The 57,006-nt window shown below is 71.4% G+C and carries 49 protein-coding genes (2 of these 49 cut by a window edge); 19 read left to right on the plus strand and 30 right to left on the minus strand.

The features are described from left to right. On the minus strand, window positions 1-65 hold the beginning of the coding sequence (gene zapE, locus M1D56_RS09340) for a cell division protein ZapE (protein ID WP_456283356.1). It extends 958 nt beyond the left edge of the window; the window shows 65 of its 1,023 coding nt (coding positions 1-65); the start codon lies at window positions 63-65; its stop codon lies off the left edge, out of view. A gap of 111 nt (window positions 66-176) precedes the next feature. On the opposite strand from zapE, the gene M1D56_RS09345 reads away from it, so the two are divergent. Together M1D56_RS09345 and M1D56_RS09350 are read left to right on the plus strand one after the other, a co-directional pair. Next, window positions 177-1,082 carry a sulfurtransferase gene (locus tag M1D56_RS09345; protein WP_456283358.1) on the plus strand — a complete coding sequence of 302 codons (906 nt, stop codon included), beginning with the start codon at window positions 177-179 and terminating at the stop codon, window positions 1,080-1,082. A gap of 10 nt (window positions 1,083-1,092) precedes the next feature. Beyond that, complete coding sequence (locus tag M1D56_RS09350) at window positions 1,093-1,530, plus strand: SufE family protein (protein WP_271172069.1); 438 nt, start codon at window positions 1,093-1,095, stop codon at window positions 1,528-1,530. A 6-nt stretch (window positions 1,531-1,536) separates the two neighbouring features. Here M1D56_RS09350 and M1D56_RS09355 read toward each other — a convergent pair whose 3' ends face one another. Beyond that, window positions 1,537-2,742: an alpha/beta hydrolase family protein gene (locus tag M1D56_RS09355; RefSeq protein WP_456283359.1), complete on the minus strand. Its 1,206-nt coding sequence runs from the start codon at window positions 2,740-2,742 to the stop codon at window positions 1,537-1,539. Window positions 2,743-2,767: 25 nt separating this feature from the next. Between M1D56_RS09355 and M1D56_RS09360 the strand changes: the two genes are divergently transcribed. From M1D56_RS09360 to M1D56_RS09375, 4 genes are all read left to right on the plus strand, one after another. After that, the gene (locus M1D56_RS09360) at window positions 2,768-3,343 is read left to right on the plus strand and encodes a DUF3000 domain-containing protein (RefSeq protein WP_271172071.1); all 576 of its coding nucleotides are present in this window, start codon (window positions 2,768-2,770) and stop codon (window positions 3,341-3,343) included. Continuing rightward, a complete protein-coding gene (locus M1D56_RS09365; protein ID WP_456283361.1) occupies window positions 3,340-4,554 on the plus strand; it encodes a ribonuclease D in 1,215 nt (404 codons plus the stop codon). Before M1D56_RS09360 ends, M1D56_RS09365 begins: the two co-directional genes overlap by 4 nt. Window positions 4,555-4,627: 73 nt before the next feature. Further along, a complete protein-coding gene (locus tag M1D56_RS09370; RefSeq protein ID WP_271172073.1) occupies window positions 4,628-5,836 on the plus strand; it encodes a thiolase family protein in 1,209 nt (402 codons plus the stop codon). A gap of 5 nt (window positions 5,837-5,841) precedes the next feature. Then, the gene (locus M1D56_RS09375; protein ID WP_456285227.1) at window positions 5,842-7,980 is read left to right on the plus strand and encodes a 3-hydroxyacyl-CoA dehydrogenase NAD-binding domain-containing protein; all 2,139 of its coding nucleotides are present in this window, start codon (window positions 5,842-5,844) and stop codon (window positions 7,978-7,980) included. 60 nt (window positions 7,981-8,040) lie between these two features. On the opposite strand, the gene dxs is transcribed toward M1D56_RS09375, so the two are convergent. From dxs to dut, 5 genes are all read right to left on the minus strand, one after another. After that, the gene (gene dxs / locus M1D56_RS09380) at window positions 8,041-10,002 is read right to left on the minus strand and encodes a 1-deoxy-D-xylulose-5-phosphate synthase (RefSeq protein WP_456283362.1); all 1,962 of its coding nucleotides are present in this window, start codon (window positions 10,000-10,002) and stop codon (window positions 8,041-8,043) included. A 106-nt stretch (window positions 10,003-10,108) separates the two neighbouring features. After that, the gene (locus M1D56_RS09385; RefSeq protein ID WP_456283363.1) at window positions 10,109-12,991 is read right to left on the minus strand and encodes an aconitate hydratase; all 2,883 of its coding nucleotides are present in this window, start codon (window positions 12,989-12,991) and stop codon (window positions 10,109-10,111) included. A 183-nt stretch (window positions 12,992-13,174) separates the two neighbouring features. After that, a complete protein-coding gene (locus tag M1D56_RS09390; RefSeq protein ID WP_456283364.1) occupies window positions 13,175-13,900 on the minus strand; it encodes a DUF3159 domain-containing protein in 726 nt (241 codons plus the stop codon). Continuing rightward, on the minus strand, window positions 13,897-14,520 hold the full coding sequence (locus M1D56_RS09395) for a DUF3710 domain-containing protein (protein WP_271172077.1): 624 nt from the start codon (window positions 14,518-14,520) through the stop codon (window positions 13,897-13,899). The genes M1D56_RS09390 and M1D56_RS09395 overlap by 4 nt, the downstream gene beginning before the upstream one ends. Beyond that, window positions 14,517-14,966 (minus strand): dUTP diphosphatase, encoded by a 450-nt coding sequence (gene dut, locus M1D56_RS09400; protein ID WP_282977938.1) that lies wholly within the window; start codon window positions 14,964-14,966, stop codon window positions 14,517-14,519. The genes M1D56_RS09395 and dut overlap by 4 nt, the downstream gene beginning before the upstream one ends. Before the next feature lie 12 nt (window positions 14,967-14,978). On the opposite strand from dut, the gene M1D56_RS09405 reads away from it, so the two are divergent. After that, window positions 14,979-15,488: a DUF3093 domain-containing protein gene (locus tag M1D56_RS09405; protein WP_456283366.1), complete on the plus strand. Its 510-nt coding sequence runs from the start codon at window positions 14,979-14,981 to the stop codon at window positions 15,486-15,488. On the opposite strand, the gene M1D56_RS09410 is transcribed toward M1D56_RS09405, so the two are convergent. Then, entirely contained in the window at window positions 15,463-15,756 is a 294-nt protein-coding gene (locus tag M1D56_RS09410; RefSeq protein ID WP_271172080.1) for a DUF4193 domain-containing protein, read from the minus strand. The genes M1D56_RS09405 and M1D56_RS09410 overlap by 26 nt on opposite strands. Before the next feature lie 231 nt (window positions 15,757-15,987). Between M1D56_RS09410 and sepH the strand changes: the two genes are divergently transcribed. Next, window positions 15,988-17,025: a septation protein SepH gene (sepH, locus tag M1D56_RS09415; protein ID WP_456283368.1), complete on the plus strand. Its 1,038-nt coding sequence runs from the start codon at window positions 15,988-15,990 to the stop codon at window positions 17,023-17,025. A gap of 3 nt (window positions 17,026-17,028) precedes the next feature. On the opposite strand, the gene M1D56_RS09420 is transcribed toward sepH, so the two are convergent. Beyond that, window positions 17,029-18,153 (minus strand): alkaline phosphatase family protein, encoded by a 1,125-nt coding sequence (locus M1D56_RS09420; RefSeq protein WP_456283370.1) that lies wholly within the window; start codon window positions 18,151-18,153, stop codon window positions 17,029-17,031. A 99-nt stretch (window positions 18,154-18,252) separates the two neighbouring features. Between M1D56_RS09420 and M1D56_RS09425 the strand changes: the two genes are divergently transcribed. Beyond that, window positions 18,253-20,700 (plus strand): DNA gyrase/topoisomerase IV subunit A, encoded by a 2,448-nt coding sequence (locus M1D56_RS09425; protein WP_456283371.1) that lies wholly within the window; start codon window positions 18,253-18,255, stop codon window positions 20,698-20,700. A gap of 26 nt (window positions 20,701-20,726) precedes the next feature. On the opposite strand, the gene M1D56_RS09430 is transcribed toward M1D56_RS09425, so the two are convergent. Next, a complete protein-coding gene (locus M1D56_RS09430; RefSeq protein WP_282977945.1) occupies window positions 20,727-22,808 on the minus strand; it encodes a DNA gyrase/topoisomerase IV subunit B in 2,082 nt (693 codons plus the stop codon). 214 nt (window positions 22,809-23,022) lie between these two features. On the opposite strand from M1D56_RS09430, the gene M1D56_RS09435 reads away from it, so the two are divergent. After that, window positions 23,023-23,238 (plus strand): DUF7455 domain-containing protein, encoded by a 216-nt coding sequence (locus M1D56_RS09435; protein WP_271172085.1) that lies wholly within the window; start codon window positions 23,023-23,025, stop codon window positions 23,236-23,238. A gap of 60 nt (window positions 23,239-23,298) precedes the next feature. Here M1D56_RS09435 and M1D56_RS09440 read toward each other — a convergent pair whose 3' ends face one another. Beyond that, window positions 23,299-24,333: an alanine racemase gene (locus M1D56_RS09440; protein WP_456283372.1), complete on the minus strand. Its 1,035-nt coding sequence runs from the start codon at window positions 24,331-24,333 to the stop codon at window positions 23,299-23,301. Then, window positions 24,330-25,013 (minus strand): alanine racemase, encoded by a 684-nt coding sequence (locus M1D56_RS09445; RefSeq protein WP_456283373.1) that lies wholly within the window; start codon window positions 25,011-25,013, stop codon window positions 24,330-24,332. The genes M1D56_RS09440 and M1D56_RS09445 overlap by 4 nt, the downstream gene beginning before the upstream one ends. 49 nt (window positions 25,014-25,062) lie before the next feature. Here M1D56_RS09445 and M1D56_RS09450 point away from each other — a divergent pair, with 49 nt between their 5' ends. Then, window positions 25,063-26,085, plus strand: coding sequence for a sugar-transfer associated ATP-grasp domain-containing protein (locus tag M1D56_RS09450; RefSeq protein ID WP_324014577.1), 1,023 nt, complete (start codon window positions 25,063-25,065; stop codon window positions 26,083-26,085). Window positions 26,086-26,140: 55 nt separating this feature from the next. On the opposite strand, the gene M1D56_RS09455 is transcribed toward M1D56_RS09450, so the two are convergent. The 3 genes from M1D56_RS09455 to M1D56_RS09465 form a co-directional block, all read right to left on the minus strand. Further along, on the minus strand, window positions 26,141-26,854 hold the full coding sequence (locus M1D56_RS09455; RefSeq protein WP_271172089.1) for a coenzyme F420-0:L-glutamate ligase: 714 nt from the start codon (window positions 26,852-26,854) through the stop codon (window positions 26,141-26,143). Further along, window positions 26,854-28,161 (minus strand): RNA polymerase sigma factor, encoded by a 1,308-nt coding sequence (locus tag M1D56_RS09460; protein WP_456283375.1) that lies wholly within the window; start codon window positions 28,159-28,161, stop codon window positions 26,854-26,856. The genes M1D56_RS09455 and M1D56_RS09460 overlap by 1 nt, the downstream gene beginning before the upstream one ends. Before the next feature lie 210 nt (window positions 28,162-28,371). Beyond that, on the minus strand, window positions 28,372-29,307 hold the full coding sequence (locus M1D56_RS09465; protein ID WP_324014576.1) for a proteasome assembly chaperone family protein: 936 nt from the start codon (window positions 29,305-29,307) through the stop codon (window positions 28,372-28,374). A 74-nt stretch (window positions 29,308-29,381) separates the two neighbouring features. On the opposite strand from M1D56_RS09465, the gene M1D56_RS09470 reads away from it, so the two are divergent. The 3 genes from M1D56_RS09470 to sucB all read left to right on the plus strand — a co-directional run bounded on the left by M1D56_RS09470 (window position 29,382) and on the right by sucB (window position 34,061). After that, a complete protein-coding gene (locus M1D56_RS09470; protein WP_271172092.1) occupies window positions 29,382-30,875 on the plus strand; it encodes a leucyl aminopeptidase in 1,494 nt (497 codons plus the stop codon). Continuing rightward, window positions 30,872-32,245, plus strand: a complete 1,374-nt coding sequence (gene lpdA, locus M1D56_RS09475; RefSeq protein WP_456283377.1) for a dihydrolipoyl dehydrogenase — start codon at window positions 30,872-30,874, stop codon at window positions 32,243-32,245. Before M1D56_RS09470 ends, lpdA begins: the two co-directional genes overlap by 4 nt. Before the next feature lie 67 nt (window positions 32,246-32,312). Continuing rightward, complete coding sequence (sucB, locus tag M1D56_RS09480; protein ID WP_456283379.1) at window positions 32,313-34,061, plus strand: 2-oxoglutarate dehydrogenase, E2 component, dihydrolipoamide succinyltransferase; 1,749 nt, start codon at window positions 32,313-32,315, stop codon at window positions 34,059-34,061. Window positions 34,062-34,106: 45 nt separating this feature from the next. Here sucB and M1D56_RS09485 read toward each other — a convergent pair whose 3' ends face one another. Beyond that, window positions 34,107-35,357: a hypothetical protein gene (locus M1D56_RS09485; RefSeq protein ID WP_456283381.1), complete on the minus strand. Its 1,251-nt coding sequence runs from the start codon at window positions 35,355-35,357 to the stop codon at window positions 34,107-34,109. Between the two features lie 143 nt (window positions 35,358-35,500). On the opposite strand from M1D56_RS09485, the gene M1D56_RS09490 reads away from it, so the two are divergent. Then, the gene (locus tag M1D56_RS09490; protein ID WP_271172096.1) at window positions 35,501-36,205 is read left to right on the plus strand and encodes a DUF4191 family protein; all 705 of its coding nucleotides are present in this window, start codon (window positions 35,501-35,503) and stop codon (window positions 36,203-36,205) included. Between the two features lie 57 nt (window positions 36,206-36,262). On the opposite strand, the gene M1D56_RS09495 is transcribed toward M1D56_RS09490, so the two are convergent. Continuing rightward, entirely contained in the window at window positions 36,263-36,694 is a 432-nt protein-coding gene (locus tag M1D56_RS09495) for an RDD family protein (protein WP_282977963.1), read from the minus strand. 138 nt (window positions 36,695-36,832) lie between these two features. On the opposite strand from M1D56_RS09495, the gene glnA reads away from it, so the two are divergent. Further along, window positions 36,833-38,257 carry a type I glutamate--ammonia ligase gene (gene glnA, locus M1D56_RS09500; protein WP_324014568.1) on the plus strand — a complete coding sequence of 475 codons (1,425 nt, stop codon included), beginning with the start codon at window positions 36,833-36,835 and terminating at the stop codon, window positions 38,255-38,257. Between the two features lie 76 nt (window positions 38,258-38,333). Here the strand turns inward: glnA and M1D56_RS09505 are convergent, their stop codons facing one another. After that, window positions 38,334-39,878 carry an alpha-L-fucosidase gene (locus tag M1D56_RS09505; protein WP_456283383.1) on the minus strand — a complete coding sequence of 515 codons (1,545 nt, stop codon included), beginning with the start codon at window positions 39,876-39,878 and terminating at the stop codon, window positions 38,334-38,336. Window positions 39,879-40,090: 212 nt separating this feature from the next. Here M1D56_RS09505 and M1D56_RS09510 point away from each other — a divergent pair, with 212 nt between their 5' ends. The 3 genes from M1D56_RS09510 to M1D56_RS09520 all read left to right on the plus strand — a co-directional run bounded on the left by M1D56_RS09510 (window position 40,091) and on the right by M1D56_RS09520 (window position 42,967). Continuing rightward, window positions 40,091-41,140, plus strand: coding sequence for an aldo/keto reductase (locus tag M1D56_RS09510; RefSeq protein WP_456283385.1), 1,050 nt, complete (start codon window positions 40,091-40,093; stop codon window positions 41,138-41,140). After that, window positions 41,127-42,143, plus strand: a complete 1,017-nt coding sequence (locus tag M1D56_RS09515; RefSeq protein WP_456283386.1) for a LacI family DNA-binding transcriptional regulator — start codon at window positions 41,127-41,129, stop codon at window positions 42,141-42,143. The genes M1D56_RS09510 and M1D56_RS09515 overlap by 14 nt, the downstream gene beginning before the upstream one ends. Before the next feature lie 80 nt (window positions 42,144-42,223). Continuing rightward, entirely contained in the window at window positions 42,224-42,967 is a 744-nt protein-coding gene (locus M1D56_RS09520; protein ID WP_456283388.1) for a ParA family protein, read from the plus strand. Window positions 42,968-42,989: 22 nt separating this feature from the next. Here M1D56_RS09520 and M1D56_RS09525 read toward each other — a convergent pair whose 3' ends face one another. The 12 genes from M1D56_RS09525 to M1D56_RS09580 all read right to left on the minus strand — a co-directional run. Continuing rightward, window positions 42,990-45,995, minus strand: a complete 3,006-nt coding sequence (locus M1D56_RS09525; protein WP_456283390.1) for a bifunctional [glutamine synthetase] adenylyltransferase/[glutamine synthetase]-adenylyl-L-tyrosine phosphorylase — start codon at window positions 45,993-45,995, stop codon at window positions 42,990-42,992. 16 nt (window positions 45,996-46,011) lie between these two features. Then, window positions 46,012-47,349 (minus strand): glutamine synthetase family protein, encoded by a 1,338-nt coding sequence (locus M1D56_RS09530; protein WP_271172101.1) that lies wholly within the window; start codon window positions 47,347-47,349, stop codon window positions 46,012-46,014. Between the two features lie 48 nt (window positions 47,350-47,397). Beyond that, the gene (locus M1D56_RS09535) at window positions 47,398-47,625 is read right to left on the minus strand and encodes an SPOR domain-containing protein (RefSeq protein ID WP_271172102.1); all 228 of its coding nucleotides are present in this window, start codon (window positions 47,623-47,625) and stop codon (window positions 47,398-47,400) included. 9 nt (window positions 47,626-47,634) lie between these two features. Further along, on the minus strand, window positions 47,635-49,197 hold the full coding sequence (gene lnt, locus M1D56_RS09540; RefSeq protein ID WP_324014564.1) for an apolipoprotein N-acyltransferase: 1,563 nt from the start codon (window positions 49,195-49,197) through the stop codon (window positions 47,635-47,637). A 57-nt stretch (window positions 49,198-49,254) separates the two neighbouring features. Further along, window positions 49,255-51,696, minus strand: coding sequence for a DEAD/DEAH box helicase (locus M1D56_RS09545; RefSeq protein WP_456283392.1), 2,442 nt, complete (start codon window positions 51,694-51,696; stop codon window positions 49,255-49,257). 38 nt (window positions 51,697-51,734) lie between these two features. Next, window positions 51,735-52,550: a twin-arginine translocase subunit TatC gene (tatC, locus tag M1D56_RS09550; protein WP_271172105.1), complete on the minus strand. Its 816-nt coding sequence runs from the start codon at window positions 52,548-52,550 to the stop codon at window positions 51,735-51,737. A gap of 6 nt (window positions 52,551-52,556) precedes the next feature. Beyond that, complete coding sequence (tatA, locus tag M1D56_RS09555; protein ID WP_456283394.1) at window positions 52,557-52,817, minus strand: Sec-independent protein translocase subunit TatA; 261 nt, start codon at window positions 52,815-52,817, stop codon at window positions 52,557-52,559. Between the two features lie 106 nt (window positions 52,818-52,923). Further along, the gene (locus M1D56_RS09560) at window positions 52,924-53,898 is read right to left on the minus strand and encodes a helix-turn-helix transcriptional regulator (protein ID WP_456283395.1); all 975 of its coding nucleotides are present in this window, start codon (window positions 53,896-53,898) and stop codon (window positions 52,924-52,926) included. Further along, window positions 53,895-54,884, minus strand: coding sequence for a helix-turn-helix transcriptional regulator (locus M1D56_RS09565; RefSeq protein ID WP_456283396.1), 990 nt, complete (start codon window positions 54,882-54,884; stop codon window positions 53,895-53,897). The genes M1D56_RS09560 and M1D56_RS09565 overlap by 4 nt, the downstream gene beginning before the upstream one ends. A 34-nt stretch (window positions 54,885-54,918) precedes the next feature. Next, on the minus strand, window positions 54,919-55,902 hold the full coding sequence (locus tag M1D56_RS09570; RefSeq protein WP_324014556.1) for an FKBP-type peptidyl-prolyl cis-trans isomerase: 984 nt from the start codon (window positions 55,900-55,902) through the stop codon (window positions 54,919-54,921). Between the two features lie 10 nt (window positions 55,903-55,912). Then, window positions 55,913-56,920, minus strand: coding sequence for a tRNA (adenine-N1)-methyltransferase (locus tag M1D56_RS09575; protein ID WP_456283397.1), 1,008 nt, complete (start codon window positions 56,918-56,920; stop codon window positions 55,913-55,915). A 23-nt stretch (window positions 56,921-56,943) separates the two neighbouring features. Then, on the minus strand, window positions 56,944-57,006 hold the 3' portion of the coding sequence (locus M1D56_RS09580; RefSeq protein ID WP_282977978.1) for an HAD family hydrolase. Its footprint extends 606 nt past the window's final position; the window shows 63 of its 669 coding nt (coding positions 607-669); its start codon lies beyond the right edge, outside the window; it ends in the stop codon at window positions 56,944-56,946.

The raw sequence follows: 57,006 nt of genomic DNA on the forward strand, positions 1-57,006 counted from the left end.
TCCTCGCCGGACAGCTGCGGATGGCGGTCGGCGAGGTGGACGATCTCGGTCGCGGTGGAGGTCATGGGTCCTCAGATGTCTGTCGGTTACGCGCCCCGGCCGACAGGCCGAGCCGCACCGTGCTCGCGGGCCGTAGGCTCGAAGACGGGTCCCCACAACGATAACGAGGAGCAGCTATGGCCGTCGCACCGGATGGGTCGCAGGAGAAGTTCGCCGCGTACGCCGAGCCGTGGCGGCTGGTCTCGACCCAATGGCTCGAAGAGCACCGCGGCGAGCCGGGTCTCGTGGTCGTCGAGTCGGACGAGGACGTCCTCCTCTACGAGACCGGCCACATCCCGGGCGCGGTCAAGATCGACTGGCACACGGAGCTGAACGACCCGGTCGTGCGCGACTACCTCGACGGCGCGGGCTTCGCCGAGCTGCTCGGCCGCAAGGGCATCTCCCGTGACGACACGGTGGTGATCTACGGCGACAAGAGCAACTGGTGGGCCGCCTACGCCCTCTGGGTGTTCTCGCTCTTCGGGCACGAGGACGTCCGCCTCCTCGACGGAGGGCGCGATCGCTGGATCGCCGAGGGCCGGGAGCTCACGACCGAGCGCACGGTGCGCGCGGCCGTCGAGTACCCCGTCGTCGAGCGCGACGACGCCACCCTGCGCGCGTTCAAGGACGACGTCCTCGCGCATCTCGGCGCGGGTCCGCTCGTCGACGTGCGCTCTCCCGAGGAGTACACCGGCGAGCGCACGACCGCTCCCGCGTACCCCGAGGAGGGGGCGCTCCGCGCCGGCCACATCCCCACGGCCCGCAGCGTGCCGTGGGGGCGCGCCGTCGCGGAGGACGGCGGCTTCCGCCCGCGCGCCGAGCTCGAGGCGATCTACCGCGACGAGATCGGCCTGCAGGACGACGACGACATCGTCGCGTACTGCCGCATCGGCGAGCGCTCGAGCCACACGTGGTTCGTCCTCAAGCACCTCCTCGGCTTCCCGAAGGTCCGCAACTACGACGGATCCTGGACCGAGTGGGGCAGCGCCGTCCGGGTGCCGATCGCGACGGGCGGCGAGCCAGGGGCGCTCCCCGCGCAGTAGTCTGGGGCGGATGACCGACCACGCGCTCCCCGACGCCCTCGCGGAGATCCGCGACGAGTTCCTCGCGCTCGACGAGCCCGAGCGTCTCCAGCTCCTCCTCGAGTTCGCGAACGAGCTCCCGGAGATCCCCGCGCGCTACGCCGATCACCCGGAGCTCACCGAGCGCGTCGCGGAATGCCAGTCGCCCGTGTTCATCGTGCTCGAGGTCGACGCCGATCGCCGCGTCGCGATGCACGCCACCGCGCCCGCAGAGGCACCCACGACGCGCGGCTTCGCGAGCATCCTCGCTCAGGGGCTCACGGGCCTCACCGCCGACGAGGCCCTCGCGGTGCCCGATGACTTCCCGCAGACCCTCGGCCTCACCCGCGTCGTGTCGCCGCTGCGGATCTCGGGAATGACCGGGATGCTCCTGCGCGCCAAGCGGCAGATCCGCTCGCGTCTCGTCTGAGGCGGCTCAGGCCCCGCCGACGTCGGGCACGAACGCCTGAGTGCGCAGCCAGGAGCGGATCGCGCTGTTCCAGCGGTGCTCGTCGAAGTTCCACAGCTTCGTGTGGCGCGCCGTGTGGAAGCGCTCGAGCGTCACGAGGTCGGGGCGCTCGGACGCGAGCCGGTGCGAGGCGTCGGACGGCACGAACCCGTCGTCGTCGCTGTGCAGGAGCAGAATCGGATGCCGCAGCTCCTCCGCGCGGGACACGATGTCGAGGTCGTCGAGCGAGATCGGGTCGCCGTGGCGCACGACCCGTGACGTCCACTCCTGTCCGAGCGCGCCCATCGCGAGCCGGGTGAAGGGCGACGGGACGCGCAGCTCGCGCGCCTGGAATCCCAGCACGAGCCGCCAGTCCACGACCGGCGACTCCAGCATGACGCCCGCGATCGCGTCGGCGTGCGCCGAGTTGAGCGCGACCTGGAGGACGATCGCCCCGCCCATCGACCACCCCATCAGGACGATCCGGCGGGCTCCGCGCCGCAGCGCCCACGCGACGGCGGCGTCGACGTCGCGCCACTCGGTCGCGCCGAGACCGTACCGGCCCGAGCGGCTGCGCGGCGCCTCGCCGTCGTTCCGGTACGAGACGCACAGGACGGGGAGCCCCTCCTCATGGAGGACGGGAACCGCGCGGAGCACCTCGGCGCGGGTCGTCCCGCGCCCGTGGACCGCGACGACCCACGTGTCCGCATCGGGATCCTCGGCCGGGAAGTACCACGCGGGGCACGGCCCGACCGGGGCGCCGATGAACTCGGTCGTGAACGGGAGGTGGAGCTCCTCGGCGCGCTCCCAGTACCAGCCGCTGAAGGCCGCGTACGGCCCGATCTGCGAGCTCGAGTCGACCTGCGTGAGCAGCTTCCTCCGCACGCGCTGCCCGTCCTCCGCGAGGACCGCGCCGAGCTTCAGGTAGTGCTCCGATCCGCCCGTGAAGAGCCCGTAGCGCCCGGGGAGGACCGTATCGGGCGTGCGCGAGAGCGTGATCGTCTGCGCGCCGGTGTCGAACCCGTGGACGGCGACGTCGGCCACGCGCGGGCCGGGCGTGACCGCCTTGCGCGCGATCCGCAGCGAGACGTAGGCGACGGCGCCCGCCACGCCGGCGAGCATGGCGGCGAGCACGGTGAGAGCGGAGCGGAGACCGATGAGGACCGGGGATGCGGCGCGCCTGGGGGTGTTCATGGCACCCTCACTCTAATCTGTCGACGTGACGGGAGATCGGGCGCGCTCAGACGCCTTCGCGGAGGCGGAGGCGGCCGTGCGCTCGGCGACGTTCCGGGGCGATCTCACCGTGCGCGACATCCCGTCGCCGCAGGGTCTGGCGCCCTTCAGCATCGCCCTCGCCGCCGATGTCCGACCCGACGACCACGGCGACTCGCCGTACGGGACCGGCCGGCTCATCCTGCTCCACGACCCCGACGGGCAGGAGTCATGGGGCGGCAGCTGGCGCATCGTGACGTTCGCCCAGGCTCCCCTCGAACCCGAGATCGGGACCGATCCGCTCCTCGCGGATGTCACCTGGTCGTGGCTCGTCGACGCGCTGGAGACCCGCGGGGCGCCGTACCACTCCCCCTCCGGCACCGCGACGAAGATCCTGTCGAAGGGGTTCGGGGCACTCGCCGCCGAGGGCGACGGCGCGCAGATCGAGCTGCGCGCCTCGTGGTCGCCCGTCGGATCGTTCCGCTCCCACGTCGAGGCCTGGGCCGAGCTCGTCTGCATGCTCGCCGGCCTCCCGCCGGGGTCGGAGGACATCGCCGTGTTCGGCGCCCGGAGGCCCAGATGACCGACCAGCAGCCGGCAGCGGACTTCCCCGTGATCGACGACCCCGCGGTCTTCGCCGAGGCTGTCGAGCGCCTGGCCGCGGGCACCGGCCCCGTGGCCGTCGACGTCGAGCGCGCCTCCGGTTTCCGCTACTCGCAGCGCGCCTACCTCGTGCAGCTCTACCGTCGCGACGGCGGCGTCCTGCTCGTCGACCCGATCGCGGTTCCCGACGTGACGGCCATCCAGCGCCTCCTGGGCGACGAGGAATGGGTGTTCCACGCGGCGAGCCAGGACCTGCCCTCCCTTCGCGAGCTGGGGCTCGACCCTCGGCGCATCTTCGACACGGAGCTCGCCGCCCGCCTCCTCGGCTGGGAGCGCGTCGGCCTCGGCGCCGTCGTCGAGGCCGCGCTCGGGATCGAGCTCGCGAAGGCGCACTCGGCCGCCGACTGGTCGACCCGGCCCCTCCCGCGCGCGTGGCTCGAGTACGCGGCGCTCGACGTCCTCCACCTCGTCGACGTGCGCGACCGGCTGGAGGCAGAGCTCGAGGCGTCGGGCAAGGCCGAGTTCGCCCGTCAGGAGTTCGAGGCGACGCTCGCGCGCGAGCCGAAGGCGCCGCGCCCCGACCCGTGGCGGCGCCTGAGCGGACTGCACAAGGTGCGCGGCCGTCGCAACCTCGCGGTCGCGCGCGAGCTGTGGCGCGCGCGCGAGGAGCTCGCGCAGGCTCAGGACGTCTCGCCCGGTCGACTCGTGCCCGATCGCGCGCTCGTCGCCGCGGTGCTGGCCATGCCGCGCACGAAGCAGGCCCTCGCCGGCATCCGCGAGTTCACCGGCCGCGCGAGCCGGACCGAGCTCGACCGCTGGTGGAACGCGATCGTCGCCGGACGCGAGAGCGACGACCTCCCTGCCGAGCGGGTCCCGAGCGATGCGCTGCCGCCCCATCGGGCATGGGCCGACCGCAACCCCGAGGCCGACCAGCGGCTCAAGCAGGCTCGGCCCGACGTCGAGGCGAAGGCCGCCGAGCTGTCGATGCCCACGGAGAACCTCCTCACCCCCGAGACGCTGCGCCGGGTGGCGTGGGAGCCGCCCTCCTTCGTGGATGCCGTCACGGTCGGCGACGCCCTCCGCGCGCAGGGAGCCCGCCCCTGGCAGATCGAGGCCACCGCCGACCTCATCGCCGCCGCGTTTGTGCGCGCCGCGCAAACGCCCGGAGAGCAGGGCGATCCGGCTTCGTAGGTTCATCCCAATCGATGCGGAGACGCGCGCCCGCCCGTGCCTAGGCTGAGGTCAACTGACACAGGGAGGCAGAGTGGCCGAGCTTTCGGATGTCTACTTCGTCGATGGTGTGCGGACCCCGTTCGGGCGCGCCGGCGAGAAGGGCATGTACGCCAACACCCGAGCCGACGACCTCGTCGTCAAGGCGATGATCGGGCTCATGGAGCGCAACGGCGGCGTCCCCGCCGACAGGATCGACGACGTCGCCATCGCGGCCACGTCGCAGACAGGAGACCAGGGCCTGACCCTCGGCCGCACCGCGGCCATCCTCGCGGGACTCCCGCAGACCGTGCCGGGCCTCGCGATCGAGCGGATGTGCGCGGGCGCGATGACGGCGGTCACCACGATGGGCGCGTCGATCGGCGTCGGCATGTACGACCTCGCCATCGCGGGCGGAGTCGAGCACATGGGCCGGCACCCCATCGGGTCGAACGCCGATCCGAATCCGCGCTTCGTCGCCGAGAAGCTCGTCGATCCCGGCGCGCTCAACATGGGCGTCACCGCCGAGCGCATCCACGACCGGTTCCCGCACCTCACGAAGGAGCGCGCCGACCGCTTCGGCATGCTGAGCCAGCAGAAGGTTCAGGCCGCCTACGACGCCGGGCGCATCCAGCCCGATCTCGTCCCGGTCGCGGTGGCGCGCCCTGACGGAGCGTGGGCGCTCGCCACCGAGGACGAGGGACGCCGCCCCGAGACGACGATGGAGGGCCTCGCCTCGCTCAAGACGCCGTTCCGGCCGCACGGGCGCGTCACCGCGGGGACGTCGTCGCCGCTCACCGACGGCGCGACCGTGAGCCTGCTCGCCGGGTCGGCCGCGGTCAAGGAGCTCGGCCTCGCGCCCAAGATGCGGATGGTCTCCTTCGCGTTCGCGGGCGTCCAGCCGGAGATCATGGGCATCGGCCCCATCCCCTCGACCGAGAAGGCCCTCGCGAAGGCGGGGCTCACGATCGACGACATCGGCCTGTTCGAGCTCAACGAGGCCTTCGCGATCCAGGTGCTCTCCTTCCTCGACCACTTCGGGATCGCCGACGACGACCCGCGGGTCAACCCCTGGGGCGGCGCCATCGCGGTCGGGCATCCCCTCGCGGCATCCGGCGTGCGCCTCATGATCCAGCTCGCTGCGCAGTTCGCCGAGCACCCCGAGGTGCGCTACGGCCTCACCGCGATGTGCGTCGGGCTCGGTCAGGGCGGCAGCGTCGTGTGGGAGAACCCGCACTACACCGGCAAGAAGAAGCGGAAGTGAGCACGATGACCGACTACTCCTCCATCGACTTCTCCGGGCTCGAGGCGCTCACTGCCGACGAGGTCGTCACGCACTCCCTCGTCAGCGACATCCGCACGCGCGGGGGTCGCACGATCGCGCTCATCACGCTCCACAACGGGCGCGACCACAAGCGGCCGAACACGATCGGCCCGCGCACGCTCGCGGAGCTCGACGGCGTGCTCGAGACGCTGCGGGCGCGCGCCGCGGCCGGCGAGATCGATGCGGTGGCGATCACGGGCAAGCCGTACATCTTCGCCGCAGGGGCCGACCTGTCGCAGATCAGCGCTCTGCGCGAGCGGAAGGACGCGCTGCTCATCGCGCAGCAGGGCCACCACGTCCTCGGCAAGCTGTCGGACCTCGGCGTGCCGTCGTTCGCGTTCGTGAACGGGCTGGCGCTCGGCGGCGGGACGGAGATCGCCCTCAACTCCACCTACCGGACCGTCGACTCGTCGGCCGCCGCGATCGCGCTGCCCGAGGTGTTCCTCGGGCTCGTCCCCGGCTGGGGCGGCGCCTATCTCCTCCCGAACCTCATCGGGATCGAGAACGCGCTCGAGGTGGTCATCTCGAACCCGCTCAAGCAGAACCGCACGCTCAAGCCGCAGCAGGCGTTCGAGCTCGGCATCTTCGACGCGATCTTCCCACCCGCGAACTACCTCGAGGACTCTCTCGCTTGGGCCGACGGCGTGCTCGCCGGGACGATCAAGGTCGAGCGCAGGAACGCTCCCGGCAAGATCGAGCGCCTGACGAAGTGGCCGGTCGCGATCAAGGTCGCGCGCGGGATGCTCGAGAGCCGCATCGGCACGGTCCCCCGCGCGCCCTACCGCGCGCTCGATCTGCTCGACAAGGCGCGCTCCGGCACCCGCGCCGAGGGATTCGCGCGCGAGGACGAGGCGCTCGCCGACCTCATCGCGGGCGATCAGTTCGCCGCGTCGATGTACGCGTTCGACCTCGTGCAGAAGCGCGCGAAGCGGCCCGTGGGCGCCCCCGACCGCTCGCTCGCCCGCAAGGTCACGAAGGTCGGCGTCATCGGCGCGGGCCTCATGGCGAGCCAGTTCGCACTCCTGTTCCTGCGTCGGCTTGAGGTGCCCGTGCTCATCACCGACGTCGATCAGGCGCGTGTCGACAAGGGTCTCGCGTACATCCACGAGGAGATCGCGAAGCTCGAGCAGAAGGGGAGGCTGGACGGCGACGCCGCGAATCGCGTCCGCGCGCTCGTGCACGGCACGATCGACAAGGCCGAGTACGCGGACTGCGACTTCGTCATCGAGGCCGTGTTCGAGGAGACGAAGGTCAAGCAGGGCGTCTTCGCCGAGATCGAGCGGATCGTCTCGCCGGAGGCGATCCTCGCGACGAACACGTCGTCGCTCTCGGTCGAGGAGATCGGCTCGGTGCTCGCGCACCCCGAGCGCCTCGTCGGCTTCCACTTCTTCAACCCGGTCGCGGTCATGCCGCTCATCGAGGTCGTCCGCACGCCGCAGGCGAGCGAGGAGGCGCTCGCGACGGCATACGCGGTCGCGAAGGACCTCCGCAAGAACGCGATCGGCTCGGCCGACGCTCCGGGCTTCATCGTCAACCGCCTGCTCGCGAAGGTCATGGGCGAGGCTGCACGCGCGATCGACGAGGGCACGCCGCTGATGACGGTCGAGCGCGCCTTCGCGCCCCTCGGCCTTCCGATGACGCCGTTCCAGCTCATCGACCTCGTCGGCTGGAAGGTCGCAGCCCACGTGCAGGACACGATGGTGTCGCACTTCCCCGACCGCTTCCACGCCTCGGCGAACCTGCACGCTCTCGCCGACCTGCCCCAGGCGGTCGAGAAGGACAGGTCCGGTCGGGTCACCGGCTGGACGAAGGACGCGCAGAAGGCGCTCTCGGTCGGCTCCTCCCCCGTCTCCGAGCAGGAGATCCTCCGTCGAGTCGAGGACGAGCTCGCCCGCGAGATCCGGATCATGCTCGACGAGGGCGTCGTCCCCGAGGTCGAGGACATCGACCTCGCGCTCATCCTGGGCGCCGGATGGCCGTTCATCGACGGCGGCGCCTCGGTCTACCTCGACCGCGTCGGCGCATCCGAGCGCGTGTTCGGCGGCACGTTCCACGATCCCGTGATCCGCGGCGTCGACGCCTGAGACGGCGATCGAGGCGACGACAGCGGGGCGCACCGACACGGTGCGCCCCGCTGTAGCGTCTCAGGAGCTGTTCGCGATGCGGCCGATCTGACCGGTCACGGTCGGCACGCCGCGGCCGTCCTTCTCCGGCCGCGCGACGGGCACGCGGGTGCCGAGCACCTGCGCGACGACGTCCTGGGCGATCTTCGCGGGCGTGAGGCCCGCATCCGCGAGCACCTGATCGCGCGAGGCGTGGTCGATGAAGGCGTCGGGAAGCCCCAGCTCGTCCACCGCGGTGTCGACGCCCGCCTCGCGCAGCACCTGGCGCACGCGCGTCCCGATGCCGCCGACGCGGATGCCGTCCTCGAGGGTGATGACCAGTCGGTGACGCGAGGCGAGCTCGACGATCGACGCGGGAACCGGGACGACCCAGCGCGGGTCGACGACGGTCGCGCCGATGCCCTGTGCCCTGAGCCGCCGTGCGACGTCGAGCGCGGTCTCGGCGAAGGTGCCGATCGCGACGATGAGGACGTCCTCCTCGTCACCGCGCGCGAGCACGTCCACGCCGTCGGCGAGACGCTCGATCGCGGGGATCTCCTCGCCGACCGCGCCCTTCGGGAAGCGGACCACGGTGGGCGCGTCATCGACCGCGACGGCCTCGCGCAGCTCCTCGCGCAGCCGCTCCCCGTCGCGGGGCGCGGCGAGGCGGATGTGCGGGACGATGTGCAGGAGCGCGAGGTCCCACATGCCGTGGTGGCTCGGCCCGTCGGGGCCGGTGACGCCTGCGCGGTCGAGGACGAACGTCACCCCGGCGCGGTGCAGGGCGACGTCCATGAGGACCTGGTCGAACGCGCGGTTCACGAAGGTCGAGTACAGGGCGACGACGGGGTGCAGGCCGCCGTAGGCGAGCCCCGCGGCTGACGCGACCGCGTGCTGCTCGGCGATGCCGACGTCGTACACGCGATCGGGGAACCGCTCGGCGAACGGAGCGAGTCCCGTGGGCCGTAGCATCGCGGCTGTGATCGCGATCACCTCGGGGCGCTCCTCGCCCACCTGCACGAGCTCGTCGGCGAACACCTCGGTCCAGCCGCGGCCAGCGGAGGCGCCGATCGGGTCGCCCGTGGCGGGGTCGATGCGCCCGACGGCATGGAACTGGTCGGCCTCGTCGTCGAGGGCGGGCTGGTACCCGCGCCCCTTCTCCGTGATCGCGTGCACGATCACGGGCGCGCCGAACGCCTTCGCGAGCTCGAGCGTCTCGATGAGCGCAGGCAGGTCGTGGCCGTCGACCGGGCCGAGGTACTTGATGTCGAGCTGCGAGTACAGCTGACTGTTGTTCGTGAGACGCGACAGGAAGCCGTGGGTCCCCCCGCGCACGCCGCGATACAGTGCGCGGCCGGCCGCGCCGAACTTGCCCGCGAGCCGACCGGACTTCTCGCCGAGGTCGCGGTACACCTCGCCCGTGCGCACGCGGTTCAGGTAGCGGGCCATGCCGCCGATGGTCGGCGCATACGACCGGCCGTTGTCGTTCACGACGATGACGAGGTTGCGCTCGTTGTCGTCGGTGATGTTGTTGAGCGCCTCCCAGGTCATGCCGCCCGTGAGCGCGCCGTCGCCGACGACGGCCACGACATGCCGATCGCTGCGGCCCGTGCGCTGGAACGCGCGGGAGATGCCGTCCGCCCAGCTCAGCGAGCTCGACGCGTGGGAGGACTCGACGACGTCGTGCTCGCTCTCCGAGCGCTGCGGGTAGCCCGCGAGGCCGCCTCGGGAGCGGAGGCCGGAGAAGTCCTGCCGACCGGTCAGGACCTTGTGCACGTAGGACTGGTGCCCCGTGTCCCAGATGATCGGGTCGCTCGGGGAGTCGAAGACGCGGTGCAGCGCGATCGTCAGCTCCACGACGCCGAGGTTCGGTCCGAGGTGGCCGCCGGTGCGCGCGACGTTCTCGATGAGGAACGCGCGCACCTCCTCCGCGAGCGTCGCGAGCTCATCGTGCGAGAGCGCGTCGAGGTCGCGGGGCCCCCGGATGCGGTCGAGCAGAGTCATGCTCCGAGCCTACGCCGGGCACCTGGGAGACGGCGCGCGACGGGCCCGGCGACGACGACGGCCCCGGGATCGCTCCCGGGGCCGTCGATGCGCGCGACGCGATGCGTCAGACGAGGCTGCGCAGCACGTACTGCAGGATGCCGCCGTTGCGGTAGTAGTCGGCCTCACCGGGGGTGTCGATGCGGACGACCGCGTCGAACTCCACGGTCTCCTTGCCGGGAGCGGAGTGCTCGCTCGGCGCGGCGGTGACCTTCACGGTCTTCGGCGTGACGCCCTCGTTGAGCTGCTCGAGGCCCTCGATCGAGACGATCTCGGTGCCGTCGAGGCCGAGCGACTCCCAGCTCTCGCCGGCGGGGAACTGCAGCGGGACGACACCCATGCCGATGAGGTTCGAGCGGTGGATGCGCTCGAAGCTCTCCGTGATCACGGCCTTCACGCCGAGCAGGCGCGTGCCCTTGGCCGCCCAGTCGCGCGACGACCCGGAGCCGTACTCCTTGCCACCGAAGATGACCAGCGGCGTGCCCTGGGCCTGGTAGTTCTGGCTCGCGTCGTAGATGAACGACTGCGGACCCTCGGGCTGCGTGAAGTCGCGCGTGTAGCCGCCCTCGATCTGCTGGCCGTCGTTGACCGCCTTCACGAGCGCGTTCTTCAGGCGGATGTTCGCGAACGTGCCCCGGATCATCACCTCGTGGTTGCCACGGCGCGAGCCGTACGAGTTGAAGTCGCGCTGCGCGACGCCGTGCTCGGTCAGGTACTGCGCGGCCGGCGTGCCGGCCTTGATGTTGCCCGCGGGGCTGATGTGGTCGGTCGTCACGGAGTCGCCGAGCGTCGCGAGCACGCGAGCGCCGGTGATGTCCTCGACCGGCGTGAGCTCCATCGTCATGCCGTCGAAGTACGGGGCCTTGCGCACGTACGTCGAGCTCTCGTCCCACTCGAAGACCGGGCCGGTCGGGGTGGGCAGGTTCTTCCAGCGCTCGTCGCCGTCGAACACGGTGGCGTACTGCTTGATGAACTGCTCGCGGGAGATCGACGAGTCGATGATCTCCTGCACCTCGTCGGGCGAGGGCCACACGTCCTTGAGGAAGACGTCGTCGCCGTTCTCGTCCTTGCCGAGCGGGTCGGTCTCGAAGTCGAAGTTCATCGAGCCGGCCAGAGCGTAGGCCACCACGAGCGGCGGGCTCGCGAGGTAGTTCATCTTCACGTCGGGGCTGATGCGACCCTCGAAGTTGCGGTTGCCCGAGAGGACGGCCGTGACGGCCAGGTCGTTCTCGTTGATCGCCTCGGAGACCTCCTCGATGAGCGGTCCCGAGTTGCCGATGCAGATCGTGCAACCGTAGCCGACGGTGTAGAAGCCGAGGCCCTCGAGGTCCTTGTCGAGGCCCGACTTCTCGTAGTAGTCCGTCACGACCTTCGAGCCGGGGCCCAGCGTCGTCTTCACCCACGGCTTGCGGGTGAGGCCCTTCTCGCGCGCCTTGCGGGCGAGGAGGCCTGCGGCGATCATGACCGACGGGTTCGAGGTGTTGGTGCACGACGTGATGGCGGCCAGGGTGACCGCGCCGTTGTCGAGGAGGTACGACTCGCCCTCGGGCGTGGTCACCTTCACCGGCTGCGACGCCGCGTGCCGCTCGCCGCTCGCGAGTAGGCCTGCCGCCGCGTGCTCGGCGTGCGCCGCGTGCTGCTCCTCGTGCTGGTGCGACACGCCGTTGGCGGGCACGTGCTCGTGCTCCACGCCGGGGGTGCTGCCGGGGTCGGACGCCGGGAAGGTGCCCTCGACCTCGACCGTGTCCTCGGGGAGCGAGGCGTAGTTGAGGATGTCCTTCTGGAACTGCGGCTTGGCCTCCGACAGCAGGATGCGGTCCTGCGGGCGCTTCGGACCCGCGATCGAGGGCACGACGGTGCCGAGGTCGAGCTCCATGTACTCGCTGAAGACGAGCTCGCGCGACGGGTCGTGCCAGAGGTGCTGCTCCTTGGCGTACGCCTCGACCAGGGCGACCGTCTGCTCGTCGCGCCCGGTGAGGCGCAGGTAGTCGAGCGTGACGTCGTCGATCGGGAACATGGCCGCCGTCGAGCCGAACTCGGGGCTCATGTTGCCGATGGTGGCGCGGTTGGCCAGCGGCACCGAGGCGACGCCCTCGCCGTAGAACTCGACGAACTTGCCCACCACGCCGTGCTTGCGCAGCATGTCGGTGATCGTGAGCACGACGTCGGTCGCGGTCACGCCGGCGGGGATGTCGCCCGTGAGCTTGAAGCCCACGACGCGCGGGATGAGCATCGACACCGGCTGGCCGAGCATGGCGGCCTCGGCCTCGATGCCGCCGACGCCCCAGCCCAGCACGCCGAGGCCGTTGACCATGGTCGTGTGCGAGTCGGTGCCGACGCAGGTGTCGGGGTACGCGCGCAGCACGCCGTCGACGGTGCGGTCGTAGACGACCTTCGCCAGGTGCTCGATGTTCACCTGGTGGACGATGCCGGTACCGGGGGGAACGACCTTGAAGTCCTGGAACGCGGTCTGGCCCCAGCGGAGGAACTGGTAGCGCTCGCCGTTGCGCTCGTACTCGATCTCGACGTTGCGCTCGAGGGCGTTCTCGGTGCCGAAGAGGTCGGCGATGACCGAGTGGTCGATGACCATCTCGGCGGGCGAGAGCGGGTTGATCCTGTCGGGGTCGCCACCGAGGGCCGTGACGGCCTCGCGCATGGTCGCGAGGTCGACGATGCAGGGCACGCCCGTGAAGTCCTGCATCACGACGCGAGCCGGCGTGAACTGGATCTCCGTGTTCGGCTCGGCATTCGGGTCCCACGAGCCCAGGGCGCTGATCTGCTCCTTGGTGATGTTCGCGCCGTCCTCGGTGCGAAGCAGGTTCTCGAGGAGGACCTTGAGGCTGAAGGGGAGCTTCTCGAAGCCGGCGACCGCGTCGAGGCGGAAGATCTCGTAGTCGGTGCTGCCGACCGTCAGGGTGCTCTTCGCACCGAAGCTGTTCACCGTGGACACGGGCTGTCTCCTCCTGGTCGACCGCGCACTTACGCCCCCATCATGCTCGCCGCTGAGCGCGTCGGCTAGGAAGGCGGACCTTACCGGCCGCGGCCGGGCGACAGGTTCCCCGAAGTGCGCAATTTATCTCGATGTCAAGATAAATCTACCACGCGCCCGCGGTCGGTCCCCGTCGCGCCGCGCTCAACCTTCGCGTCGGCCGTACAGCGCGCGCACGGCGAGCCAGGTGACGGCGACCATGGGCGCGAACAGCGGCAGCCCCATGACGATCTTGAGGGTGCCGAGGGCCGTGACGTCGCCCGCGAAGTAGAGCGGCAGCTGCACGGCGAGCCGCGCGAAGAAGAGCGCGGCCCATGCGATGCCCAGCCAGAAGAACACCCGCCGCTTGCGCCGGTCGGCGCGCCACGCCGTCCCCTCGCCCATCAGGAAGCCGGCCGCGAGGCCGATGAGCGACCAGCCGACGAGCGCCGAGACGAGCAGCGCCGTGCCGTAGAGGCCGTTCGTCAGGAACCCCGGGACGAAGTTGTCCTCGCCGCGCCCCGTCCACAGCGCGAGCGCCGCCGCCGCGGCGGCCGCGACGAGGCCTCCGATCGCGGCGGAAGGGGGCGACTTCTGGACGAGACGCACGACCGTGAACACCGCCGCGACGCCGACCGAGACCCCGAGCGCGAGAGCGAGGGCGTCGGGCCGCAGCGTGAAGAGGACGACGAAGGCGAGGCTCGGCAGCACCGACTCGAGCACGCCGCGCCAGCCGCCCATCGCCTTCCAGACGACGTGGCCGGTGCTCCGCTCCTCAGCGGGGTCCAGCCCCATGCGGCGCGCGGCATCGCCGAGTGCCGCTCCGAGTGCGTCGGACGCGCGCGGCGGCTCGAGGGGCGTCTCGTCCCCCCGGTCGTCCTGTCCGGTCACGCCGCGCCCGGCGTCTGCGGCATCTTGAGCGGGATGAGGTCGCGCGGCGGCATGGGAGCGCCGCCGCGCACGACGACGATCGAGCGGAAGAGGTCCTCGATCCGCTCCGCCGCCTCGGGGTCGCTCGTCGCGCGCCCGCCCACGACGCCGCGCAGGAACCAGCGCGGGCCGTCCACTCCGATGAAGCGGGCGAGGCGCTTCTCCGCGCTGCCGCCGCCCGCGACGACCGGCACCTCGGCGAGGAGCTCGGGGCCGAGGGGTCCCTCGCGCTCCTCGACTCGCCCGCCCTGCTGACGCACCTGGTCGCGGATCTGGTCTCGCGTCTCATCCCACAGTCCGCTAGACCGCGGCGCCGCGAACGGCTGGACCTGGAGCGTGGACTCGGCGTAGTCGAGCCCGACCGCGACGATGCGCTTGGACTGCTCCTCGACCTCGAGCCGGAGGTTGAGGCCCTCGCGCGGCAGGATCTTGATGCCGCCGAGATCGATGTACGGGCGGACCGGGTTGGCCTCGCTCTCGTCGAACGGCCCCTCCTCGGCGCGGTTGCGGGTCGTCGCGGGCGCGGCCTCGCCCTCGGGGACGGCGATCTCGTCGTTCTGCGGCGCGCTCTCGTCGCTCATGCCACTCCTCGTGTCTCGTAGCCGGTCGAGCCGAATCCGCCGACCCCGCGCACGGAGTCGGGCAGCTCGTCGACCGGGATGAATCGGGCGCGCGGGACGGGCATCAGGATGAGCTGAGCGATGCGGTCCCCCGCGGTGATCTGGTACGCCTCTCGGGCGTCGGTGTTCAGGAGGGCGACCTTGATCTCGCCCCGGTAGCCCGCATCGATCGTGCCCGGCGCGTTCACGATCGTGATGCCGTGCTTGGCCGCGAGCCCGCTGCGCGGGACGACGAACGCGGCGTAGCCCTCGGGCAGCGCGATGCGCACGCCGGTGCCGACGAGCGCACGCTCTCCCGGCTCGAGGAGCACCGACTCGCTCGCGACGAGGTCCGCCCCGGCGTCGCCGGGGTGCGCGTACGCGGGAGCCTCTGATGCGACAATGGGGACGTCAACGATATCGGTCACGCAACGAGGGTAATGCAGAACACAGTGTCGTCCCCGAACAGCGCGTCGGCCGCAGGCGCCGCCGCCGTCTACCGCGAGCGGCTCTCCCCGTCGCTCTGGCTGCTCGCGTCGGCCGCGATCGCCGCGCCCATGGTGTCGCTCGTCTTCGTGCGCCTCGATCCGTCGATCGCCCTCGCGCTGGGGGCGATCGTGGCCGTCGGCGTCATCGCCCTGCTCATCGCATCGTCGCCCGTCGTGGAGGTGCGCGACGGCATGCTGCGCGCAGGGCGGGCGCGCATCGAGGTAGAGCTCCTCGGCGAGCCGGCGGCGCTCACGGGCGACGAGGCGAAGGCGGCGCGGGGAGCCGGGCTCGACCCGCGCGGGTGGTATCTCGTGCGAGGCGGGATCGACCCGATCGTCGTGGTCCCGGTCATCGACCCGGACGATCCCGTCTCGTCGTGGACGATCTCCACGCGCACCCCCGACCGCCTCGCGGCGGCCGTGGTGCGCGCGCAGATCACGCAGCGCAGTCGCGGCAGATAGGCCCGTCGGCGCCGTCGTGGTCGAGCTGCGAGCGGTGCTTCACGAGGAAGCAGCTCATGCAGGTGAACTCATCCTCCTGCGGCGGGAGCACGACGACATCGAGCTCGACATTGGACAGGTCGGCGCCCGGCAGGTCGAAGCTCGACGGGTTGTCCGCGTCCTCCGAGTCGATGGATCCCGCGTTATCGGGGCGGCGCGCCTTGAGCGCCTCGATCGACTCGTTGTTGTCGTCTTCGCTCTTGCGTGGGGCGTCGTAGTCGGTTGCCATCGGAGGGCGTCACTTCTTTCGTCATCGGGTGTTGCACATCCCCGCCATCGGGCGGGGCGGCGATAGTTTGCACGACGCCCGCGGCTTTCGCAAATGCTCAGCGCGTCGCCGTCGGGCGTCCGTCCGTGCTCGCGATGAAACTCGCGGCGCGCCCGCGGTATTCCCGCCTGCGAGCCACCGCGCGTGAAACCATGTTGGGACACCGATTGTCATCGTGTGAGGAGCAAGAGCATGGATCAGCTCACGATCGTGGGGACCGAGGACGGCAAGCTCGTCCTGGCGAACGAGTCGGGGCAGCGCTTCACGCTCCCCGTGGACGACCTGCTGCGTTCCGAGCTGCGCCGGATCGACCGCGCGGCGCATCGCGAGGAGTCCCACGCGCCGACCGCGAGCCCTCGCGACATCCAGCAGCACATCCGCGCGGGACTCACGGCCGAGCAGGTCGCGGATCTCCTCGGCGCGCGCGTCGAGGACGTCCGCCGCTTCGAGGGCCCCGTGCTCGCCGAGCGCGAGCACATCGTGGGCCGTGCCCTCGCCGTTCCCGTGCTCATGGGGGTCGACCTCGCCGGCGACCAGAATCCGACCTTCGGCGAGGCCATCCGCTCGAAGCTCGCGGACCTCGACGCCTCGGGCGAGCGCTGGACGAGCTGGAAGGACGAGACCGGCTGGATCGTCAAGCTCGAGTTCTCGGCCGCGGAGGTCGACCACGACGCCCGGTGGAGCTTCGACCCGCGGCGCAGCGCCCTCGCTCCCCTCAACGGCGACGCCACGCAGCTGTCGCGTCAGGGCCCGCTGCCGAAGGGGCTCATCCCCCGCCTGCGCGCGCTCGAGGTCGTCGAGACGGCCGACGAGGATCGCTTCGACTCCGGCGCCTTCGGGCCTCGCAGGCTCCCCGAGCAGGACACGGCGACCGACGGCATGACCCGGTCGATCCCGTCGGTGCGCGAGGCCGCGACGAAGCGCGCGCCCAGCGCGGAGGGGCCGAGCTCCGAGACCGCCGACCTCCTGGAGGCGCTGCGCCGCCGCCGGGGCCAGCGCGAGAGCGCTCCCGTCCTCGAGATGGAGGAGACGCCGCCGGCCGAGGCCGATGGCGAGGATCACGGGCCCGCTCCGGTCGCGCTCTTCGATGCGCTCGAGCCGGGCTACCGCTCGGAGTCGGAGCCGGAGCAGCCCGCACCGCAGCCCGAGCCGGAGACCCCGCGTCGTCGAGGGCGCGCGTCCATGCCCTCGTGGGACGAGATCGTCTTCGGAGCCCGCGCGGACGACTGAGCCTCAGCGCGCGTAGGAGCCGAGGCGGATCAGCGGCACGGTCATCTCCTCGGGGGTCGTCGACCCGTGCTGGCCCACCATGTCCTGCGGACGCTTGTCGTCCAGGCGGTCGTCGTAGAACGCCCACGTCCCGCGCGCCGCGACGAGCACGTCGCCGATGCGCGCCTCGACATCAGGATGGACGTCGCCGAAGAGACCGGCGGCGATCGCCTCCGCGCGCGTGGCGATGTCGGCGGTCCCCTCGTCCGCGCGGCGCCAGACGTCCGCGACCTCGTCGGCCCGCGCGTCGTCCTCGAGGTAGAGATGGAGCAGGCGCGGCTCGCCGCCGACGAGCGCCACCCCGTCGAGTCGCGGGTCTCCGTCGCGGAGGAGGATGTGCCGGTGCCGGGGCACGTCGATCATCCCGTGGTCGGCGGTCACGACGACGCCGACGCCCGCGGGGACGGGCGCGGCGAACGCGGCATCGATGTCTTCCAGCGCGGCGACCCACGCGTCCGAGGCGACGCCGTGCCGGTGGCCGGCCTTGTCGACCTCGGGCAGGTAGCAGTAGACGACCGAGCCGGGGTGAGCGCTCGCGAGCCCGTACGCGGTCGCGAGGCGCGCCCGGACGCCGTCCTCCGCGATGTAGCGCGCGCCGCGCAGGACGGCAGCGGTGAAGCCGCTGCCCGCGAACTCCGCGAGCCCGACCGCGAACGCCGCGCGGCCGTCGGCGTGCGCGCGCTCGAAGACGGTCGTCGCGCGCTGCCACGTGACGGGGTCGAGGCCGTCGCGCTCGTAGCCGTTCAGCTGGTTGGCGAGCACCCCCTGCGCGGGGTCGAGGACGCGGTAGCCGACGAGTCCGTGCTCTCCCGGCCAGGCGCCGGTGAGCGTGCTCGTGAGCGCCGCGGCCGTCGTCGACGGGAACACGCTGCGCGCGACATCCTTCTTGGCCATGGCGCCCGCGAGACGTCGCGCATGCCCGGCATGGGCTCGCAGCTGGATCGATCCGAGGCCGTCGACGACGACGATGACCGCGGAGGTCGCGGCGGGCAGCCACTCCCCTCCTCCGTCGAGCGATCGGAGGGACTCCTGCGCGACCTCGGTGAGGCTCCGGGCGTTCAGGGGGCCCGCCGGTACGATGAGGGACATCCGGGCCAGTCTCCCACAGCGGAGCTGCGCGCCGTCGCCCTCCGCCCGCGGGCGCGCGCCGCACGGCCCGGGATCCGTCCCACCCGAGGAGAGGGCTGAATGGCGCGCAAGCAGGCATCCGACGCCACGCCGGTCGAGGAGCGCATCGAGGACATCGACCTCGAGTCGGAGATGCAGGGGTCGTACCTCGAGTACGCCTACTCCGTCATCTACTCGCGCGCCCTGCCGGATGCGCGCGACGGCCTCAAGCCCGTGCAGCGCCGCATCCTCTACCAGATGGCCGAGATGGGGCTGCGCCCCGACCGCGGCCATGTGAAGAGCGCGCGCGTCGTCGGCGAGGTGATGGGAAAGCTCCACCCGCACGGCGACACCGCCATCTACGACGCCCTCGTGCGCCTCGCGCAGGACTTCGCGCTGCGCGTGCCGCTCGTCGACGGGCACGGCAACTTCGGCTCGCTCGACGACGGCCCCGCGGCGGCCCGGTACACCGAGGCGCGCCTCGCGGCCGCCGCCATGGCGATGACCGAGAACCTCGACGAGGATGTCGTCGACTTCATCCCCAACTACGACGGGCAGTTCCAGCAGCCCGACGTCCTGCCGGCCGCCTACCCGAACCTCCTCGTGAACGGCACGACGGGGATCGCCGTCGGCATGGCGACGAACATGGCGCCGCACAACCTCACCGAGGTCGTCGCGGCCGCCAACTTCCTCCTCGAGAATCCCGACGCGACCCTCGACCAGCTCATGGAGTTCGTCCCGGGGCCGGACTTCCCCTCGGGCGGCATCGTCGTCGGCCTCGACGGGATCCGAGACGCGTACGAGACGGGCCGCGGCGCGATCAAGGTGCGGGGGAAGGTGTCGATCGAGCAGATCGGCCCGCGCCGCACGGGCATCGTCGTCACGGAGCTGCCCTACATGGTCGGGCCCGAGCGCGTGATCGAGAAGCTCAAGGACGCCGTCCAGTCCAAGAAGCTCCAGGGCATCAGCGATGTCACCGACCTCACCGACCGCAACAACGGTCTGCGCATCGTCATCGGGGTGAAGACGGGCTTCGACCCGCAGGCCGTGCTCGAGCGGCTCTACCGCCTCACGCCGCTCGAGGACTCCTTCAACTTCAACAACGTCGCCCTCGTCGGCGGGCGGCCGCACACGCTCGGCCTCGTCGAGCTCCTGCGGGTCTACGTCGAGCACCGCCTGCAGGTGGTCACGCGCCGCAGCCGCTTCCGCCTCGCGCGGCGTCAGGAGCGCCTGCACCTCGTGCGCGGCCTGCTCGTGGCCATCCTCGACATCGACGAGGTCATCCAGGTCATCCGCACGTCTGACGACTCCGAGCAGGCCCGCACGCGCCTGTGCCAGGTGTTCGATCTCGACGACGTGCAGGCCGAGTACATCCTCGAGCTGCGCCTGCGCCGCCTCACGAAGTTCTCGCGCATCGAGCTCGAGAAGGAGCGCGACGAGCTGCTCGCCGAGATCGCGCACCTCGAGGAGCTCCTCGGCTCCGATGCGCTGCTGCGCAGGCAGGTGGCGACGGAGCTGGACGCGGTCGTCGACAAGTACGGCACGCCGCGGCGCACGCTCCTCATGAACGCGAAGCCCGCCGCGGCGCGCACGCGGCAGACCTCGGATGTCGACCTCCAGATCGCGGATGGCCCCACGCTCGTGGCGCTGTCGACGACGGGGCGCGCGGTGCGCGTCGAGATCCCGGAGGGCCAGCAGCTCGCGGCGCCGTCGAGGCGGAGCAAGCACGATGCGATCCTCTCGACGGTCCAGACCACCGTCCGCGGCGAGGCCGGCGCGCTCACGAACCGCGGGCGCATCGTGCGGTTCCACCCCGTCGACCTGCCGTCGGTGCCGCCGAACGCGGTGCAGCTGGGCGTGGGCGTCAAGCTGCACGACTACATCGGGCTCGCCGACCGCAGCGAGCGGATCCTCGCGCTCGTGAAGCTCGACGACGACGCTCCGGTCGCCATCGGCACCGCGCAGGGCGTCGTGAAGCGGATCGTCCCGTCCGCGCTCCCGGCGAAGCCCGAGCTCGAGGTCATCGCGCTCAAGCCCGGCGACGAGGTCGTGGGCGCGGCGTCGGCACCCGACGACGCCGAGCTCGTCTTCATCACGACCGACGCGCAGCTGCTGCGCTTCGCCGCCTCCTCGGTGCGCCCCCAGGGGGCCGCGGCAGGCGGCATGGCCGGGATCAAGCTCAGCGCGAAGGGCGCCGTGCTCTTCTTCGGCGCGGCGACCGGCGACGACACGGTCGTCGTCACGGTGTCGGGCGCCGAGGGGATGCTCGCGGGCGCCGACACGGGGCGGGCGAAGATCTCGGACTTCTCGGAGTTCCCCGGCAAGGGCCGCGCGACGGGCGGCGTCCGCGCGCACGCCTTCCTCCGGGGCGAGGACCGGCTGACGCTCGCGTGGGTCGGCCCCGACCCCGCCCTCGCGGTGGACGCGAACGGGTCGGTGCGGAAGCTCCCGCAGACCCTCTCGAAGCGCGACGCGTCGGGGCAGCCGCTCGATTCCGTCGTCGCCTCGATCGGCCGGACGCTCGTCTAGGACGGGCGCTCGACCGAGCGCCCGTCCTAGACGTCGATCGACTCGCGGTCCAGGCGGTCGGCGGAGTCGATGATGAACTCGCGGCGCGGGGCGACCTCGTTGCCCATGAGCATCTCGAACACGCGGCCCGCGGCCTCGGCGTCCTCCATGCGCACGCGGCGCAGGAGGCGGCCGTCGCGCTGCATCGTCGTCTCCGCGAGCTGGTCCGCGTCCATCTCGCCGAGTCCCTTGTAGCGCTGGATGGGCTCCTGCCAGCGCTTGCCCTGCTTCTGCAGTCGCGCGAGGAGGCGCGTGAGCTCGGCGTCGCTGTAGGTGTAGATCGTCTCATTGGGCTTCGAGCCGGGGTTCATGACGATCACGCGGTGCAGCGGCGGAACGGCCGCGTACACCCTGCCGTGCTCGATGAGGGGCCGGAGGTACCGGTAGAAGAGGGTCAGCAGCAGGGTGCGGATGTGCGCGCCGTCGACGTCGGCGTCGCTCATCATGATGACCTTGCCGTAGCGCGCGGCGTCGATGTCGAACGTCCGCCCGGAGCCCGCGCCTACGACCTGGATGATCGAGGCGCACTCGGCGTTCGAGAGCATGTCGCCGATCGAGGCCTTCTGCGTGTTGAGGATCTTCCCGCGGATGGGCAGAAGGGCCTGGAACTCGCTGTCGCGAGCGCGGCGGGCCGTGCCGAGCGCCGAATCGCCCTCGACGATGAACAGCTCGGAGTTCGACACGTCGCTCGAGCGGCAGTCGATGAGCTTGGCCGGGAGCGACGAGCTCTCGAGCGCGTTCTTGCGGCGCTGCGTCTCCTTGTGGGCGCGCGCCGACACACGTGCCTTCATCTCGGCGACGACCTTGTCGAGGAGCATCGACGTCTGGTTCTTGTCGTCGCGGCGCGTCGAGGTGAAGCGCTCCTTGAGGCCCTCGCGGACGACCTTCGCGACGATCGCGCGGACGGCGGGCGTCCCGAGCACCTCCTTCGTCTGGCCCTCGAACTGCGGCTCCGGCACCGACACCGTGAGGACCGCCGTGAGACCGGCCAGCACGTCGTCCTTCTCGATGCGGTCGTTCTGGCCGACCTTGAGACGCCGTGCGTTCTTCTCGACCTCCGCGCGCAGCTGCTTGAGCAGCTCCTGCTCGAAGCCCTGCTGGTGCGTGCCGCCCTTGGGTGTGGAGATGATGTTGACGAACGAGCGGATGATCGTGTCGTACCCCGTGCCCCAGCGCAGCGCGATGTCGACGCTGCACTCGCGCTGGACATCCGTGGATCGCATCGATCCGTCGGGCTGCAGCATCGGCACCGTCTCGGTGTACGTGCCGGAGCCTTGGAAGCGCCAGTCGTCGGTCACGGGCGCGTCGGTCGCGAGGAAGTGCACGAACTCGGAGATGCCGCCGTCGAAGCGGTACGACGTCTCCGTCGGCTCGTCTCCGCGCTCGTCGCGGATCACGATCTCGAGCCCCGGCACGAGGAACGCCGTCTGCCGCGCGCGCGTGACGAGCTCGTCGACCTGGAACGCCGCATCCTTCGTGAAGATCTGCCGGTCGGCCCAGTACCGCACACGCGTGCCGGTGACGCCCTTGGCGACCTTGCCGACGACGCGCAGCTCGCTGCGCTCCTCGAAGGGCGTGAACGGTGCCTCGGGCGTCGGCTCGCCGGTGTCCGCGAAGCGCCCGGGCTCGCCGCGGTGGAACGACATCGCCCAGGTCCTGCCGTCGCGGTCGACCTCGACGTCGAGGCGCTCGGACAGGGCGTTCACGACCGACGCGCCGACGCCGTGGAGTCCGCCGGAGGCGGCGTACGAGCCGCCGCCGAACTTCCCGCCCGCGTGGAGCTTCGTGTAGACGACCTCGACGCCGGACAGGCCCGTGCGGGGCTCGACGTCGACCGGCACGCCGCGGCCGCGGTCCTGGACCTCGACGCTGCCGTCGCCGTGCAGGATGACGTCGATGCGCGTGCCGTTGCCGGCGACCGCCTCGTCCACGGCGTTGTCGATGATCTCCCACAGGCAGTGCATGAGGCCGGGCGATCCGTTCGACCCGATGTACATGCCGGGGCGCTTGCGGACGGCCTCGAGGCCTTCCAGCACCTGGAGATGATGAGCGGAGTACTCGGAGGTCACGATCTTCGATCATACTTTCGACGTGCCCGGAAGAGCCTGCGACACTCCCCCGATGCGCGCTCCCACGAGGACATCCGGCGCGCTCGCGTCCAGCCCGTACGCGCAGAGCGAAACATGCGGCCATGCGGGCATGATTCCGAGGTCCCCGTGGTTTCATACAGTGAATCGGAAGAGTCGAGACCGAGATCGACAGGTTCGAACAGGGAGGCAGACCATGACCGCGACATCCACACCCGAAGCCCCTGTCTCGTACCGTCTCACCGCGGCCGACCGCTGCGACAGCTGCGGGGCGCAGGCGTACATCGCCGCCGAGGTCAACGGCAGCCAGCTGCTCTACTGCGCCCACCACGGTCGCAAGTACGAGGAGAAGCTGCGCGCCGTGGCGACCTCGTGGCTCGACGAGACGGCCCGTCTCGCCGAGACGGACTGACACCAGGCTTCCGAGGCGCCCGTCCCCGTGAGGGGGCGGGCGCTTCGCCGTTCCCGCGCCTCAGACGTACACGCGCGGGGTGAGGGGCGACACGCGCAGGAGGGGCTCCTCGCCGACCGTGCCGATCGCCTCGGCGATGGTCGTCGACGTGCTCTCGCCGCGATCGCCCGCGCCGAACAGCACGACCTCGTCGCCGACGGCCGCGCCGTCCCATCCGTCGATCGTCGACGTCGTCTCGCGCACCGCGCGCAGCCGGCGCGCGCCCGCGGGCGTGCCCACCGACATCCGACCGGCGAGCGTGGAGAACAGGCCGTCGAGCGAGCCGACGCCCACCTCGACCGTGTCGCCGTGCACCGCGGTCACCTCGCTCACGAGGGAGGCGGATGGCGCGGTGCCGGGGATCTCCGGCCCCTCGGCCGAGCGGATGCCGTAGCAGAAGGCGCCGACCCGGACGAGGTCGCACCGGAACTCCGCGCGATGCCACGCGGCCGCGCTGGCCGCGAGGTGGCGCACCTCGGGCCGCAGGCCGGCCGCTCGCGCCGCCGCGACCGCCTCGTCGAAGAGAGCGCGCGCGGCGTCGTCCTCCTCGTCGCTCGCCTCGGCGATGTGGCTCCAGATCCCGGCGACCCGCACCTCGTTCTCCGCCTCGAGCGCGGCCGCGCGGGCCGCGAACGCCGGCCACGCCTCGACGCGCACGCCGTTGCGGTGGAGGCCCGTGTCGATCTTGAGGTGGACGACCGCGGTCTCGCCGCGGGCGGCGGCCACGCGGCCGACGCGCTCGAGATAGCCCGCGTCGCCCACGCCGAGCTCGACGCCCGCCTCGAGGGCCTCCGCGATCTCGTCCTCGTCGACGGTCAGCCACGAGAACACCCGCGCGCGGTCGCCGGTCACGGCCTTGGCGCGCACGCCGGTCGCGATGTCGAATGCGCCGAGCCAGCGCACGCCCTCCGCGGCGGCCGCGTCCGCGATGGCCTCCACGCCGTGGGCGTAGGCGTCGTCCTTGACGACCACCATGAGGTCGGCCGGCGCGACGCGGGCCCTGACGGCGCGCACGTTCTCCCGGAACCTGCCCAGATCGATCCGCAGGGCGCTCACGCGACGACCTCCCTCTCCACGCCGAGGCCGACCCGCGCCACCAGCTCGGCGGCCGTCAGACCCGTCACCGTCGTCCACTCCGCGATCTCGTCGCGCACAGCGCCCGATCCGAAGAAGACGACCTCGTCGCCCGGCTGCGCGCCATCCGCCCCGCCGACGTCCACGACGCACACGTCCATCGCGACGCGCCCGACGATCGCGCAGCGGCGTCCGCGGATGTCGACGTGTGCGCGGCTGCCGAGCGCGCGCACGACGCCCTGCGCGTACCCGCCGGGGACGAGCGCGATCTGCGTGTCGGCGGGCGCGCGGTGGACGAAGCCGTACGACACGCCCTCGCCCGCGAGGAGCGGCTTCGTCGACAGGACGCGCGAAGCGAGCGACAGGACCGGCTGTCCGCCGGAGCCGGGAAGGCCCAGGACGCGGGCCATGGGCAGCGTCGGCTCTTCGGCGGTCACGACGAGGCCGAGATCCTCGACGATCGCGACATCCGGCGCGTCCGCGCGCACCGCGCGGACACCCGCCGCGTGCAGGGCGCGCGCCACGGTGACGAGGCCGTGGCCCCACGCATCGCGCCGGACGTCGCCGATCGCGTCGGGCGGCGTGTCACGCAGGTTCGCGGCCAGGGCCGCTGCCGACACGCGCGCGCGGGGCGCGGACGTCCGAAGGCGCTGCGAAGTCACCCGATCTAGACTAGCCAGGCCCATCGCAAGCGACCTGGAGGACGCCCGTATGCCCTCGACCGGCCTGAGCCTCGGCCCCAAGCTCCGCTACCTCGTGGAGCGCGCGCGCCGCATCGACGTCGGGTCGGTGATCGAACGCGCCAAGGAGGTGCACGAGCAGCACGGCAAGGCGGTCCCGCTCGTCGTCGCCGACATGCTGTGGTCCGCCGCACGGCGCGACGTCGCGTTCCAGGACTACGTCGACTACGACTTCGCGATCCTCACGCGCGAGGAGCGGGCGACGTTCATGACCCACCCGGTGTCGATGCAGCTCGCCGCGAAGTACGCGCACCCCGACCACCGCGTCCTCTTCGAGAACAAGATCGAGTTCAACCGGCGCTTCGACCGCTTCCTGCGGCGCGAGTGGCTCGTCGTCGAGGCGGGGAACGCGGACGCGGTCCGCGCGTTCGTCGAGAAGCACGGCACGATCGTCGCCAAGGTGCCCGTGAGCCACATGGGCCTCGGAGTGCACCGCTACCACGCCGAGGAGGTGCAGGACTGGGCGGCGTTCCACCGCGGTCTCCTCGAGCGCGACGAGATCCTCCTCGAGGAGGTCATCGTGCAGCATCCGGACCTCGCCGCCGTCTGCCCCGGAACGGTCAACACGACGCGCATCACGGCGTTCAACGACGGAAGCGACGTACACATCCTCGCGATCGCGCAGAAGTTCGGCCGCGGAGCGGTGAGCGACCAGATGTCGTTCGGCGGCTTCTACACGATGCTCGACGACGCGGGGCACGCGATCGGCGCGGGGTACGACTCCCACGGCCACGTCCACGAGAAGCACCCCGACACGGGCTTCCCGATCGCGCAGTTCCAGCTGCCGTTCATGGAGGAGGTGCGCGCGTTCATCGACCAGGTCGCGCGCATCGTGCCGCAGGTGCAGTACGTGGGCTGGGACGTCGTCGTCTCCCCCGACGGCCCCGTGCTCGTCGAGGGCAACTGGGGCGCCGGCGTCTACGAGAACAAGCCGTCCGTGACGGGCATCCGCACGGGGCACAAGCCCCGCTACCGCGCGGCGATCGGCTTCTGACGGAACGCAGAACGGACCGGACCCCGAGGGGTCCGGCCCGTTCTCGCGCGTCTGATCAGCGACCGGCCGGCGCGGTGACCTTCCGGATGATGCCGAGCGGGGTCGACTGGTGCCCCTGCCCGAGCGGGTTGTCGCCGAGGATGCGCACGAGGCGCTTCTCGCCGGCCTTGTCGAGCGTCGAGCCGAGGATGTTCCCGCCGATGTCGTTGATGTCGACCACGGCGACGTCGGCGTCCACCCCGAGCAGCGAGCGCACGTGCTCGGCGACCTCGCGCGGACGCTCGGGGCCGAGCACGACCGCCCGGTTGTAGGGCGGGATGGTGCCGGGGGTCGGCCCGTCGATCGCGCGCGCCTTGTCTCCCGCGATGCGGTAGAAGTCGCCGCGGCGGCCGAGGAGCTTCGTCACGGCCGACACGGCGGCCGCGAAGAGGATGCGCGGCGTGCCGACCTCGCGCAGCGCCATCTCCATCGTCTCGGGGATGCCCAGGCCGATGCCGTACGCGGTCTTCGTGACGTACTTCGAGAGGAAGGTCGCCAGCTTCCGCGGCCGGATCTCGTCCATCATGTACGAGCGGCCCTGCGTGATCGCGACGATCTTCTCCGTCACGAACAGGAGGTCTCCCGGCTCGACGGCGTCCTTCGCGTACTCCGCGATGATCGCGTCGATCTCGTCATCCGGCATGACCACCTTCGTGCGCAGGGGGATGCGCGCGTAGCGGACGCCGTCGACCTCGACCTCGAGGTGCTTGCCCTCGTTCGCCTCCGCCATCACTCGAGGTAGTCCCGGAGCGACTGCGAGCGGCTCGGGTGGCGCAGCTTCGCCATGGTCTTCGACTCGATCTGGCGGATGCGCTCGCGCGTCACGCCGAAGGTGTCGCCGATCTGGTCGAGCGTCTTGGGCTGCCCGTCGCCGAGACCGAAGCGCATGCGGATGACGCCGGCCTCGCGCTCGGAGAGCGAGTCGAGCAGGCTCTCGAGCTGACGCTGCAGCATCGTGAAGCCCACCGCGTCCGCGGGGACCACGGCCTCGGTGTCCTCGATGAGATCGCCGAACTCGCTGTCGCCGTCCTCGCCGAGGGGCGTGTGCAGCGAGATGGGCTCGCGACCGTACTTCTGGACCTCGATGACCTTCTCGGGGGTCATGTCGAGCTCCTTGGAGAGCTCCTCGGGCGTGGGCTCGCGACCGAGGTCCTGCAGCATCTGCCGCTGGACGCGGGCGAGCTTGTTGATGACCTCGACCATGTGGACCGGGATGCGGATGGTGCGCGCCTGGTCGGCCATCGCGCGCGTGATCGCCTGGCGGATCCACCACGTCGCATAAGTCGAGAACTTGAAGCCCTTGGTGTAGTCGAACTTCTCGACCGCGCGGATGAGACCGAGGTTGCCCTCCTGGATGAGGTCCAGGAACTGCATGCCGCGGCCCGTGTAGCGCTTCGCGAGCGAGACGACGAGGCGCAGGTTGGCGCCGAGCAGGTGGCTCTTCGCCCGCTGGCCGTCGCGCGCGACCCACTGGAGGTCGAGGCCGAGCTGGCTCGACTTCTCGGCGGCCGACATCTTGGAGAGCTTCTCCTCGGCGAACAGACCGGCCTCGATGCGCATCGCGAGGTCGACCTCCTCCGCCGCGTTGAGGAGGGGCACCTTGCCGATCTGCTTCAGGTAGTCCTTGACGGGGTCGGCCGTCGCGCCCGTGATCTGCGTCGAGTAGACGGGAACGTCCTCCTCGTCGCTCGAGCTGATGACGATCGCGCCGGTCGGAAGCGGCTCGACGGCCGGCTTCTTCTCGTCCTTCTCGTCGCCCTTGGCGTCGTCCTTCACCTCGTCGGCGTCGGTCTCCGCGTCGGCGTCCACGTCGATGTCCTCGACGTCGACGTCCTCCTCGATCTCGGCGTCCTCGTCGGACCCCTTCTTCGCTGTGCTCTTGGCCGCCTTCGTCTTCTTCGTCGACGCGGTCTTCGCTGCGGTCTTCTTGGTCGTCTTCTTCGCCGTGGAGCCCTGAGCCGTCTCGTCGACGACCTCTTCCGCGGCGGCTTCGTCCTTCTTCGCGGTACTCCGCGAAGCCTTCGTGGCAGTTGTCACGTTCTCGCCTTTCACCGACGGCGCTGCGCGCGTCGCCCCCGGGTGTCTTCGGGCACTAGTAAGACCCTTGTCAAGTCCCGCGCCTCGACAGCACGGACTCGACAACGGGTCGTGCACTCATTCTCTCATACCTGAGCCGCGTCCTCCGCCGCGGCTCGATCCGCTCCGATGAGGGAAACAGCCCGGCCCCCGCCCACATTCCCGGCGGGGTCAGTTCGGCTTGTCCTCGTCGCCGTTCGGACGGGAGGCGAGGTACCGCTCGAGCTCGGCGGCGAGCTCGTCGGCGCTCGGGATGTCGCTCTCGTGGATGAGGCCGGCCGAGCTCGGCGCTCCGCCGTCCGACAGATTGGCCATGTAGGCGTCGTATCGCTCCTCGAGCCCCGTCACCATCCGCGCGAGCTCGTCGTTGCCGTGGATCTGCTCCTCGACCTTCGCGAGGTACTCGAGGTTGTCGTCGCGGAGTCCGTCGAGATCGAACACGCGCCCCGTGGACGACGCGATCCGGTCGATCGCCGACAGCGTCGCCGCGGGGTAGTCGGTCTCGGCGAGGTAGTGCGGCACGAGGAGGACGAACCCGGCCACGAGCAGCCCGGCGGCCGACGCACGATACTCCAGGAGGTGCCCCGCGGTCGCCGGCACCTGCGTGCGGGGCTGCCAGATCGACTGCGCGGCGATCAGCTCGGTGCGGTTGCCGCTCACTGTGACGCCCAGCTCGCGGGTGTGCGGGACCGGCATCGCGATCGCGTGCACCCAGGTGAGCCCCGACACGTCGAATTCGCGCGCGAAGGCGATCACGGTCTCGGCGAACGCGTCCCACACGAAGTCGGGCTCGTACCCGGACAGGAGGAGGAAGGGCTGGCCGAGCGCGTCGTGGACGAGGGAGAGCTCGAGACGCGGCGGGCGGAATTCGGTCAGGTGGTCCTTGTCGAAGGTGACGATCGGGCGACGCGCCCGGTAGTCGAGGAGCACGTCGTTCGAGAACACCGCGATGACGTGCGGATCGAGGTCCTCCCGCATGTAGTCGATCGCGCCCGACACGGCGCCGCCGGCGTCGGTGAACCCGGTCAGGAGCACGACGAGCGGCAGGCCACCGGGAACCACGGGGGCGTCGGCGAGTCGTTCGAAGAGATCTCGATGAGCGGGCATTCCTCCATGCTACGAGTCGCACGGCCCGCGCGGGCGGTCGTCGGGTGGGGCGAGCGCGAACCTAGGATGGAGGAATGCCTCACCCCGAGATCGAGCTGTCCGCAGCCACGTTCCCCGCAGAGGGCGCCGATGCCCTCGTGATCGCGATCCCCGATCTGACGGGCGACGGGCCGGGGCCGGCCGGGCTCGCCGACCTCCTCCCCGCGCTCGATGCCATCGGCTTCACGGGGGCCCGCAACGCGTTCGCGCGGGTCTACGCGCCGGGCTTCTCGGACGCCCCGCTCGCGGTGGTCGGCCTCGGGCGGCGCCCCGATGCGGACGCCGTCCGCGACGCCGTGGGGACGGCCATCCGCTCGCTCACGGGCTTCGACACGATCGCCGTCTCCGTCGCCGCCGAGGTGGAGGACGGATGGCGCGCGGCCGCCGAGGGCGCGGCGCTCGGCGGATACGCGTTCGCGGGATACAAGTCCGACTCGCAGGACAAGAAGGACAAGCGCCGTCGGGCGTCGCGCGTCGTCGTGCACGCGCCGGAAGGCGCGGACGACGCGGCCCTCGCCGCGGTGCGCGCAGGAGCCGAGGCCGTCGCCCTCGTGAAGGACCTCGTGTCGACGCCCGCCGAGTGGCAGAGCCCTGCGCAGCTGGCCGACACGGCCGTCGAGACGACGCAGGGTCTGCCGATCGACGTCACCGTGTGGGACGAGAGCGCTCTCGCGGAGGCCGGCTTCGGCGGCATCCTCGGCGTCGGGAAGGGATCCGACCGGCCGCCGCGCCTCGTCCGCCTCGACTACGCCCCGGCGGGCGCGGAGCGCCACATCGCGCTCGTCGGCAAGGGCATCACCTTCGACACGGGCGGGCTCTCTCTGAAGCCCGCGGCGTCGATGGTCGGCATGCAGGAGGACATGACGGGCGCCGCCGAGGTGCTCGCGGTCGTCCGCGCCGCCGCCCAGCTCGAGCTTCCCGTGCGGGTGACGGCGTGGATGTGCATCGCCGACAACATGCCGTCCGGTCGCGCGACGCGCCCCGGCGACGTGCTCGTGATGGCCGACGGCACGACCGTCGAGGTGACCAACACCGACGCGGAGGGGCGGCTCGTGCTCGCCGACGGCCTCATCGCCGCGAGCAGGGAGAACCCCGATGTCATCGTCGACGTCGCGACCCTCACCGGGGCGATGATCGTCGCCCTCGGCACGCGCCACACGGGCGTGATGGGGCACGGCGACGCTGTCGACGCGTTCCTCCGCTCCGCCGATCGGACCGGCGAGCTCGCGTGGGCGCTCCCCCTGCCCGAGCACATCGCCGAGGAGCTCGAGTCGCGTGTGGCCGACATGCGCAACGCGAACGTCGGGAACCGCGCGGGCGGCGCGCTCTTCGCGGGGCTGTTCCTGCAGCGCTTCGTGGGCCGCACCGGCGAGGGAGACGACGCCCCGCGCATCCCGTGGGTGCACCTCGACATCGCGGGCTCGTCGATGAGCACCGGCAGCGCCTTCGGCTTCACGGACAAGGGTCCGACCGGCGCCACCGTCCGCGCGCTCATCGACTTCGTCGCGGCGGGGGGTGAGGTGCGATGACCGAGCAGGTCTTCGACGTCGTCGTCCTCGGCGGCGGCAGCGGCGGCTACGCCGCCGCGCTGCGCGCCGCCGAGCTCGGCAAGCGCGTGGCGATCGTGGAGAAGGACAAGGTCGGCGGCACCTGCCTGCATCGGGGGTGCATCCCCACGAAGGCGCTGCTGCACGCGGCGGAGGTCGCCGACACCGTGCGCGGCGCGGCCGAGTTCGGCGTGACCGCCGAGCTCTCGGGCATCGACGCCGCGCAGGTGGCGGCCTACCGCGACGGCATCGTGGCGAAGAAGCACAAGGGCCTCGAGGGCCTCATCAAGGCGCGCGGCATCACGGTCGTCGCCGGCGAGGGGCGTCTCGAGGCGGGCCCGGCCGTCCGCGTCGGCGACGATCTCCTGCGTGCGCAGGACGTCGTCCTCGCGACGGGCTCGTACAGCCGGACGCTGCCCGGGCTCGAGCTCGGGGGCCGGATCATGGCGAGCGAGGGCGCCCTCGCCCTGGATGAGATCCCGTCGAGCGCGATCATCCTCGGCGGCGGGGTGATCGGCGTCGAGTTCGCGAGCGTCTGGCGGTCTTTCGGCGCCGAAGTGACGATCGTGGAGGCCCTCGAGCATCTCGCGCCCAACGAGGACATCGCGCTCAGCAAGGGTCTCGAGCGCGCCTACCGCCGCCGCGGCATCCGCACCTCGCTCGGCGTCCGCTTCGCGTCGGCGTCGCAGACCGCCGACGCCGTCACCGTGACGCTCGAGAACGGCGAGACGCACACGGCCGACGTGCTGCTCGTCGCCGTCGGTCGCGGCCCCGCGACCGACGGCCTCGGTCTCGACGAGGCCGGCGTCCGGCGGGATCGCGGCTTCGTCGTCGTCGACGACGAGCTGCGCACGAGCGCACGCGGCGTGTGGGCCGTGGGCGACATCGTGCCGGGCCTGCAGCTGGCCCACCGCAGCTTCCAGCAGGGCATCGCCGTCGCCGAGCGCATCGCGGGTCTCGCGAGCGCCCCGGTTCCCGATGCCCAGCTCCCCCGCGTGACCTACTCCCACCCCGAGCTCGCCTCTGTCGGCGTGACCGAGGCGCAGGCGATCGCGGAGCACGGCGTCGACGGGATCGAGACCGCCGAGTTCAATCTCGCGGGCAACGCGAAGAGCGAGATCATCGGGACCGGCGGACTCGTGAAGGTCGTGCGCCGCAAGGACGGCCCCGTCCTCGGCGTGCACCTCATCGGCGACCGCGTGGGCGAGCTCATCACCGAGGGCCAGCTGGCCGTCGCGTGGGAAGCCCACCCCGACGACCTGGCGCCCCTCATCCATGCGCATCCGACGCAGAGCGAAGCGCTCGGCGAGGCCTTCCTGGCGCTCGCGGGCAAGCCGCTCCACGCGCTGTGACGCCGCCCCCGGACCCCAACAACACTAAGCTAGACAAGAATTCGACATTCCGAAGGAGACTCCTGACATGAGCACTTCCGTCGTCCTCCCCGCTCTCGGAGAGAGCGTGACCGAGGGTACGGTCACCCGCTGGCTGAAGCAGGTCGGTGACACCGTCGCAGCGGACGAGCCGCTTCTCGAGGTGTCGACCGACAAGGTCGACACCGAGATCCCCTCGCCGGTGAGCGGCGTCCTGGAGACCATCCTCGTGCAGGAGGACGAGACGGTCGAGGTCGGTGCTGAGCTCGCCCGTGTCGGCGACGGCTCCGGCGCGGCCGAGGCTCCTGCGGCACCGGCGGCCGAGGCGGCGCCCGCCGAGGCCGCCCCCGCCCAGGCTGCCCCCGCGGAGGCTCCGACCGCCCAGGCTGCGCCTGCCGCGGAGGCTCCCGCGGCCGCGCCCGCCGCGAGCGGCGACTCCTCCGACGTCGTGCTCCCCGAGCTGGGCGAGAGCGTGACCGAGGGCACCGTCACCCGCTGGCTCAAGCAGGTCGGCGACTCCGTCGAGGTCGACGAGCCGCTGCTGGAGATCTCCACGGACAAGGTCGACACCGAGATCCCGTCGCCGGTCGCCGGCACGGTCCAGGAGATCCTCGTCCAGGAGGACGAGACGGTCGAGGTCGGGTCGGTGCTCGCTCGCGTCGGCAGCGGAGCCCCGGCTGCTCCCGCCGCCCCGGCTGCCGCCCCCGCGGCCCCCGCCGAGGCCGAGGCGCCTGCGGCCCCCGCCCCCGCCGCTCCGGCGCCGGCTGCCGCTGCTCCCGCCGCCCCGGCTGCTCCTGCTCCGGCTGCTGCTCCCGCCGCCCCGGCTGCTCCCGCTCCGGCTGCTGCTCCGGCCGCGCCTGCGGCGCCGGCCGCGCCCGCCGGCGAGGACGAGAAGCTCTACGTGACGCCGCTCGTGCGCCGTCTCGCGGCGCAGAACAATGTCGACCTGTCCACGGTGAAGGGCACGGGCGTCGGCGGCCGCATCCGCAAGGAGGACGTCCTCAAGGCCGCGGAGGGCGCTGCCGCCGCTCCGGCTGCCGCGCCGGCTGCCGCTGCGGCGGTCAAGCCCGAGCCGTCGCCGCTGCGCGGCACGACCGCCCCGATGTCGCGCCTGCGCAAGGTGCTGGCGTCGCGCGCCGTCGAGTCGATGCAGAAGACCGCTCAGCTGACCACGGTCGTCGAGGTCGACGTCACGAAGCTCGCCGCCTTCCGCGACGAGGTCAAGGGCACGTTCCTCGAGAAGACCGGCGACAAGCTGTCGTTCCTGCCGTTCTTCGCCCTCGCCGCGGCCGAGGCGCTGCAGGCGTACCCGATCGTCAACGCGACGGTCGACGGCGAGAACAACATCGTCTACCCGCCGACGGAGAACCTCTCCATCGCGGTCGACACCGAGCGCGGTCTCCTCACCCCGGTCGTCCGCGACGCCGGGTCGAAGAATCTCGCGCAGATCGCCCACGAGATCGCCGACCTCGCCGCGCGCACGCGCGACAACAAGCTGAAGCCGGACGAGCTCTCGGGCGGCACCTTCACCCTGACGAACACCGGATCGCGCGGCGCGCTGTTCGACACGCCGGTCGTGTTCCTGCCGCAGTCGGCGATCCTCGGCACGGGCGTCGTCTTCAAGCGCCCCGGCGTCGTGAAGGTCGACGGGGTCGAGGCCATCGGCATCCGCTCGTACGTGTACCTCGCGCTCTCGTACGACCACCGCACGATCGACGGCGCGGACGCCGCCCGCTTCCTGTCGGCGGTCAAGGCGCGCCTCGAGGCGGCGGACTTCGCGGGCGACCTCGGCATCTGAGGTCGACGCGCCCCGCGCGAAGGGGGCCGGATGGACGCACCGCGTTCATCCGGCCCCCTTCGCCGTGTCGTAGACCTGGCGCAGGCGCCATGCGCCGTCGACCCGCTCGAGCACGACGTGCCGGGTCTCGCCGTCCACCACGGCGCGGGTGACGGCGACATCCCCGAAGTCGTCGAGAAGGGCCACGGTGGCGTCATCCGCCCCCTCGACGAGCCGCGCCGTCGCCTGCTCGGGCGTCTCGTCGTCGGCCCCTTCCGCCTCGGGGCCGTGCTCGCTCTCGGGCCGGCCCGCGGCATCCGCCGGCTCGGCAGCCGCGGCCGGCTCCTCTGCGGCGCCCGCGCCGGGCGACGCGTCCGACGGCCACAGGGCTCCGGCGAGGAGGACCGCGGCCGCGCATGCGCCTCCGACGAGAAGCGGAGCGCGACGCGAGCCCGTGCGCGCGCCGCGCGGCCGCAGACGGGCTCGGATGAGCGCCGCCCCCTCGCGCAGCCCCTCCCACGCACGCGTCGCCAGCATCCCCACGCCCGCATCGACGTGCCGGTCGATCCAGTCGCTCCAGGCTGGCATCGCCGCGCGGTCCGGCTGGTCCGCGCCCTGACGCCGTTCGGGCGTGGCTGCCGCGTCCGAGTTCTCGGCGCCGTCGTCCGCTCGGAGCAGAGGTCGCGGCGCGCAGGCGTCGAAGAGCCGCGACTCGAGCTCGGGGAGCGCGCGGTGGAGCCCGCGCGGGCGCTCGAGCGCGGTCGCGCACTCGTCGAGCGCGCGCCGCACGACGCGGTCGCCCGATGCCTCGCTCACGGTCGCCAGCACGCGCCGCGCGGAGGCCTCGGCGGCATCCCCGGCACCGAGAGCGAGCACCGGGCGCGCCTCGTCGGTGAGCCACCACTCGCCGCTCGGCCCGTGCTCATCCCCCGCGCGGCCCGCCCAGGCCTCCTGCACGCCGCGGAGGACGCTCACCGCGAGCGTCACGATCTCCCCGCCCGCGAGCGCCGGCCCGCGTGCGAGCCGTCCGGCGAGCCAGGTCTCCAGGCGCGCGACGCACCACGGCAGCGCGAGCGCGTGGCCATCCGGAAGCCGCACGATGTCGACGGGAGCGAGCACGTGCTGCGCGCCGGCGGCACGCCATCCGTCCCACCCTTCCGCCGCTTCGGTCCGCACGAGCTGGACCACATCGTCGCCGGCAGCCGCGAGCTCGCCCGCGAGCGGCGCACCGGGTGGAGCCACGTGTCGGATCAGCCGATACGCGCCTGTCCCCTCGGAGATGCCCGGCTCCCCCGAGATCACGTCGTCCCACCCCATGCGCCCACTCTCGCCCGCAGGAGCCGGGAGCCGCGCGGCGGATCGCGCCGACGCGCCCGACGCGCCGTCCCGAGGCGCCTGTGCACGCGTCGTCGGCCACTCAGCGGGACTCGGGCGCACCCGCGCGCCGGTAGGCTTGTCCCATGGCACGCAGCACTTCCGCCGAGAAGCGACCCGGCTTCTTCTCGCAGATCAGGTCACTGTTCACGTTCACCCGTGAGGCCTTCCCCTGGCTCGGCTGGCTGCTCGCCGGGATCGTGGTGCTCGGCGTCGCCCTCGGCGTCGTCGTCGGCTTCCTGCTGCAGCCGCAGTGGTGGGGCATCCTCCTCTGGGGCATCACCGGACTCATGGTCGGCGCGCTCGCTGCCATGATGACCATGACGCGCTTCTCGACGCGCGCGATGTACCGCAAGCTCGACGGCATGCCCGGCGCCAGCGGCCACGTCCTCTCGAACATGCTCGGCCGCAACTGGCGCGGCGAGGAGATGCCGGTCGGCATCAACCCCAAGACGCAGGAGGCGGTCTACCGCGCCGTGGGCCGCGGCGGCATCGTCGTCGTCGGAGAGGGCTCCAAGGGCCGGCTCACGCGCCTCATGCGCGACGAGCGGATGCGCGCCCAGCGTGTGGCGTCGGGGGTCCCGGTCCACGAGTTCTACGTCGGCCACGGCGAGGGCGAGGTGCCGATCGACCAGCTCGCGAAGACGATCAAGGCCCTGCCGAAGGCGATCGACCGCGCCACGATGGGCGCCGTGCTGCAGCGCATCGAGTCGGTGTCGCAGTCGATCACGTCGCTGCCCATCCCGAAGGGCATCGACCCGACGAAGGTCCGCTCGCAGCGGCCGCGCTGATCCTCTGACATGACGATGCCCTCGCCGCGCGGCGAGGGCATCGTCATGTCAGAGGCGTCACGCGCGCAGGAGGACCGTCCCGGCGGCCTTGTCATGCAGGCCCCGCTGGTCCTGGTCCCACACGACGGCCGGGATCACGAGCATGAGGAGCGCGGTGCGCACGATCGGCCGCCAGACGCCCGTCCACGCGCCATCCGCTCGGACCAGGCGCATGCCGACGAGCCGGTGCCCTGGGCTCCCGCCGAGCATGGGGATGAAGAGCACCTGCAGCGCCGCGAATACCATGAGCGGCGTGAACATCGTGAGACCGGCCTCGCTGGGCAGAGCGAACTGGTCGTACCCGAAGAAGGCGGATGCGATGAGGGTCGCCGCCGCGTAGTCGATCGCGAGCGCGGCGATGCGGCGGCCAGGACGGGCGATCGAGCCGGCGCCCGATGCCGGCAGGCCCAGGCTGGCCCCCGGGTGGTCGGCGTGGGTGGGGGATGTCACCCGACGAGCCTAGAGGAACCGGGCTGTGTAACATGCCGGAAACATAAGGGACATGACGAGGCAACGCCGGAGCCGTAGGTTTGCCGCGTCGTCCGTTCCACGGATTGCCCCACCCGAGATCCCACAACTGGAGCCTCAATGTTCAAAGATTCCTCCGAGGTCCTGAAGTTCATCAAGGACGAGGACGTCAAGTTCCTCGACATCCGCTTCACGGACCTTCCCGGCGTCCAGCAGCACTTCAACATCCCGGCTTCCACCGTGGACGAGGAGTTCTTCACGGTCGGCCAGCTCTTCGACGGCTCCTCGATCCGCGGGTTCGCGAACATCCACGAGTCGGACATGCAGCTCATCCCCGACGTGTCGACGGCATACCTCGACCCGTTCCGCGAGGCGAAGACGCTCGTGATGGTCTTCGACATCTACAACCCGCGCAACGGCGAGATCTACGCGAAGGACCCGCGCCAGGTCGCCAAGAAGGCCGAGAAGTACCTCGCCTCCACCGGCATCGCCGACACCGCGTACTTCGCTCCCGAGGCCGAGTTCTACATCTTCGACGACGTGCGCTACGAGGTGAAGCAGAACGCGAGCTTCTACTCGGTGGACTCCGAGGAGGGCGCGTGGAACACGGGCCGCGCCGAAGAGGGCGGCAACCTGGCCAACAAGACCCCGTACAAGGGCGGCTACTTCCCGGTGTCCCCCGTCGACAAGACGGCTGACCTCCGCGACGACATCAGCCTCAAGCTCATCGAGGCCGGCCTCGAGCTCGAGCGCGCGCACCACGAGGTGGGCACGGGCGGCCAGCAGGAGATCAACTACCGCTTCGACACCATGGTGCACGCGGCCGACGACATCCTGAAGTTCAAGTACATCGTCAAGAACACGGCCGAGGAGTGGGGCAAGGTCGCGACCTTCATGCCAAAGCCGCTCTTCGGCGACAACGGCTCCGGCATGCACACGCACCAGTCGCTGTGGGCCGACGGCAAGCCCCTCTTCTACGACGAGACCGGCTACGGCGGCCTGAGCGACATCGCCCGCTGGTACATCGGCGGCATCCTCGCGCACGCTCCCGCAGTCCTCGCGTTCACGAACCCGACGCTGAACAGCTACCACCGTCTCGTCAAGGGCTTCGAGGCTCCCGTGAACCTCGTCTACTCCGCCGGCAACCGCTCCGCGGCCATCCGCATCCCGATCACCGGCTCGAACCCGAAGGCCAAGCGCATCGAGTTCCGCGCCCCCGACGCGTCGGGCAACCCGTACCTCGCTTTCGCCGCGCAGCTCATGGCCGGCCTCGACGGCATCAAGAACCGCATCGAGCCGCACGAGCCGGTCGACAAGGACCTGTACGAGCTCCCCGCCGAGGAGGCCAAGGGCATCCCCCAGGTCCCGAACTCGCTGCAGGACTCGCTCGACGCGCTCCGCGAGGACCACGCGTTCCTCCTCGAGGGCGGCGTGTTCACGCAGGAGCTCATCGACACCTGGATCGAGTACAAGGAGGAGAACGAGATCAAGCCGCTCGCGCAGCGTCCTCACCCCTTCGAGTACGAGCTGTACTTCGGCGTCTGAGCCCGTCGCCGCCCGCAGAGGGCCCACCTCCCGAATCCCTGGGAGGTGGGCCCTCTGCCGTTCGCGCCGACGCCGGTCAGCCGTGGAGGAAGTCCGTGCGTGGCTGCACCTTCTCGGGCTCGAGGAACAGCTTCACGACGGCGCGACCGCCCGCCTCGATGACGAGAGCATCTGCCGTCTGCTCCCACGTGACCGTCTCGCGCGACCCGAGCAGCGAGACCTCCCGGATCGGGCGAGAGAGAAGCCCTGCGGCGCGCCCGAATGCGCGGATCCTGAGTCGGCCATCGGGCGGATCCGCGAGCGGGATCGCGTAGACGTACTCCCCGGTCACGTGCTTCCGCGCCGTGAACCGGAAGTCGGCACCGGTGAAGGTCGCGGCCTCTCCGTCGACGAATGATCCGACCGCGACCTCGGTGGGACCCTCAGCCGGGATGATCCATGGCCGGGTGCCGTAGATCGCCTCGCCGTTGCGCGCGAGCCACGCGCCGAGCGACCTCAGGATGGCCTGTTCCTCGTCGGGGATGGTCCCGTCGGGCTTGGGCCCGATGTTCAGCAGGAGCACGCCGTTCTTCGACACGACGTCCGCGAGATCCGCGATGAGCTCGTCGACGGACTTGTACTCATGATTTCGCACCCACGACCACGACGTCTTTGAGACCGAGGTGTCGTTCTGCCACACGACTGGCCGGATGCCGCCCATGGTTCCGCGCTCGATGTCGTACACCGCGGTGCCCTCGGCGAACGCATCCCACTTGTAGTTGATGACGACCTCGCGCCCCCATTGCGCCGCCCTGTTGTAGTAGTAGGCCGCGAGCATCTTCAGATAGGGCGCGAACGCGGGGTGCTCGATCCACCAGTCGAACCAGAGCACCTGAGGGCGGTAGCGGTCGATGATCTCGACGGTCCTGAGCAGCCAATCCTCGAGGAAGCGCTCATGAGGCGCGGTCTCCTCGCGCTGGGCGGGGCCGTAGAAGTCCTGATAGTCGGGGTCGAGCACGTCGGACTCGAAACGCGCGCCGCCATTCATGAAGAACCAGTGCTCCGCCCGGTGGGACGAGGCGCCGCGCACCATCCAGGCACGATCCGTCGCCGCCATCAGCTCGCCGAAGACATCCCGTCTCGGACCCATGTTCACGGCGTTCCATCGGGACCGCGCGGTGTCGTACATGGCGAAACCGTCGTGGTGCTCGGCCACCGGAACGACGAATTGGGCCCCCGCCTGACGGAAGAGCATCGCCCACGCCTCGGGGTCGAACCGCTCCATCGTGAAGGACGGGATGAAGTCCTTGTACCCGAAGTCGCGATGCTCGCCGTAGACGGCGGCGTGGTGCTCGAATTCCACTGTTCCCTCGCGGTACATGTAGCGCGCGTACCACTCGTTGTTGAACGCGGGGACCGAGTAGACCCCCCAGTGGATGAAGATGCCGAACTTCGCGTCCTCGTACCATCGAGGCGGACGATAGCCGCTGAGCGATCGCCAGCTGTCCGCGAATGGTCCTGCTTCGATCACCCTTCGGACCTCGGCCAGCGCCTCCGTGTTGTCGGATACGTCGACGGGTGCCGGAAGGGCAGACGGGTCGATCGGTGTCGGCGATCCGGGCGGCGTTGCGTACCGGGCCATGGTTCTCTCTCCCTCATCGAGGACGTCGCCCGCGGCGAACCGAAGACGAAACGTTGCGTGTTTCCGATGGAGCGTAGGGAGGGCAATCGACACTGTCAAGAGCCCTCCCCAGACCGACCGCCCCTAGACGCATGCCGCATCGACTCGTATCGTGAAGCGAAACCTTTCGCCAGAGGAGTTGGGACGCGTCGATGGAAGCTGGGATCACCGGAGTGGGAGGCTCGACCGCCCTGCGTGAGCGTCGACTGCGGGGCGGGGATCCGATCCCGGCCATCGGAATCGGCACCTTCGGGTCCGACCGCTACGGCGAGGAAGCGGTCGGGGCAGCCGTCGAGTTGGCCGTGCGCACCGGCTACCGGCTCATCGACTGCGCATCGGTCTACGGCAACGAACGGGGCGTCGGCGATGCCATCCGCCGCTGTATCGAGGACGACGTGGTGACGCGCGACGATCTCTTCGTGATGTCGAAGATCTGGAACGATGCGCACGAGCCCGCCGACGCGGTCGCCTCCGTCGAGCGCTCGCTCCAAGACCTGGGTCTGAGCCGACTCGACGCGGTCTTCGTGCACTGGCCGTTTCCGAATCACCATGCGCCGTTCGCCGACGCGGCAGATCGCGATCCCCGCGCCCGCCCGTACATCCACGCGGACTACATGCGCACGTGGGCTGCCCTCGAAGAGCTGGTCGATCACGGCGTCGTCCGTCATCTGGGCACATCGAACGTGACCATCCCCAAGCTGGAGCGCATCCTCGCGGATGCCCGGATCCCCCCGGCGCTCAATGAGATGGAGCTGCATCCCTGCTTCCAGCAGCCGGAGCTCTTCCGCTTCTGCCTCGACCACGCCATCCAGCCCGTCGGCTACTCGCCTCTCGGCTCGCCCTCGCGTCCCGCTCGGGACCGCACGGAGGCGGACCACGCGGATGTCGACGACCCCGTCGTCCGCCGGATCGCACGCGACCACGGGGTCCACCCCTCGGCCGTCTGCATCGCGTGGGCGGTGGCCCGGGGTCAGATCCCCATCCCGTTCTCGGTGAAACGCGACCAGCTCGCGGCGAATCTCGCGGCAGCATCCCTGCACCTCACACCGCACGAGATCGAGGATCTGCGCGGCGTCGACCGAAACGACCGGCTCATCAAGGGACAGGTGTTCCTCTGGCAGGGAAGCTCCGACTGGAGGGATCTGTGGGACGTCGACGGCACGATTCCCGGATGGGCCGGCTACGGCTCCCCCGAGGCGGGAAGCGCGCATGGCGACGTATAAGGACATCCGGGCGATCACCGGGCTGTCCCTGTCGACGATCTCGAAGTACTTCAACGGCCTTCCCGTGCGCGAGCAGAACCGCGCCCTGATCGAAGAGGCCGCGCGGTCGCTCGGATTCCGCGTCAACGGCTTCGCACGAGGTCTGCGCTCACGACGCTCCCGGGCCGTCGGCGTTCTGCTGCCCGCCCTCGACAACGACTTCCACCTGACGATCATCGCCGGGATCGAGGCCGCACTCCGCGAGGACGATGTGAGCGTGGTGGTCTGCGCGAGCCGAGGCACGCCGGGAGAGGCAGTGGACTTCCTGATGAGCCGGATGGTCGACGGGATCATCGCCGTTCCCGTCGCGAGCGAGGTGGGGGCGCTCCGTGAGGCGGCTGCGCAGGGAATGCCAGTCGTGGCTATCGATTGGACGGCGGATGATCTCGAGAGCGATCGCGTCGTGCTGGACAACGCCGCCGCCGGCGCCACGGTAGCCCGCCACCTCGCCGACCACGGCCACACCAAGATCGGACTGGTCGGCGGCGACACGGCGATCTCCACGATGCGCGAGCGGACGAGGGGCTTCGTGGACGCCCTCGCCGACCGGGGTATCGAGATGCCCGCTGCCGCCATCGCGTCCGGACCGCTCACGGTGGAAAGCGGGCAGGCATCGACGGAACGGCTGCTCGCCCTCGCCGACCGTCCGACCGCTCTCTTCGCGGTGAATCAGGAGCTCACGCTGGGCATGCTCATCGCCGTGAACGAGTCCGGTCTGCGCGTCCCGGCCGACGTCTCTCTCGTGGGCTTCGATGCCGCCGAGATCGGCCGCGCCGTCCGCCCGCGGCTCACGGTCTTCCAGCAGCCGACGCGCTCCCTCGCCGACGAGGCCGCCCGCCTCATGCGCGACCGGCTGTCGACCGGCGACGCGGGCACCGGGCAGACCGTCACGCTGCCGGGTCGGCTTCTCGTCGGCTCATCGGTTGCCGCGGTGCATGGCGACGAAGAGAATCCGCGCCACTGAGGGTCCCGTGGCCCGCCCCGATCCGCCGTTCGCGATCGGCGCTCCCCGGGGCGCTCCCGCGTCCGTGGAAGGATGGCGCCATGAGCGACTCGCGCGTGATCGCTGTCTTCAGCACGAAGGGCGGCGTCGGGAAGACGACGACCGCCGTGAACCTCGCCTGGCAGGCCGCAGCGGACGGGCATCGCGTCCTCCTGTGGGACCTCGATCCGCAGGCGGCCGCGACGTGGCTGCTCGGTGTGCGCCAGAAGCTGCGCGGCGGCGCGGAGGCGGTCCTCTCGGGCGCGCGCTCGGCCGCCAAGGCCATCCGGGAGACGTCGGTCGAGGGGGTGGACGTCCTGCCCGCCGACGCCTCGTACCGCGACCTCGACATCGCCCTGGACGCGACGAAGAAGTCGGGGTCGCGCCTCGCGCGCGTCCTGAAGCCGCTGCGCGACGACTACGACGTCGTGATCCTCGACTGCCCGCCGGGCGCATCGCTCGTCGCCGAGAACGCCCTTCGTGCGGCCGACGTCGTGCTCGCGCCGCTCGCGCCGTCGCTGCTCTCGCTGCGGTCCTTCGACCAGGTGCGCGACCTGCTCGCCGAGGACGGGCGCGACGCCGCGCTCGTGGCGTTCCTCACGATGGTCGACCGGCGCAAGCGCAGCCATCGCGACGCCGCTGAGGAGCTGCCGTCGCGCGTCGCCGAGATCACCGACATCGTCGTGCCGTTCACGGTCGTCGCGGAGCGCATGGGCGAGAAGCACGCGGCGATCGGCGCCTTCGCTCCGCGCTCAGAGGCCGCGAAGGCCTACGCGGCGCTGTGGCACCGGGTCGCGCGCGCGTGACGGGCCGTCCGCCCGTCGGCCGCTAGGCGGGATCGCCGTAGAAGAGGCGCTCGAACACCTTCCGCGACCGTCGCGACGCGCGCAGCCAGTCCTCCTCGACGTCGTTCGCCGAGTACGGCGGGTACTCGAGGATGCGTCCGATGCCGTCGAGCGCGCGACGGTCCGTCGGCAGCACGTCGCTCGTGTTGCCGGAGTACAGCGTGTTCGCCGAGCGCAGGCGGGCGGCGAGCCGCCACGCCGCCGCCAGCTGCTCGGCGTCGGCCTCCGACACGAGGCCTGCCTCCCTGGCCGCCGTGAGCCCCGCGATCGTGGACGTCGTCCGCAGCTCGGGGCGCGCGTGGCCGTGCTCGAGCTGCAGCAGCTGGACCAGCCACTCGACGTCGCTCAGGCCGCCCGGACCGAGCTTGAGGTGCCGGGTGCGGTCGATCCGCTGCGGCATGCGCTCGTTCTCGACACGGGCCTTGATCCGCTTGATCTCCCGCGTCGAGGCGAGGTCGATGCGCTCGGGGTACCGGATCTCGTCGGCCATCGCCATGAAGTCGCCGATGAGCTTCGCCGAGCCGGCCACGCCGCGCGCGCGGAGCAGCGCCTGCGCCTCCCACGAGAGCGACCAGCGCCGGTAGTACTCGGCGTACGCGTCGAGCGACCGCACGATGGGGCCGCTTCTGCCCTCGGGGCGCAGCTCCGCGTCGAGATCGAGCGGCAGCCGGAAGTCCTCCGACACGCGACGCAGCTCCGACACGATCCGCGCGGCGAGGTCGTGCGCACGCGTGGGATCGACCTGCTCGGCCCGGTACACGTAGAGGACGTCGGCGTCCGATCCGAACCCGAGCTCGGCTCCGCCGAAGCGGCCCATCCCGATGATCGCGAAGTCGAGCGAGTCGTCCTCCGGCGGCACGACGTCCCGCCGCACGGCGCGCAGCGTCGCCTGGATCGTGACCTCCGTGATGGTGGTCAGCGCGTCGCCCAGCTCCTCGATCGTGATCGCGCCGAGCACCGCGCCCATGGCGGTTCGCAGCATCTCGCGGCGGCGGAGGGCGCGCACGGCGGCCATCGCCTCCTCGAGCCCCGCATGGCGGTCCTGGATGGCGCGCGCCTCCGCCCGCAGGACGTCGCCGGCTCGCGGGCGCAGCCGCTCCTGATCGTCGAGCCACGCGACCGACTCGGGGATCCACTCCATGAGATCGCCGATGTACCGCGACCCCGACAGCATCTTCGTGAGCCCCTCGGCGGCGCCCGTCGAGTCGCGGAGCATGCGCAGGAACCACGGGGTGTCGCCGAGGCGCTCGCTGATGCGCCGGTACGAGACGAGGCCGTGGTCGGGGTCGACGCCGTCCGCGAACCAGCGGAGCATGACCGGCATGAGGTGGCGCTGGATGGTCGCCTTCCGGCTGAGACCCGAGGTGAGCGCGCGGATGTGCCGCAGCGCGCCGCCCGGGTCGCGGAGGCCGATCGCGGCGAGTCTGGCGTGCGCCTCGTCGGCCGTGAGGCTGCGCTGATCCTCGGGGAGCGCCGCGACCGCGGACAGCAGAGGACGGTAGAACAGGCGCACGTGCACGTCGCGCACCTCGCGCTTGATCCGCTCCCAGAGGCGCTGGACCCCCTCCCCCGTGTCGGCGAGTCCGCTCGCGCGCGCGAGCACGCGCAGGCCCTCGTCCGTGCGCGGCATGAGGTGCGTGCGCGTGAGGCCGATCAGCTGGAGACGGTGCTCGAGCAGCCGGAGCATGCGGTAGTCGCGCGCGAACGTCGCGGCGTCCTGTCGCCCGATGTACCCCTCGGCGACCAGCGCGTCGAGGGCCTCGAGCGTTCCCGCGATGCGGATCGTCGTGTCGGCGACTCCGTGGACGAGCTGGATGAGCTGGACCGTGAACTCGACGTCCCGGATGCCGCCGGGGCCGAGCTTCAGCTGGTAGGGGACGTCAGCGGGCGGGATGTGCTCCATGACGCGCTCGCGCATCCCCTGCACGCTGTCGACGAAGTTCTCGCGCCCCGCGCTCGCCCAGACCTTGGGCTGCGTCCCCGCGACGTACGCGGCGCCCAGGTCGCGGTCTCCCGCGAGCGGCCGCGCCTTGAGGAGGGCCTGGAACTCCCACGAGTGCGCCCATCGGTCGTAGTAGGCGAGGTGCGAGGCGAGGCTGCGCACGAGCGCGCCCTGCTTGCCCTCGGGGCGGAGATTCGCGTCGACCTCCCACAGCGGGGGCTCGACCTCCATCTCCGAGATCCCGCGCATGGTCTGGACCGCGAGGCGGTGCGCGATGTCGAGGGCTCGCGCCTCCGTGATCTCGGCGTCGTCGGCGACTCCCCCGACGAAGATGACGTCGACGTCGGAGACGTAGTTGAGCTCGCGCGCCCCCGCCTTCCCCATCCCGATCACGGCCAGGCGCATCTGCGCGACCTCGCCGCGCGGGAAGAGACCTGCCCCGGCCGCGCCCGTCGCCGCGCGCGCACGCGCGACCGCGAGAGACGCCTCGAGAGCGGCGCCCGCGGCGTCGGCGAGCGCCGCCGAGACATCCCTCACGGCGTCGACCGGGTCCTCGGAGAGCAGGTCGTAGGCCGCGATGCGCGCGAGCTGCTCGCGGTAGGCGACGCGCAGCGCCACCCACGCCGACTCGTCGGCGGTCGCGGCGAAGCCGTCCTCCGCGCCGACCGCGCCGAGCAGGGCGCCGCGCAGCGCGGCATCGTCCGGGAGCACGTCGCCCGCGTCGACGAGCGCCGGGAACGACCCGGGCCGTCGCAGGTAGAAGTCGGCGAAGCCGCGGGACGCCCCGAGCAGACGCCAGGCGACGGCCCTGCCGCGCGGATCCGCGAGCGTGGCGGCGACCTCCTCGGGTGCTCGACGGGCGATCCGGAGGAGGCCGTCCAGCGCCTCGTCCGGATCGGCTGCGCCGCCCGCGTGCTCGAGCAGCGCCTCACGCGGCAGACCCGCGAGCTGCGACAGCTCCGAGATCTCCGCGTCGGCGCGCTCGAGACGGCTGAACCCCATCCGCGCGAGCCCGGTCAGACCGGTGGCGCGGCTGCCCGTCGTCATCGCGATGCGCCCGGCGTCAGATGACGTCGAGCGTCGACTTCAGCTCGTACTGCGTCACCTGCGCGCGGTACGCGTCGTACTCGCGGCGCTTGTTCGCGAGCACGTAGCGGAACACCTGCTCGCCGAGCGTCTCGGCGACGAGCTCGCTGTCCTCCATGAGCTTGATCGCGTCGTACATGCTCGTCGGGAGCGACTGGTACCCGAGGGCGCGGCGCTCGGCGCTCGAGAGCGCGCCCACGTTGTCCTCGGCCTCGGGAGCGAGCTCGTACTCCTCCTGGATGCCCTTGAGGCCCGCGGCGAGCATGAGCGAGTACGCGAGGTACGGGTTCGCCGCGGAGTCGATCGCGCGGTACTCGACGCGGGCCGAGCCGCCCTTGCCGGGCTTGTAGAGCGGCACGCGGATGAGCGCCGACCGGTTGTTGTGCCCCCACGTGACGTAGCTGGGCGCCTCGTCCCCGCCCCACAGGCGCTTGTACGAGTTGACGAACTGGTTCGTGACGAGAGCGATCTCGTTCGCGTGGCGCATGAGACCCGCGATGAACTGTCGCCCGACCCGGGAGAGCTGGTACTGCGCGCCCTCCTCGAAGAACGCGTTCACGTCGCCCTCGAAGAGCGACATGTGGGTGTGCATGCCGCTGCCCGGCTCGCCCGCGAGCGGCTTGGGCATGAAGGTCGCGTGCACGCCCTCCTCGATCGCGACCTCCTTGACGACCGTGCGGAAGGTCATGATGTTGTCCGCCATCGTCAGCGCGTCGGCGTAGCGCAGGTCGATCTCGTTCTGCCCGGGGCCGACCTCGTGGTGGCTGTACTCGACCGAGATCCCGAGGTCCTCGAGCATGCGCACCGCACGGCGGCGGAAGTCGTGCGCCGTGCCGCCGGGCACGTTGTCGAAGTAGCCGGCCCGGTCGACGGGCTCAGGGCCCTCGGCGCCGAAGCTGCTCGACTTGAGGAGGTAGAACTCGATCTCCGGGTGCGTGTAGAACGTGAAGCCCGCATCGGCCGCCTTCGCGAGCGTGCGCTTCAGGACGTTGCGCGGCTCAGCGGGAGCGGGCTGGCCGTCGGGCGTCGTGATGTCGCAGAACATGCGCGCCGTCGGGTCGACCTCGCCGCGCCACGGCAGGATCTGGAACGTCGACGGATCCGGGAACGCGAGGAGATCCGACTCGTACGAGCGGGTCAGGCCCTCGATCGCGGAGCCGTCGAAGCCGATGCCCTCCCGGAAGGCGCCCTCCACCTCGGCCGGCGCGATCGCGACCGACTTCAGGGTGCCGAGCACATCGGTGAACCACAGGCGCACGAACTTGACGCCGCGCTCCTCGATCGTGCGGAGCACGAAGTCCCTCTGCTTGTCCATCGGATCCTCTCTGCGACCTGACGTCCGCTCGCGCGGCGCGTTCTCAGACTACTGGTCCGCCGAGCCGTCTCGACGCGCCGACCAGTCGTCCTCGCGCGCGTCCTCCTCGGCCCATGCGCGCGAGCGCGCTTCGAGCACCTCGGGAGCCTTCGCTGCCTCCTCGGCGGTGTCGAACGGGCCTGCCCGGTCGACGGCCGGCGAGACGAGGCCGAACTCCACCTCGCCCGTGCGCAGGTTGTACCAGTACTTCTTCTCGGGGTCGTCGTCGAAGCTCATGTCCCGATCCTAGGCACGTCGGCGACGGCGGGCCAGGAGCCCGGCCGCGGCGACGAGGACGAGCCCGAACGCCATGGCGCCCTGGACCCACGGCCCCACGACGACGCCGGCCGTCGTGCCCTCGCGCAGCTCGACATCGGCGATCATCGCCCCCGCCTCGTCGATCGGGAGGGCGTCGACCACCGAGCCGTCGGCCGCGATGATCTGGCTCGTGCCGGTCGTCGACAGGTTCACGACGCTCCGGCCCGTCTCGATCGCGCGCATGCGCGCGAACGCGAGCTGCTGCAGATTCTCGTCGGTCCCCCGGAAGTCGGCGTTGTTCGTCTGGAACATGAACACCTCGGCGCCGTCTGCGATGCCCTCCGCGATGAGGGAGTCCGAGATCACGTCGAAGCAGATCGCGAGGCCGATGCCCACGCCGCCGACGTCGAACACCGGCGAGTCGTCACCGGGGGTGTACTCCCGCTGGATGAGCCCGATGAGGTCGGGGGCGAGGGCCTCGAAGAGCGGTCGGTCGGGCACGTACTCCCCGAACGGCACCGGATGGCGCTTGGAGTGCAGCTGCGTCGCGCCATCCTCGGTCCACAGCATCGACGTGTTGTAGATCGGGTCGTCGCCCGAGGTGGGATCTCCCCCGCGGGCGGACGCGGCGTTCATGAGCAGCGGCGCATCGAGCGCACCCACGACGGTGTCGAGATAGAGCGCGGTCGTCTCGTTGTAGAGGGGGTCGCTGTCGACGCCGCCCTCGGGCCACAGCACGACGTCGACATCGGCGTCCCGCAGCGGCTCCGACGCCGTGATCTGCGCGTTCAGCACGTCATACGGCTCCCGTGCGTCGAGATAGGCGGCCGGGCCGTTCCCCTGCACGGCCCCGACCGAGATCTCCCCCGCGGGCGCGGTCGGGAACGGCGGGACGAGCATGAGCACACCGAGCAGCGCAGCGGGCGCGACGAGGGCCAGCACGCGCCGGCCCGCGCGATGAGCCGAGCGCGCCATCCGCACGGCCTCGATCGCGAGGGCGCACACGAGGACGATGACGAAGGTGATCCCGCTCACGCCGATCCACGACGACAGCGGCGCGAGCGGGCTCTCGGACTGGCTCATGCCGACGCGCCCCCACGCGAATCCGCCGTACGGCCACGAGCCGAGGGTCGCCTCGCGCCACGTCCACAGCATGGCGACGGCGACGGGCAGCACGACGAGGCGGACGGCCCCGGCGCGCGACGCGCGCGGGAGCCACCGGTAGGCGAGGGCGAGCGGGATGGCGCCGATCGCCATGAGCGCGGCCTCCACGACGGCGAGCGCGACCCACGGCACCCAGGCGAACGGGTTGTCGCCGAGGAACCCCGCGGCCCACGAGACGTGCGGCAGGTAGAACGCGAGCGCGAAGACGAAGCCCACGAGCAGCGCCGAGGCGATGCGGCGTCCGACGAGGGACGCGAGCGACAGGGCGACGGCGGGGAACGCGAGCGGCCAGATCCCGACCGCGGGGAAGGCGGCGTCGAGGGCGAGCCCGCCCGCGGCCGCCGCGACGGCCGCCGCCCACAGCGGCAGCAGGGGGCGTTCGGGCATAGGCGACAGCCTATTGCCCGCGCCTCGGCGACTGCCTGGACGAGGCGCCTCCCGCGCTCACACGGAGCTGTAGGCCACGATGCCCCGTCGCACGGCGTCGAGCGCGGTCCGCGCAGTGCGCGCGAGATCGCCCTCCGCGACGATCGACAGCTGGTCGAGCAGGTCGATCGTCTGCTTGGCCCAGCGCACGAAGTCGCCTGCCGCCATGTCGGCGGCCGTCAGCACCCGATCGAGGGCCTGGCCGCGCGCCCACATGTGCATGGCGGTAGCGAGCGCGGTCGCGGGCGGGTTCGATCCCGGCAGCCCGTGATCGCGCTCGAGGTCGTCGAGTCGGCTCCAGAGCTCCTCGGTCGCGGCGAGCGCCTCCCGGAAGGCTCCCCGTGGCAGGCCGTGCGCCTCGGGCGCCTCGTCGCGCCGCGGCTCGTAGACGAGCGCACAGGCGAGGGACGCGAGACCCGCGGCGTCGAGCCGGCTCCAGAGCCCCTGCCGGAGCGACTCCGCCACGAGCAGGTCGCGCTCGCCGTAGATCCGCCGCATCCTCCGGCCGGCGGCGGTCAGCGCGAGGCCGGCCTCTCCCGGCTCGACGTACTCGAGCTCCGCGAGCACGTCGAGGATGCGGTCGAACTGGCGCGCGACGCTCCCCGTGCGCCCCTCGATCTGACGACGCAGCTTCGCGACGTCGCGACGCAGTCGCCAGAACCGCTCGCCCCAGCGCGCGTGCTTCTCCCGGTCGGGGCACTGGTGGCAGGGGTGCCGCTGCATGCGCTTGCGCAGACTCTGGATGCGGTCCAGGCGCTGCTGACGCCGAGCGCGCGACGCGCTCACGTCCTTGCGGTCGGCCTTCTCGAGGTCGCTGAGCTCGCGCCGGATCCCCGCGTACTCGGCGAAGTCGCCGCGATCGCACGCCATGGCCTTCTCGTATCCGGCGAGGGACTCCTCGGCCTCCTTGACCTGCCGTGCGAGGCCCACCACGGCGCGGTCGGCCTGGAACTGGGCGAAGGACGACTCCAGGATCTCCCGAGCGCGCTCCTTGCCGAACTGGTCGATGAGGTTGACCGCCATGTTGTACGTGGGGCGGAAGCTCGAGTTGAGCGGATACGTGCGCCGCGACGCGAGCGACGCCACCGCCTGCGGGTCGAGCCCGTCGGTCCACTGCACGACCGCGTGGCCCTCCACATCGATCCCGCGGCGGCCCGCCCTGCCCGTCAGCTGGGTGTACTCCCCCGATGTGATCGGCACGCGGGCCTCGCCGTTGAACTTCTCGAGCTTCTCGAGCACGACCGTGCGCGCGGGCATGTTGATGCCGAGCGCGAGCGTCTCCGTCGCGAAGACGGCCTTCACGAGCTTGCGCTGGAAGAGCTCCTCGACGACCTCCTTGAAGGCCGGCAGGAGTCCCGCGTGGTGCGCCGCGACGCCGCGCTCGAGATCCTCGCGCCACTCCCAGAACCCGAGGACACCGAGGTCCTCGTCGGGCAGGCTGGCCATCCGCTTGTCCACGATGCGCCGGATCTCGGCGCGCTCGTCCTGCGTCGTGAGCCGCACACCCGATCGGCGCACCTGCTGCACCGCCTGGTCGCAGCCCATCCGGCTGAAGATGAAGAAGATGGCGGGGAGCAGGTTCTGGCGCCCGAGCAGCTCGATCACCTGCGGCCGGTCGATCCGCTCCATGCGCCCGGCGGGCCCCGGCCGCCGGTACGACGGCCGCCGACCGCGGCGCCGCTTGTCGAAGAAGTCCTCGTTGGCCCGATGGCTCTGCGCGAACGACGAGCGCACGCGCATGAGCTCCTGGTTGACCTGCGCGGCCGCGGCACCCGCCCTCTCGTCGAACAGCGGCAGGAGGTCGCCGCGCACGAGGACGTGCTGCTCGAGCGGAACGGGCCGCGTCTCGGACACGATGACCTCGGTGTCGCCGCGCACGGTGTCGAGCCAGTCGCCGAACTCCTCGGCGTTCGACACGGTCGCGCTGAGGGAGACGAGCCGCACGCCCTGCGGGAGGTGGATGATGACCTCCTCCCACACCGCGCCGCGGAACCGGTCGGCGAGGTAGTGCACCTCGTCCATCACGACGTAGCGGAGCCCGCGCAGCGCCGAGGAGCCGGCGTAGATCATGTTGCGGAGCACCTCGGTCGTCATCACGACCACGCGCGCGTGCGCGTTGATGTTCGTGTCGCCCGTGAGCAGGCCGACCTCGTCCTCGCCGTAGACCTGCTGCAGCTCGCGGAACTTCTGGTTCGACAGCGCCTTCATGGGCGTCGTGTAGAAGGCCTTCTCCCCCGGCGTCCGCATCGCGAGGTGCACGGCGAACTCGCCGACGATGGTCTTGCCCGCGCCCGTGGGCGCGGCGACCAGCACGCTGCGCCCGTCTTCGAGCGCCTGGCAGCCCGCCACCTGGAACGGGTCGAGCTCGAAGCGCTGCGCCTCGGCGAAGGCCGTCGTGATCGGGTGCCGACGGCTCTCGCGGGCTGCGGCGTAGCTTTCGGATGGGCTCAGGCCGCTCATGCTCGAAGACTATCGCGCGCGCATGCGGCCGGCGCCGCTCACACCTCGGGGTCGACGAACATCTCCGGATGGCGCTTGCGCTTGCGCCGGTCGAACAGCATCGACAGGAGCCCCGCGAGCACGTACAGGACGATGAGGATGCCCGCGAGCAGGAGCATGGACGTGATGTCGGCCGCGGGCGTCGAGATCGCGGCGAACGCGGTCGCCACGACCACCGCCACCCGCCATCCCTTGAGGATGGCCTTGCCCGTGATGATGCCCGCGAGATTGAGCGCCACGAGGAACACGGGGCTCACGAACGCGACGCCCAGGACGAGCAGGAGCTTGAAGACGAAGTCGTAGTAGTAGTCGTACTTGTAGAACTGCGCACCCGCCTCGGGCACGAACGACGCCATCAGCTCGATGATGTGGGGCATGATGACGAGGCCCACGTAGCAGCCCGCGAAGAAGAGCGGAATCGCCGTGGCCATGAAGCCGACCGTGTAGCGGACCTCCTTGCGCGTGAGGCCCGGCATGATGAACGCCCAGATCTGCCACAGCCAGACCGGCGCCGACATGAGCAGACCGAGCGCGAACGCGATGCGCATGCGCATGTCGAACCCCGCCGTGACGGAGTCGAAGTTCAGCTGCGCGAAGTCGTCTCCCCGCCTCTCGGCGACCAGCGCGATCGGCTGCGTGAGGAGGTGGATGACGGGATCGGTGATGAGGAAGGCCACCACCATGCCGACGACGAGCGCGGCGGCCGCGATCATGAGCCGCTTGCGCAGCTCGAGCAGATGCGCCGCGAGGGTCATCTTGCGGTCGCGGTACGGCCCGTCCTCCGGCATGGCGACCTCCGTGTCGGTCGTCGCCATGCGCGGCTAGCTCTGCGGCGTGGTGCCGGCGGAGCCATCCGCCTTCGGCCGCTCGACGGTCTCGCCGTTCAGCGTGTACCCCGGCTCGGCGGCCTTCTTCGTGTCGTCCTCCCCGCTCTCCTCCTTCATCTGCTTCATCTCGCCCTTGAAGACGCGCGCCGACTGGCCGACGCTCTTGGCGAGGGCAGGGAGACGTGCCGCGCCGAAGAGGAGGAGGATGACGGCCAGCAGGATGAGCAGGTGCCAGCCGTTGAGATTGCCGAGCATGAGGGGTCTCCATCGATCGGAAGTCTGGGTTCGAGGCGATTCTAGCCCGTCGACCCGACGCGCCGAGGTCGGCCCGGCGATCGGAAACTGTTTTCCTCGAGGACGCTCAGCCGACTCCGTACAGCGCGAGCCCCGCGCGGGCCCACTCGGCCGCCGCGCGGCGCGCCTGCGGCGGCGACACGATCTCGAGCCGCCCGCCGAGCCGGGCGGCGAGTCGGCGCAGCGTCTGCGCGTCGGCGATGCGGATGCGGGCGGTCGCGGTGCCGCCCTCCTCGGACACCTCGGCGTGCCTGAGGTAGTCGCCGAGGAGCGCAGCGGCATCCGCGGGGTACCGCACGACCGCGATCTGATCGCCGTCGACCTGCCCGAAGCCCGCCTCCCCTGCGTGCTCGTCGCGATGCTCGATCGGGATGTCGGTCAGGCGCGCCTCGCTCACCCGGTCGAGATGGAACGTCCGCACCGCGCGCCGCAGGTGGCACCATCCCTGGAGGTACCACTGCCCGTTCGTGATGAGGACGCTCATGGGGTCGACGGTGCGCGTCGTCGGCCCGGCGTCGGGTGCGCGGTAGGTGAACGACAGCGCGACCCGCGCCGTGAGCGCGTTCGAGACGAGCGATCGCACCTCGTCGACCGGCTCGGGCGCGACGACGAGCTCGGCGGGCGCTCCTGACGCACCGCGCGCGAGCTTCTCGACGAGGCGGGCGTACACCTCGGTGTCGGCGACCCCGGGGATGCCGCGAGCGAGCTGCAGACCCGCGAGCAGCGCGGCGGCCTCGCGCGCGGTGAGCCGCGGCGCGCGGTCGAGCGCGACCTTCTCCTTGATGAGGATGACGTCGTGCTCCTCGAGGAGGTCCCAGTCGATGTCGAACATCTCGTTCGGCATCTGGTACCAGCCGTCCTCGCCGGGGAGTCCGATGAGCGGCAGGCGCCGCACGAGCCGGCGCATCTGCGCCGGCGTCACGTCGAACTCGGCCGCCGCGTCGTCGACGGACACCTCGCCGCGCTCGAACAGGAACGGCACGAGCGTCAGGAGGATGCGGACCTGGTCGCTCGCGAGGAGGTTCGGTCGCTGGACGGTCATCGTGCCTCCCCCTCGTGCAGCGCGGCGACCGCGCGCAGGCGCTCGATGACGGCCTCGCGCAGGTCCGCGGGCTCCACGACGCGCACCTCGGGACCGTACGAGGCGAGCTCGTCGGCGAAGATGTGCCGGTCGACGTAGGGGACGCGGTAGCCCTGCACGGCGGGCGCCGCGCGGCGCAGCAGGCGGAGGGCGCCCTCGCTGCCCGGCGTGACCTCGACGAGGGCGCGCTGCCTCGCCGCGACCTCCTCGAGCCCGGACAGGGCGCGCTCGCCCGCTCCCTCGCGTGCGGATCGGTCGAAGGTCTCCGCCGTCGTCTCGACGTCGCCCGTGATGCGGCTGAGGAGGAACGTCCGGTCCGCGTCCGCGTCGAGGTCGCGGCCGTAGACGTGCCAGCGCCCCTCGTACTCGACGAGCGCGAGGGGCGCCAGCCGCCGACGGCGTGCGCGCTCCTCCCCCGGCTTGAGGTACGCGAACGTCACGACGCGGGATGCCTCGATGGCCGACTGGAGCGGCGCGAACGCGGGCTCGTGCGCCGTGAGCCGTGGCGCGAAGCCGAGGATCGGCTCATCCACGTCGATGCCGAGCGCGCGGATCTTCCGCAGCCCGGAGCGCGCCTCGGCCGACAGCGATCCCGAGCTCCACACCTCGCCGGCGAGGCTCAGCACGGCGAGCTCCGACGGCGAGAACGAGATGTCCTCGGGGAGGTGGTACTCCGACTTCGGGATGCGGTACCGGGCGTCGCGGAGGTCGTTCGGATCCGTGCTCGAGGGGATGGTCTCGAGGGGAACGCCGAGCGCGCGGAGGTCGTCCTTGTCGCGCTCGAACATCTTGTCGAGCGCGTCGGACCGCGCGCCGGCGCGCTGCCGGTACCCCGACACGCTGTCGAGGATCTGCTGCTTCGTGAGGCCGATCTCGGTCGCCACGAGGGCGACCACGAGATTCATCAGTCGCTCTTCCGCTGGGATCCGCTCGGCCACGAGAGCCATCCTAGGGATCCCCGCGGGGCGAGGGGCGCACCCGCTACGGGGTGGGCGCGTCCTGCACGCCGAGGATGTCCACGACGAACACGAGCGTCGCGCCGCCGGGGATCGTGCCCTGGCCCTCGTCGCCGTATCCGAGCTCCGGGGGCACGACGATCATGACCTGCGAGCCGATCGTCTGGCCCACGAGGCCCTTCGTGAAGCCCTCGATGACGCCGTCGAGCGGGAACGGGACGGGCGATCCGTTCTCCCACGACGAGTCGAAGACCGTCTTCTCGTCCCACAGGACGCCCGTGTAGTGCACGAGCGGCGTGTCGTCGGCGGTCAGCTTCTCGCCGTCGCCCTTGATGAGCGTCTGGACGACGAGCTCCTCGGGCGCGGGCGCGTCGGGGACGACGATGCCCGGGCGTCCGTCGGGATCGCGCACGACGCTCGGCAGGCCGAACCCGTCGTTGTACTGGAGCGTCCCCGAGGCGGCTGCCGGGTAGACCTTGCGCACGTCGACCACCGCGACGATCGAGCCCTCCTGCGGGAAGCCCGCCTGGGCGTACGTCTGCCGCGCCTCGGGGGCCACGTCGTCCTCGGCGAGCGCGGCGATCACGCGCGAGCCCTCGGTCGCGCATTCGAGCGCGTCCTCGAGGCCCGGGAACTGCGTGGTCCACTGCGACAGGGCGCCGACGCTCGAGAGGTCGCCCGAGTACGACGTGCCGATGATCATCTCGCCGGTCGTGCCGTCGTAGAGGGTCATGTCGAGCACGCCGGCCTGGTCCATCGTCGCGATGGCGGGGCCGTCGCCCACCTCGACGTCGGCATACGCCGTCTCGTCGACGTGGAACGGCGACCGCATGTCGACCTGCGGCGCCTCGTCGAGTGCTCCGTCGACCTGGACGAGGTCGGGAAGCGTCGGGTCGGCGCCCTCTGCACGGTCGCACGACGATGCGCCGGATCCTCCGACGGGGCTGCAGCCGGCCAGGGCGAGCGTGGTCAGGGCGGCGACGGAGAGGAGAGCGGGGGTCTTGCGCACGGGCATCAGTCTAAGCACCCTGCTCGCCCTCCCCCGACACCGCACCGGCCGCGAGGCGAGCGCCCTCCGCCGCGCGCTGCGCCTCGCGCACCCGCTTGCGGAGGTTCTTGTCGGTGATGTCGCGGTCCCCGACGGCGCCGGGGGTCCAGATCTCGAGGTCCTCGTCGGTGTAGCTCTTCTTCGACGCCCTGCGCTTCACCTCGGGGGGCACGACGCCCGGGGCGAGGCGGCGCGCCGTGATGAGGAAGCCCGTGTGCGCGACCATGCGGTGATCCGGTCGCACCGCGAGCCCGTCGACGTGCCATCCGCGCACCATCGTCTCGCTCGCCTCCGGCTCCGTGAAGCAGCCCAGCCCGCGCAGGAACTCGGCCACGCGCGACAGCTGCGTCGCGGTCGCGACGTAGCAGATGACGACGCCGCCGGGAGCGAGCGCGTCGGCGACCGGCTCGAGCACCTCCCACGGTGCGAGCATGTCGAGCACGACGCGGTCGACGCTGCCCGGCTCGACCGCGCCGGGGAGCGCCTCGGCGAGATCGCCCTCGACGACCGACCAGTGCGCAGGGCGCTCGCCGAAGAAGGTCTCGACGTTCGCCATCGCGACCTCGGCGAACTCCATGCGCCGTTCGAACGAGATGAGCCGTCCGGACGCTCCCACCGCACGCAGCAGCGACAGCGACAGCGCTCCCGAGCCGACGCCGGCCTCGACGACGACCGCGCCGGGGAAGATGTCGGCCTGCGCGACGATCGCCGCCGCGTCCTTGGGGTAGACGATCGCGGCGCCGCGCGGCATCGACATCACGAAGTCGCGGAGCAGGGGCCGCAGCGCGAGGTACTCGTGTCCGCTCGAGTTCTCCACGACCGAGCCGTCGGGCTGGCCGACGAGCTGCTCGTGCCGGAGCACGCCGTGATGGGTGTGGAGCTCGCCGCGTTCGCGGAGCGTGATGGTGTGCATCTTGCCCTTCGGGCCGGTGAGCTGCACACGGTCGCCGAAGCGGAAGGGGCCGCGAGGCGCGGTCATGGGTGTCCTCCGGGAGATGGGGGTCAGGAGCGGTGGGCGCTGTACAGCGCGGTGATGTCGGCGATGCCGCGGCCCTCGAGGGTCGG

Source organism: Microbacterium sp. JZ101 (assembly GCF_053903175.1).

What these genes read in the sequence shown, in the direction of transcription:
- M1D56_RS09345 (WP_456283358.1), top strand. Translation starts at nt 177, where the DNA reads ATGGCCGTCGCACCGGATGGGTCGCAGGAGAAGTTCGCCGCGTACGCC.
- M1D56_RS09350 (WP_271172069.1), top strand. Translation starts at nt 1,093, where the DNA reads ATGACCGACCACGCGCTCCCCGACGCCCTCGCGGAGATCCGCGACGAG.
- M1D56_RS09355 (WP_456283359.1), bottom strand. Translation starts at nt 2,742, where the DNA reads ATGAACACCCCCAGGCGCGCCGCATCCCCGGTCCTCATCGGTCTCCGC.
- M1D56_RS09365 (WP_456283361.1), top strand. Translation starts at nt 3,340, where the DNA reads ATGACCGACCAGCAGCCGGCAGCGGACTTCCCCGTGATCGACGACCCC.
- M1D56_RS09375 (WP_456285227.1), top strand. Translation starts at nt 5,842, where the DNA reads ATGACCGACTACTCCTCCATCGACTTCTCCGGGCTCGAGGCGCTCACT.
- dxs (WP_456283362.1), bottom strand. Translation starts at nt 10,002, where the DNA reads ATGACTCTGCTCGACCGCATCCGGGGGCCCCGCGACCTCGACGCGCTC.
- M1D56_RS09395 (WP_271172077.1), bottom strand. Translation starts at nt 14,520, where the DNA reads ATGAGCGACGAGAGCGCGCCGCAGAACGACGAGATCGCCGTCCCCGAG.
- M1D56_RS09405 (WP_456283366.1), top strand. Translation starts at nt 14,979, where the DNA reads ATGCAGAACACAGTGTCGTCCCCGAACAGCGCGTCGGCCGCAGGCGCC.
- M1D56_RS09410 (WP_271172080.1), bottom strand. Translation starts at nt 15,756, where the DNA reads ATGGCAACCGACTACGACGCCCCACGCAAGAGCGAAGACGACAACAAC.
- sepH (WP_456283368.1), top strand. Translation starts at nt 15,988, where the DNA reads ATGGATCAGCTCACGATCGTGGGGACCGAGGACGGCAAGCTCGTCCTG.
- M1D56_RS09420 (WP_456283370.1), bottom strand. Translation starts at nt 18,153, where the DNA reads ATGTCCCTCATCGTACCGGCGGGCCCCCTGAACGCCCGGAGCCTCACC.
- M1D56_RS09425 (WP_456283371.1), top strand. Translation starts at nt 18,253, where the DNA reads ATGGCGCGCAAGCAGGCATCCGACGCCACGCCGGTCGAGGAGCGCATC.
- M1D56_RS09435 (WP_271172085.1), top strand. Translation starts at nt 23,023, where the DNA reads ATGACCGCGACATCCACACCCGAAGCCCCTGTCTCGTACCGTCTCACC.
- M1D56_RS09450 (WP_324014577.1), top strand. Translation starts at nt 25,063, where the DNA reads ATGCCCTCGACCGGCCTGAGCCTCGGCCCCAAGCTCCGCTACCTCGTG.
- M1D56_RS09455 (WP_271172089.1), bottom strand. Translation starts at nt 26,854, where the DNA reads ATGGCGGAGGCGAACGAGGGCAAGCACCTCGAGGTCGAGGTCGACGGC.
- M1D56_RS09465 (WP_324014576.1), bottom strand. Translation starts at nt 29,307, where the DNA reads ATGCCCGCTCATCGAGATCTCTTCGAACGACTCGCCGACGCCCCCGTG.
- M1D56_RS09470 (WP_271172092.1), top strand. Translation starts at nt 29,382, where the DNA reads ATGCCTCACCCCGAGATCGAGCTGTCCGCAGCCACGTTCCCCGCAGAG.
- lpdA (WP_456283377.1), top strand. Translation starts at nt 30,872, where the DNA reads ATGACCGAGCAGGTCTTCGACGTCGTCGTCCTCGGCGGCGGCAGCGGC.
- sucB (WP_456283379.1), top strand. Translation starts at nt 32,313, where the DNA reads ATGAGCACTTCCGTCGTCCTCCCCGCTCTCGGAGAGAGCGTGACCGAG.
- M1D56_RS09485 (WP_456283381.1), bottom strand. Translation starts at nt 35,357, where the DNA reads ATGGGGTGGGACGACGTGATCTCGGGGGAGCCGGGCATCTCCGAGGGG.
- M1D56_RS09490 (WP_271172096.1), top strand. Translation starts at nt 35,501, where the DNA reads ATGGCACGCAGCACTTCCGCCGAGAAGCGACCCGGCTTCTTCTCGCAG.
- glnA (WP_324014568.1), top strand. Translation starts at nt 36,833, where the DNA reads ATGTTCAAAGATTCCTCCGAGGTCCTGAAGTTCATCAAGGACGAGGAC.
- M1D56_RS09505 (WP_456283383.1), bottom strand. Translation starts at nt 39,878, where the DNA reads ATGGCCCGGTACGCAACGCCGCCCGGATCGCCGACACCGATCGACCCG.
- M1D56_RS09515 (WP_456283386.1), top strand. Translation starts at nt 41,127, where the DNA reads ATGGCGACGTATAAGGACATCCGGGCGATCACCGGGCTGTCCCTGTCG.
- M1D56_RS09520 (WP_456283388.1), top strand. Translation starts at nt 42,224, where the DNA reads ATGAGCGACTCGCGCGTGATCGCTGTCTTCAGCACGAAGGGCGGCGTC.
- M1D56_RS09525 (WP_456283390.1), bottom strand. Translation starts at nt 45,995, where the DNA reads ATGACGACGGGCAGCCGCGCCACCGGTCTGACCGGGCTCGCGCGGATG.
- M1D56_RS09530 (WP_271172101.1), bottom strand. Translation starts at nt 47,349, where the DNA reads ATGGACAAGCAGAGGGACTTCGTGCTCCGCACGATCGAGGAGCGCGGC.
- M1D56_RS09535 (WP_271172102.1), bottom strand. Translation starts at nt 47,625, where the DNA reads ATGAGCTTCGACGACGACCCCGAGAAGAAGTACTGGTACAACCTGCGC.
- lnt (WP_324014564.1), bottom strand. Translation starts at nt 49,197, where the DNA reads ATGCCCGAACGCCCCCTGCTGCCGCTGTGGGCGGCGGCCGTCGCGGCG.
- M1D56_RS09545 (WP_456283392.1), bottom strand. Translation starts at nt 51,696, where the DNA reads ATGAGCGGCCTGAGCCCATCCGAAAGCTACGCCGCAGCCCGCGAGAGC.
- tatC (WP_271172105.1), bottom strand. Translation starts at nt 52,550, where the DNA reads ATGGCGACGACCGACACGGAGGTCGCCATGCCGGAGGACGGGCCGTAC.
- tatA (WP_456283394.1), bottom strand. Translation starts at nt 52,817, where the DNA reads ATGCTCGGCAATCTCAACGGCTGGCACCTGCTCATCCTGCTGGCCGTC.
- M1D56_RS09560 (WP_456283395.1), bottom strand. Translation starts at nt 53,898, where the DNA reads ATGACCGTCCAGCGACCGAACCTCCTCGCGAGCGACCAGGTCCGCATC.
- M1D56_RS09565 (WP_456283396.1), bottom strand. Translation starts at nt 54,884, where the DNA reads ATGGCTCTCGTGGCCGAGCGGATCCCAGCGGAAGAGCGACTGATGAAT.
- M1D56_RS09575 (WP_456283397.1), bottom strand. Translation starts at nt 56,920, where the DNA reads ATGACCGCGCCTCGCGGCCCCTTCCGCTTCGGCGACCGTGTGCAGCTC.